Genomic DNA, 57,671 nt, shown 5'->3' on the forward strand with positions numbered 1-57,671 from the left:
CTCGCAAAAATGTGGGTTGAACGGGCCGCCGCAGGCGCCGCGGCACGAAGCTCACAGCGTAAGGGCGCGAGACGGCGCACCTTTGATCTGGGCTAATCGTGCCGGCCTTGTCGCCCCGATGCAGCGTGCATCGGCGTTGCCGCCGTCCGACGAACCTGACAATGCTTGTATTGACAAAAACGTACGATAGTGAGAACGTGATCGGTGTCGTTCGAGCGGGGGACCTATGTTGAACCGTGAACAGACTCTCCGAAACATTGCCGCGCTCTCATTCTCGATGAGCCTCGGCCAGTGGCCCGCGCACGCGTTGGCACAGACGGATCAGGCCGCCAATGCGGGCGGCACGGCCGTCGTCGAGATCACCGGCACCCGCCTGAAGCGAACGGATACCGCCACCCCGTCGCCGGTGGACATCATCACGCGCGCGGACATCGCGCAGTCGGGCAAGACGAGCCTGTCCGACGTGGTGCGCTCCCTCACGGTCGACAACAACGGGTCGATCGGCCTGGGCAACGTCAGCGGATTCGCGATGGGGTCGAGCGGCGTCGCCCTGCGCGGGCTGGCGGTCAATGCCACGCTGGTCCTCGTCAACGGCCGCCGCATGGTGCACTTCGGCCTGGCCGACGACGTGCAGCGCACGTTCGTCAACCTGAGCGCGATTCCCCTCGACGTCGTCGACCGCTTCGAAGTCCTGAAGGACGGCGCGTCGGCGATCTACGGCTCCGATGCGATCGCGGGCGTCGTCAACATCATCCTGCGCGACCACTACGAGGGTGCGTCGGCCGAGCTCGGCTACGGGTGGACGGAAGGCGGCGGCGGCGCCATGCCGCGCGCCAGCCTCACGGGCGGCATCGGCAACCTGGCCGCCGACGGCTACAACCTGTTCGCCAACGTCGAAGTCTCGCACCGCCAGGGCATCGCGAGCGGGGACCGGCGCGACCACAAATGGATCGGCAACGGCGACCTGCGCCCATACGGCTACGGCTTCACGGCCGGCGGCATCGGCCCCAACATCGGCGGCTGGTTCGACAATGCGAGCGGGACCGCCAACCCGAACCGCTACGGCGCCGTCAGCCCGGCCTCGGGGCCCGTCGCATGGCGCCAGCTGCCGGGCTGCCGGTCGACCATCGCCCTGCCCGCCGGCCTGGGCGGCTGTCCCTACGACCGCGTGGCCGAATACGGCGCCGTCCTGCCGGAGGAACGCAAGCTGAACCTGTACGTGCGCGGCTCGATGCGCCTGTCGGACACGCTCGAGCCTTACTTCGAGCTCGGCAGGTTCGCCTCTGATACCCGGTCGACGTGGGTCTTCGGTCCCACCGGCGTCAACGAATTGTGGATAGCTCCCGCCACCAATTCCGTGAAAGACAATACCCGCCTGCCGCTGCCGGCGTCGCACCCGGACAATCCGCTGGGCACCGACGCCTTGCTCAGCTACCTGACGGCGGACGCGGGGCCGCGCAGTTTCGAGCACGACAGCGCGGTGTGGCGCGCGCTGGTCGGGGCCAAGGGCGCCTGGAACGGCTGGAGCTACGACACGGGCCTGCTGTACGGCCACACGACGACGACGCGCATCCTGCGCGGCTTCATCCGCGACAGCGTGCTGCGGGCGGGCCTCGATGGCACCGGGCCGTTCGGCTACTACCGCCTCGGCGCCAATGCCGGCCTCAACCCGCCCGCGTTCTACCAGGCCCTGTCGCCCGAGATCTCGAGCGACAACGTCGCGACGCTGACGCTGCTCGACATGAAAGCGTCGCGCTCGCTGATGGCGCTGGCGGGCGGTCCGCTGGCCCTGTCGGTCGGCGCGGAATACCGGCACGAGACGCTCGACGCGCCGGCCCCGCCCTATACCGACGTCGGCGACATCGTCGGCTGGCCCTACTACGTCTACAGCGGCAAGCGGACGGTGTTCTCGGCGTTCGCCGAAGCGGTGGCGCCCGTGTCCAGGCAGCTGGAACTCGACGGCGCCTTGCGGGTCGACCGGGTGCGCGATTCGGAAACGTCGGTCACGCCCAAGGTCGGCGTCAAGTGGACCCCATGGAACGGACTGGTGTTGCGCGGCACCTATACCGAAGGTTTTCGCGCGCCCAACGAGGTCGAACAAGGCGTCAGTAACACGAATGCGGCGGCGCTCGACCTGACCGGCCACGGCTTCCTGAGCGTCGTCCGGACCATCGGCAATCCCGACCTCAAGCCCGAGAAATCGCGGATGGTGACCCTCGGCGCCATCTATGAGCCGCAGCGCGCGACGAGCGTGGGCGCCACGTACTGGTGGCTCGAGCGCAGCAACGAGATCAACGGCGCCGACCCGTACGCGATCCTGGCCGACAGCGCCGCGTTCCGGGGCGCGTCCGTCATGCGCGACGCGCAGGGCAACGTGCTCGAAGTGAGCGCGCCGTTCCAGAACAATTCCCGGTCGCGGCTGCAGGGGCTCGACATCGACGTGAACCACCGCCGGCAGCTGGGCCGCTTCGGCACGGTGAACGCGAAACTGGCCTGGACCTACCTCGATTACTACAAGAAGCGGTTCGCCGGCGGGCCGACCGTCGACTATGCCGGCACCCACGGGCCGATGGTCGTCAGCGGCAACACGGGCACGCCGAAGAACCGGGTGAATGCCGTGCTGGGCTGGGAATACGGACGGACCCGCCTGACCACGTCCGTGTCGTACATCGGCAGCTATCTCAACAAGGACAACCTCACGGCCCCCTGCTTCAACCAATTCGCCGACGGCGCGCCGGCGCCCGCCGGCTGCCGCGTCGCTTCGTTCACCACCGTCGACCTCCACGACAGCGTACGGTACGACAAGCACACCGAGATCTATTTTTCCATCGGCAACCTGTTCGACCATATCGCGCCGCTCGACCCGAGCGCGTATATCAACCTCAATTTCAATCCCGCGTTCCACCTGAGCGGTGCGATCGGCAGAAGCTTCAACGTCGGCGTCAAGCACGATTTCTGAACCCGGAGCCCACATGCATGCAACCCGCCGCAACAGCGTGACCGGATTCGGATGGATGATCACGGCGGCGCTGGCGCTCCTGCCGACACGGGGCGCCGCGGAGACGGTCCCGGATCCGGCGCGCTACACCGAAGCGTTCCAGCGCTTCGGCGTCAGCGACGGCCTGGCGAACAACGTCGCCTTCGACGTCACGCAGGACAAGTACGGCTTCATCTGGGTCACCACCCGCAACGGCATCGCCAAATTCGACGGCTCCGACTTCACCGTGTATCGCCCGGTGCCGCCCGGCGCCACCCGCCAGGTCGCCCAGTTCTACCAGACGATCGCGCGCGGCCGGGATGGCAACCTGTGGTTCTGTTCGTGGGGGAACGGGCTGCTGAAACTCGACCTCGCCACCGAGCGGTTCACGTTCTTCCGGCACGACCCGCGCAAGCCGGACACCACCATCGCCGGCAACAACGTCTGGTTCGCGTTCGAGGACAGGGACGGCATGATGTGGGTGTCGAGCCAGGGCGGCCTGGCGCGGCTCGATCCCAGGACCGGCGTGGCGACCGTGTACCGGCACGACCCGCGCAACCCCGACAGCCTGGCGCATCCGATGCCGACCCAGGTCGTGCAGGACAAGGACGGCATGCTGTGGGTCGGCACGTACGGAGGCGGGCTCGACCGCCTGAACCCGGCCACCGGCAAGTTCACGCACTACCGCCACGACGAGCACGACGCCAATTCGCTGGCCAACGATTCCGTCGAAGGGCTGTTCCTGGACGCGGACGGCACGCTGTGGATCGCCACCGACGGCGGCCTCGACCATTTCGACCCCCGGTCGGGCCGGTTCACGTTGTACCAGCACGATCCGAACGACCCGGGCAGCCTGGCGAACAACGCGGTGCTGAAGGTGATGCGCGACAGCCGCGGCCGGCTCTGGACGTCGCACTGGGGCGGCGGCATCCACCGGATGGACGCGCGCACCGGCAAGTTCATCCGCTACCGCTACGATCCCGGCGATCCGTTGAGCGTGGCGTCGAACATGACCGAATACATGACGGAGTCGCGCGACCACGCGCTGTGGATCGCCACGTTCAACGGCCTGGTCCGCTTCGACGAAGATGCGGGACGCTTCCACACCGCGCTGCAGCAGACGGGCCTGTCCGCGGCGTCGGGACGCATGCTGGTGTCGGGCATGGTGCGCGACCACCGGGGCCGCCTGTGGGCCGTCAGCGAGGATGCGGGCGCCGTGCGGTACGACCCGGCCACGGGCGAGACGCGGCATTACCTGCCCGAGCCCGGTAACCCGCACAGCCTGTCGGAGGTGGCGATCACGGCCATCGTGTGCGACGCCGACGGCACGGTCTGGCTGGCGACCCGCGCCGGCCTGAACCGCTACGACGAGCGCACCGACAGTTTCGAACGGATCATGGTGAGCCGGTACGCGCCCGCGGGCGCCACATCGGACAGCACCATCAGCGACCTGGCGGCCGACCGGGACGGCAACCTGTGGATGTCGGTCTATGGCGTGGGCCTGCAACGCTTCGATCCCAGGCACAAGAAACTGACCGTCTACACCCATGACGCGGCCGATCCCGCCAGCTTGGCCAACAACCTGACGAATGCGGTGCTCGCGGCCAGCGACGGGTCGGTCTGGGTCGCGGCCGACGCGGGCCTGAGCCGGCTCGATCCCGCCACCGGCAAGTTCACCAATTTCACCGCGCGGGACGGACTCAGCAGCCCGATCGCCAACGACCTCGCCGAGATGGCCGACGGCTCGGTCCTGGTGGCGACCGACGTCGGCGTCAACCGCTACGATCCGCGCCGCGGCACCTTCAAGGTCTACTCCGTGCAGCAAGGGATGCCGAGCAACTATGTCATGTCGCTGGAGTCCGACGCCGACGGCAATATCTGGGCCGGCACGGACAAGGGACTGGTGCGCATCGCGCCCGCGACCGGCAAGATCCGCGTCTACGATGCGCGCGACGGCCTGCCCGGCAACCAGTTCTGGAACCACGCCGCGTATCGCGCCCCGGACGGCACGATGTATTTCGGCACCACCAGGGGGCTGACCACCTTCCGGCCGAACACCTTCAAGGACAACCGGGAACCGCCGCCCGTGTACATCACCGAGTTCTCGCTGTTCAAGCACGAAGTCGTGGCCGGGCCCGATTCGCCGCTTCACACCACCGTCGAGCTGGCCAAGGCCATCACGCTCGACTACCGCCAATCCAGCGTGGGATTCCGCTTCGCCGCCCTGAATTACCGCTGGCCCGCCAAGAACCGCTACGCCTACCAGCTCGAAGGCTTCGACCGGGGCTGGACCTATGTCGACAGCGCGCACCGCGAGGCGGCCTACACGAATCTCGCGCCCGGCAACTACGTGTTCCGGGTCAAGGCCTCCAACAATGACGGCGTCTGGAACGAGACCGGCGCCGCGCTCGCCATCACCATCACCCCGCCCTGGTGGCAGACGTGGACGTTCCGCAGCCTGATGGCGTTCCTGGCCGCGGCGCTGGTCTACGCGCTGTACGGGATGCGGGTGCGCCAGTTGCAGGCGCAGGCGCGCAAGCTGCAGCGCATCGTCGACGAGCGCACGCACGACCTGCAGATCGCCAAGGAAAAGGCCGAAGTCGCCAACCAGGTCAAGAGCACCTTCCTGGCCAATATGAGCCACGAACTGCGCACGCCGCTGAACGCGATCCTCGGCTATGCGCAGATCCTGCGCCGCGACACCCAGCAGCTGAGCCGGCGCCAGGCGTCCGGCCTGGCGACCATCCAGGACAGCGGCCAGCACCTGCTCAACCTCATCAACGACATCCTGGACCTGGCGCGGATCGAGGCCGGCAAACTGAGCCTGTATCCGACCGATTGCGATCTCGCCGCCTTCCTCGACCTGGTGACGAAGATCATCCGCGTCAAGGCCGACGAGAAAAACCTGGCGTTCCGGTCCCAGGCGGCCCCGGACTTGCCGGCCGCCGTCACGGTGGACGAGAAACGCCTGCGGCAAGTGCTGCTGAACCTGTTGTGCAACGCCGTCAAGTTCACCGACCGCGGCGAAGTCAGCCTGCGGGTGCTGAAGACGGCGTCGTCCGCCGACACGGTGCGCCTGCGCTTCGAAGTCGCCGACAGCGGCATCGGCATGAACGAGGAACAGATGGCGGGGATCTTCGAGCGCTTCGAACAGGCCGGCGACGTGCAGCGGCGCGAGGGCGGTTCCGGCCTGGGCCTCGCGATCAGCCAGCAACTGATCCGCATGATGGGCGGGAACATCGAGGTATCGAGCCAACCGGGCAAGGGCACCCTGTTCTGGTTCGAGCTGGAGCTGCCGGCCGCCGCGGTGGCGCGCGCCGCCCTGCCCGCCCCGCAGATCGTCGGGTACCTGGGCCCGCGCAAGCGGCTGCTGGTCGTGGACGACCTGCCGCAGAACCGGCTCCTGCTGATCGACGCCCTGCAGCCGCTGGGGTTCGAGATGATCGATGCCGAGAACGGCCGGGAATGCCTGGACCTGCTCGACGGCGCCCGCCCCGACCTGATCCTGATGGACGTCATGATGCCCGTGATGGATGGCCGCGAAGCGATGCGCCGGATCCGCAAGAACCCGCGCCGTGCCGGGATTCCCATCATCGTGTCCAGCGCCAGCGCGACCAGCGAGGATGCCGCGCAATGCTACGCGGCGGGGGCCGACGCCTTCCTGCCCAAGCCGATCGACAACGACCTGCTGCTGAAGACCATCGGCGACCTGCTGTCCCTGACGTGGATCACGACGACGGTCCGGACGCCGGCGCCAGTCGACGCGGAACCCTGGAAGGATGCCGACTTCGTCGTGCCCCCGCGCGACGAAATCGAGACGCTGTACCAGCTCGCGCGGGTCGGCAATATGCAGAGCCTGTGCGCCCGCGCCGACTACCTGAGCAACCTGGATGCGCGCTATGCCCCCTTCGCCCAGCAGTTGCGCGCCCTGGCGGAAAGCTATCAATCGAAAGCCATCCTCGCCCTGGTGGAGCGCTGCCGCGCCGAGCAAGAAGCGGAGCGGACCGAGAATCCGCAGGCATGACGCGCTATTTCGACATGGTCCGGTGCGGCGGCACGTGCGCCTTGCCGCCGCCGTTCGGCACCAGCCGGTCCTGGTCCAGAAGCTTCGACAAGGTGTCCGCCGGCACCGCCTGGCTGTAGTAATAGCCCTGCGCGGCCAGGCAGCCGTGCGCCGTCAGGAAGGAGACGTGCTCGGCGCGGTCGACGCCTTCCGCGATGAGGTTCAGGTGCAGGCTGTGCGCCATCGCGATGATGGCGGTGACGATCGCGGCATCGTGCGTTTCCTCGTTGATGCCGATGACGAACGAGCGGTCGATCTTGAGCGCGTGAATGGGGAAGTTCTGCAGATAGGCCAGGCTGGAATAGCCCGTGCCGAAGTCGTCGATGGACAGTTGCACGCCCATATTGCTCAACTGATGCAGGACCGCCATATTGTCTTCGCTGGGCTGCATCGCCACGCTTTCGGTGATCTCGAGCTCGAGCGCGTCGGCGGGGACGCCCGTTTCGTCGAGCACCTGCGCCACGAAATCCGTCAGGTTGGCCTGCGCGAACTGCCGCGCCGACAGGTTGACGGCGATCCGCATGTCGGGATGGCCGCCGTCGCGCCAGTACCGGAGCTGCCTGCATGCCTGGCGCAACACCCATTCGCCGATCGGCACGATGATGCCCGTTTCTTCCGCGATGGCGATGAATTCCACGCAGGAACGGGGCGGCTTGCCCGGCGGCGTCCAGCGCAGCAAGGCTTCGGCCGAAAAGATCCGGCCGCTTTCCATGTCCACCTGGGGTTGGTAGTACACGGAAAACTCGTCGTGGGCGAGCGCCTGGCGCAGCTGGTTGGTCGCCGCCATCCGCCGCTTGGCCGCTTCGTGCAGGGCTGCCGTGAAAAACTGGTACGTCCCGCGGCCTTTCTGCTTGGCCTTGTACATCGCGGCGTCGGCCGCGCGCAGCAGCGCGGACGCGTCGCCGCCATCGGAAGGAAAGAGGCCGACGCCGATGCTGGCGCTGACGTGCAGTTCGTGGCCCTCGACGGCGAACGGCCGGCCCAGGGCCTCCAGCACCTTGCTGGCCACCAGCGCGGCGTCGTTGCTGCTGCGCAGGGCCGCCAGGCACACGCCGAACGCGTTGCCGCCCAGGCAGCCGAGGCTGTCGCCGTCGCGCGTGCATTGCTGCAGACGCGAGGCGACGGCCTGCAGCAGGCCGTCGCCGATGCGGCCGCCCAGCGAGTCGTTGATGGTCTTGAAGTGGTCCAGGTCGATATGCAGTTGCGCGACCATTTCGTCCTGGTGGCGCCGCGCCTGCGCGATCGCCTGGTTGAGCCGGTCTTCCAGAAGCAGCCGGTTGGGCAGCCCCGTCAGGGCGTCATGGTGCGCCATGAAGTCGATGCGCCGTTCCGCCTGGTTGTAGTCGGCGATTTTCTGTTCGAGGCTGGCATTGGTCCGGACCAGCTCGGCGGTGCGCTCGGCCACCCGTTGTTCGAGCACGCTGTTGGCCGTCTGCAGGTCCGCTTCCGCTTGGCGGCGCATGCCGATTTCCTGCTGCAGCTGGACGTTTTGCTGCGCCAGGCGCTTCTGCGCGCTGCGCAGCGCGAGATGGGTGGTGACGCGGGCCCACACTTCGTCGATCTGGAACGGCTTCGTGACATAGTCGACGCCGCCCGCCGCGAAGCCCGCGATCTTGTCCTGGGTGTCGGACAGCGCGGTCATGAAAATGACGGGAATGTCGCGGGTGGCCGCGGAGGCCTTGAGGCGGCGGCACGTTTCGAAACCGTCCATGCCGGGCATCATCACGTCCAGCAGGATCAGGTCGGGCTGCACGAATTCCGCACGCGCCAGTCCCTCCTCGCCTTCCTGCGCGACTGCCACCCGAACCCGGCGACCTTCGAGATACTCCACCAGGATGCCGACATTGGCGGGCGTATCGTCGATGATCAGGACGGTTGGGGTGTCCAACTCCGGTGGCACGTCAGAAATCGCCATAATCGAACCCGTCCTTCAGGACATCGATGCGCAGGACACACGCTGATAAAGAGGATTCTAGCAAATTCCGCCATCGAGACAACCGTCAGGAACACCAGGGTCGCCCGGCAACGTCAGGACAGCGCCGCCCCGCAATCCTTGCAGAACCTGGCATCGGTTTCATGGCCCCCGCTGCCGCAGGCGCCGCAGGTGCGCGCCGGACGCGGCGCGCCCTGGCGGCGGTCGCCGCGGCGCAGGGTCATCTCGGCCGTCACGATGCCCGTCGGGACGGCGAGGATGCCCCAGCCGAGCAGCATCATGAACGACGCGATGGCCTTGCCGAGGTTCGTGTGCGGCGTGATGTCGCCGTAGCCCACGGTCGTCATGGTGACGGTCGCCCAGTACATCGCGACGGGAATGCTGGTGTAACCGTTCCGCGGTCCCTCGACGACGTACATGACCGTGCCGAGGATGAGGATCGCCATCAGCACGACCGACAGGAACACCATGATCTTGCGCCGGCTGGCCGACAACGCTTCGCCCAGGCGCGTGTATTCCTCGACGTACAGCGTGAGCTTGAAGATGCGGAAGACGCGCAGCAGGCGCAGGATGCGGATGTCGAGCAGCAGTTCCGTGCCCGGCATCAGCAACGAAAAATACGACGGCAGCACGGCCAGCAGGTCGATCGCGCCGTAGAAGCCGGTGGCATAGCGCCACGGCCGCTGCACGCACGCGAGGCGCGCCGCGTATTCCGCCGTGAACAATGCGGTAAAACCCCACTCGAGGGCGTTCAGCAGGTCGGCATGGTCGCGGTGCAGCGCCGGCACGCTGTCCAGCACGACGACGAGGATGCTCGCCAGGATCGCGACGACGAGGGCGATGTCGAAGCGGCGGCCGGCCGGCGTGTCGGCTTCGAAGATGACGTCGTACATGCGCCGCCGCAGCCCGTGCGGCGGCTTGCCGAAGGCGGCGGGCGACTGCGGCACGTAAGCCGGCGCGCCGGCGCGGTCGTCGCCCTCGTCGCCCTCGTCGTTCATGGCGCGGGCGGCGTGGTGGGCGGCCCTTTCAGCTCGATGGTATTGCCTTCCGGGTCCTGCAGATAGATCGACGGGCCTTCGCCCTCGGCGCCGAAGCGCGACGCGCTCGGGCCCGCCTCGATGCCGTGCGCGGCCAGGTGGGCGCGGATCGCCGCCTCGTCGAACGGCTCGACGCGGAAACAGAAATGGTCGACGTTGCGCCCTTCCTTGCCGGGCGCGGCGCCGCCGGCGCTGCCCAGCTTGCCGTCGATGGGGATCAGGTCGACCATCGAGCTGCCCGCGCGCAGCTGCACGAGGCCGATCTCGTCCTGGCGCCGCACTTCGCGGCAGCCCAGCACGTCGCCATAGAACCGCAGCATGCGCGCCAGGTCCACGACGCGCAGCACGATGTGATCGATTTCGCGGATCGCGATGGCCTGGTTCACGGCATCAGTCCGCATGGCGTTCCACCCACGTCGCAAAGCATTCCGTGAACTGCTGCAGGAAGGACTTCAGGCCTTCGTCGGTCAGCTCGTCGCCGTCGAACTTGCCGGCGACGCCGCCGATGTACGCTTCGGGCGACTGCATGCACGGCATGTTGAGGAAGACGAGGCATTGGCGCACGGCGTGGTTGGCGCCGAAGCCGCCCAGGGCGCCCGGCGAATTGGACACGACGGCGCACGGCTTCCCGGTCCACGCGGCCTGGCCGTACGGGCGCGAGCCGACGTCGATGGCGTTCTTGAGGACGCCGGGCAGCGACCGGTTGTATTCCGGCGTGCAGAACAGGACGCCGTCGGCCTCGCGGATGCGGCTGCGGAATTCGGCCCAGGTGGCGGGTGGCGTTTCGGTCTCGTCGTCCTGGTTGTACAGCGGCAGCTGGGAGATGTCGACGATCTCCAGTTCGAGCGTGGGCGGCGCCACCAGCATCAGGCTTTTGGCCAGCTTGCGGGTGAACGAGTCCTTGCGCAGGCTGCCGACGAGCACTGCGATCTTCCTTGTTGCCATGACGGTCCTTTCGTTCTTGATGGGTCGGGCGTAGACCAAAGTGTAACGATTTTCCGCGCAGCCCGCGCGAAAGGCCCGCTCAGATGCGCCGGCGCCGGTATTCGTCGAGGAAGGTCCGCACTTCGCGCGGCGTGAGCACGCGCACGGGGTCGCCGTGCCACGCGTACAGGAACGGCGGCCCGCCCGCGCGGTCCGTCAGCTTGGCGCGGATGAGGAAGCGCGTGCCGGCCGGATAGCGGTCCGGGTCGGCCAGCGCCCGCGCGCACTGCACGCGCATCGACGTGGCATAGGCCTGCCCCGCCATCGGCTTGATGCGCAGCCGGCCCGTGCGCGCATCCGGCACGGATTCGACGGCCACGTCGCGATAGGCCCACGGATCGCGCGCCATGCGTCACGCCACCGCGGGTTACGCGGCGGCTCGGATCAGCAGGACCGTCGCCTGCGCCGCCATGCCCTCCTCGCGGCCGAGGAAGCCGAGCTTCTCGTTCGTCTTGGCCTTGACGTTGACCTGCTGCGGCGACACGCCGACGTCCTCGGCGATGCGCGACACCATCTGCGGGATGTGCGGCGCCATCTTGGGCTGTTGCGCGATGATGGTCGCGTCGATGTTGCCGATGGTGTAGCCGGTGCCCAGCACGCGGTTGGCCGCTTCGCGCAGCAGCACGCGCGAATCGGCGCCGGCGAACATCGGGTCGGTGTCCGGGAAGTGCTTGCCAATGTCGCCGAGGCCGGCGGCGCCCAGCATGGCGTCGATGATGGCGTGCAGCAGCACGTCGGCGTCCGAGTGGCCGAGCAGGCCCAGGCGGTGCGGGATGGTGACGCCGCCGACGATCAGTTTGCGTCCCTCGACGAGGGCGTGGCAGTCATAGCCGGTACCGATGCGGAACGGCGGGGTCGGGTTGTACGATGCGAGAGCCATGATGTTCTTTACGCGCTTTACACGCTATACGAGTTCGGGTTGGGACACCGCCAGGTACATTTCGGCGATCCGGATGTCGTCCGGCAGCGTCACTTTGAGATTGCGGGGATGCCCTTCCACCAATTTAGGGCTCAATCCGAGAGCTTCAACCGCACTGGCGTCGTCGGTAATCGAATCGGGATCGGCCGCGGCCGCCAACGCGTCGCGCAGCAACTGGTAACGGAACATCTGCGGGGTCTGGGCCAGCCACAGGCCGTTGCGCGGGACCGTCCCGCACGCTTCGCCGTCGATGCCGCGCTTGACGGTGTCGACGACGGGCAGCGCCAGCAGGCCGCCGCCCGGGTGGTCGCCCGTGCCGGTGATCAGTTTTTCGATCAGTTCCGCCGTCAGGCCGGGACGCGCCGCGTCGTGCACGAGCACCCAGTCCGCGCCAGACAAGGTGTTCGCCAGCACGGCGAGGCCGTTGCGCACGGATTCCATGCGGCTGGCGCCGCCGCAGCGCAGGATCGTCACGCCGTGGCTGGGTGCGACGGCGTCGATGCAGGGATCGTCCGGGCTCACGACGACGAAGGTGTGCGCGATCAGCTCGCTTGACAGGAATGCGTCTAGCGTGTGCCTGAGCATCGGCTTGCCGCCGATCTTGAGGTATTGCTTGGGGCTCGTGGCTCCCATCCGGGCGCCGACGCCGGCGGCGGGAATCAGGGCGAAGTAACGTGGTGCTTGAGTCATGTAAATATTCGGCTACGATCGGGAACGTCTTGTCGATCCAATAATAGACTGTACCTCACCTTGGCAAACTTTGCTCGGACGGGCGTATTCCCGCGGACCGTCGATCGCCGCCCGCTCTTGCACTTTCCTACCACTTTCGGCAGATCGGCCACCGGGGACTTGAGATGGCGCATTCCGTGCGCAAGTATCCCGTCAAGCCGGCGTCCAGGTGCCGGCGGCGAACTTCTCCAGCCAGAACGTGCCGATCACGGTCTTGACGTCCGTGATGTCGCCCCGTTTCACCATCTCCAGCAGCACGGGGATGGTGGCCGTGAAGGTCTCGAGGAATTCGCCGTCGTCCAGCTTGGCCTCGCCTTCCTTGAGGCCGCGCGCAAGGAACAGGTCGAGGTGTTCGTCGGAATAGGCGATGGCGTTGTGGATCGTGCAGACGTAGTGCCAGTCGGTGGCCGTGTAGCCCGTCTCCTCTTCCAGTTCGCGCTTGGCGCAGGCGAGCGAGGCCTCGCCGGGGTCGATTTTCCCGGCCGGGAATTCGATGAAGACCTGGTCGTTCGGATAGCGGAACTGGCGTTCGAGCAGCACGCGGCCGTCGTCGAACAGCGCGAGGATCACGACGGCGCCGGGATGGCGGATGAACTCGCGCTGCGTGATCTTGCCGTCGGGGAGTTTCACGCGGTCGCGCGAGACTTTGAGGAAGTGGCCGTCGTAGGCGATCTCGCCGTCGACTTTCGTTTCTTTGAGGTGGGCGTCCATGGGCGGTCCGGTTGGGTCGTGAGCCTGCAGTATATTGCAAACTGCGGGGCAAACGCCCCGGACCGGCGACGCGGCGGTCAGCCGCGGCGCTTGCGCAGGTAGCGCAGGACGAAGCCCGGGAAGGCCAGCACGAGGAACAGGCAGGCGGTGATCGCGTAGAACTCCCAGGTCTGGGGAAACGCGTTGCCGATGCGGGATTCGAGGCCGCGGGCCAGCAGGCCGACGGCGAAGTACAGGACGATCAACTCGAGCAGGCGCACGACGAAGTACTTCGCGTGCGCCTGGTTCAATGCCGGCTTCAGGGGAATGAAGCCGAGCACGCTCTCGTTGACGAACGGCAGGTTGGCGAACGCGATCGCGACCGCGATCACCAACCAGCTGGCCAGGGAGACGTCCACCGTGGCCTTAGGACTTCAGGGTCAAGGTCATGGCCGACAGGCAGGCCGCCAGCAGCGGGCCCGGCAGCAAGCCGAGGACCACGACGGTCAGGCCGTTCAGCGACAGCACGACGCGCATGTCCAGCGGGATCGCGATCGGGGACGCGTCGGCCACGTCGTCGAACCACATCACTTTCACGACGCGCAGGTAGTAGAACGCACCCACCAGCGACGCCGCCACGGCGATGATCGCCAGCGGCAAGTGACCCGAACCGACGACGGCGTCCAGCACGGCCCACTTGGCCATGAAGCCCATCATCGGCGGCACGCCGGCCAGCGAGAACATCAGGGCCGTCATGACGAGCGCGTACCACGGGCTGCGCTTGGCCAGGCCCTTGAAGTCGGCCAGTTCTTCCGCCTCGTGGCCCGAACGGGCCAGCAGCATGATGGTGCCGAAGCTGCCCAGCGTGGTCAGCACGTAGGTGATCGTGTAGTACATCGACGCGCTGTAGGCGTTGGCGGTGTTCGCGGCGTTCGCGGCGTCGCGGGTGCCGACGACGCCGGCCATCATGCCCAGCAGGACGAAGCCCAGTTGCGCGATGGTCGAGTACGCCAGCATGCGCTTCAGGTTGGATTGCGCGATCGCGGTCAGGTTACCGATCACGAGCGAGGCCACGGCCAGCGCCAGCAGCATCTGCTGCCAGTCGATCGCCAGCGGCAGCAGGCCTTCGACCAGGATGCGGATCATCATCGCGAACGAGGCCAGCTTCGGCGCGGCGCCCAGCAGCAGGGTGACGCCGGTCGGCGAACCCTGGTACACGTCCGGCACCCACATGTGGAACGGCACGGCACCCAGCTTGAAGGCCATGCCGGCCACGACGAACACGAGGCCGAACACGAGGATCGTGTGGTTGGCGGCGTTGCTGCCCACCAGCTTGGCGATCGTCGTGATGTCCAGCGAACCGGTGGCGCCGTAGATCATCGAGATACCGTAGAGCATGAAGCCCGACGCGAGCGAACCCAGGATGAAGTATTTCATCGCGGCTTCGGTCGAGATCGCGTGATCGCGGCGCATCGCCACCAGCGCGTACAGCGACAGCGACATCAGTTCCAGGCCCAGGTAGATCGGCAGCATGTTATTGCCGGAGATCATGATCATCTGGCCCAGCATCGTGAACAGCGCGAGCACGTAGAATTCGCCGCCCATGTTACCGGACATCATGCCGCGCTCGCCGGTGTACTGGCGCGAGTACACGAGCGTGACGCCCACGGCCAGGTAGGTGAACAGCTTGAGCAGGTTCGCCATCGGATCCGACACGAACATGTTGTAGAACGTGTAGGTCGTCGTGCCGGCCTTGAAGTCGGCATAGGTGATCACCGCGCAACCCACCAGGGTGAGCAGCGACAGGATGTAGGTCAGGGTGCGCTTGCCCTCCTTCTGGAACATGTCGATCAGAAGGATGGCGCAGGACGCGATGACCAGGAAGATTTCTGCAGAGACCGGCCCCAGGTTGTTGGCGGCCAGCACAGCGTTGGTGTTAATCATCGGATTCATATCGTTGTTGATGCCCTATCGACTCAGTGCGCGGCCACCGCGGCCACGGCCGACGGCAGCTTGCTGACCGAGACGTGCTGCAGCAGGTCCGCGACCGACACTTGCAGCGAGTCGGTGAACGGCGCCGGATACAGGCCCATGTAAATCGTCAGGATCGCGAGCACGCCCAGCATGAAGAACTCGCGGCCGTTCAGGTCGGTGAGTTCGGCCACGTGCTTGTTGCCGATCTTGCCGAACACGACGCGCTTGACCATCCACAGCGAGTACGCCGCGCCCAGGATCAGGGCGGTGGCGGCCAGGAGGCCCGTCCAGAAGTTGAACTGCACGGCGCCCAGGATGACCATGAATTCGCCCACGAAGCCCGACGTGGCCGGCAGGCCGCAGTTGGCCATCGCGAACAGCACGGACAGCGCGGCGAACTTCGGCATCACGTTGACGACGCCGCCGTAGTCGGCGATCTGGCGCGAGTGCAGGCGGTCGTACAGCACGCCGATGCACAGGAACATGGCGCCCGACACGAAGCCGTGCGAGATCATCTGGACGATACCGCCCTGCACGCCGATCTCGTTGAAGATGAAGAAGCCGAGCGTGACGAACCCCATGTGGGCGATCGACGAGTACGCGACCAGTTTCTTCATGTCGGCCTGCACCATCGCGACCAGGCCGATGTAGATCACGGCGATCAGGGACAGCACGATGATCAGCGGGGCCAGGTAGTGCGACGCGTCAGGCGCGATCGGCAGCGAGAAACGGAGGAAACCGTAACCGCCGAGCTTCAGCATGATCGCGGCCAGCACGACGGAACCGCCGGTCGGCGCTTCGACGTGGGCGTCCGGCAGCCAGGTGTGCACCGGCCACATCGGCACCTTGACGCCGAAGGCCATCAGGAAGGCCAGGAAGATCAGGACCTGTTCCTTCATGGTCAGCGGCACGTTGTGCCATGCCAGGATGTCGAAGCTGCCGTTCGATTTGTTGTACAGGTAGATGATCGCGATCAGCGTCAGCAGCGAGCCCATGAACGTGTACAGGAAGAACTTGAACGACGCATACACGCGATTCGGGCCGCCGAACACGCCGATGATGATGAACATCGGGATCAGGGTGGCTTCGAAGAAGAAGTAGAACAGCAGGCCGTCCAGCGCGACGAACACGCCGATCATCAGGCCCGACAGCAGCAGGAACGACCCCATGTACTGGGCGACGCGTTCCTGGATCACTTCCCACGCGGAGATCACGACGATGATCGTGATGAACGCGGTCAGCGGCACGAACCACAGGCTCAAGCCGTCGATGCCGAGGTAGTACTGGATGTTGAAGCGTTCGATCCAGGCGGCTTTTTCCACGAACTGCGGGCCGTGGGCCGTGTTGCTGAAATTCGTGATCAGCGGGATCGTCGGCAGGAAGCTGACGATCGCGCCGGCCAGCGCCAGCAGGCGGGTGAAGCCCGCTTTGCTGTCGCGGCCGACTGCCAGCACGATGACGCCGCACAGGATCGGCAGCCAGACTGACAGGCTCAGGTAAGGAGGAAAGGTAGAAATCGTAGACTGCATCTTGTTTTTCTCTCTTTTAAGCGTGCCAGAACGGGAAGAAGTACAGCAGCGTACCCAGCACGCCCAGGATCATCACGAACGCATAGTGGTAGATGTAACCAGTCTGGAACGTACGGACGATGGTCGAGAACCAGCCGACGACCTTCGCGGAGCCGTTGACGACGAGGCCGTCGATCAGCGCGCGGTCGCCCACTTGCCACAGACCCTTGCCCAGCAGGCGCGCGCCGCCGGCAAAGACGATCTCGTTGAACTTGTCCATGTAGTACTTGTTGTCCAGCAGCGTGTGGATCGGACGCAGCGCGTTGTAGAACGCGGCCGGCACGCGCGGATTGATCATGTAGCAGTAGTACGCGGCGACGACACCGGACAGCGCGATCCAGAACGGCAGCGACGTGAACGCGTGCACGGCCATCGCGACCGGACCGCTGAACTCGTGAGCCAGTTCTTCCATCGCCGGATGGCGCTCGGCATTGATGGTGATGACGTTGTTGAAGAAGCCGCCGTACAGCATCGGCTTGATCGCGAAGAAACCGATGATGACGGACGGGATCGCCAGCAGGATCAGCGGCAGCGTGACGACCCACGGCGACTCGTGCGGCTTCTGGCCCGGGGCCAGGCCGTGGTGGCCATGGTCGTCGTGCTCTTCTTCGTGGTGCGCGTCGGAATCGTGCTCGGCGTGGGCGTCGTGACCGTGGGCGGCAACCGCCTGGTCGTGGGCGTCATGGCCGTGCGCGTGGTCGTCATGCGCGTGCGCCTTGCCGAAACGCTCCTCGCCGTGGAACACGAGGAAGTACATGCGGAACGAGTAGAACGCGGTCACGAACACGCCGGCAACGACGGCGAAGTACGCGAAGCCCGTGCCCCACAGGTGCGAGGCGTGGACGGCTTCGATGATCGAATCCTTCGAGTAGAAACCGGCGAAGAACGGCGTACCGATCAGCGCGAGCGAGCCGACCAGCGACGTGATCCACGTGATCGGCATGTACTTGCGCAGGCCGCCCATATTTCGCATGTCCTGGTCGTGGTGCATGCCGATGATGACGGAGCCGGCGCCGAGGAACAGCAGCGCCTTGAAGAATGCGTGGGTCATCAGGTGGAACACGGCGACGTTGTACGCCGACACGCCCAGCGCGACCGTCATATAGCCCAGCTGCGACAAGGTGGAGTACGCGACGACGCGCTTGATGTCGTTCTGGATGATGCCCAGGAAGCCCATGAACAGCGCGGTGATCGAGCCGATGACGACGATGAACGACAGCGCGGTGTCCGACAGCTCGAACAGCGGCGACATGCGGGTCACCATGAAGATGCCGGCGGTAACCATCGTCGCGGCGTGGATCAGTGCCGAGATCGGGGTCGGGCCTTCCATCGAGTCAGGCAGCCAGACGTGCAGCGGGAACTGCGCCGACTTGCCCATCGCGCCGATGAACAGGCAGATGCAGGCGGCCGTCAGCAGCGGCCAGCCGATGCCGGGAACGTGCATGGTGGCCAGTTGCGCCGACTTGGCGAACGTCTCGTCGTAGTTCATCGTGCCGGTGGCGGCCAGCAGCAGGCCGATGCCGAGGATGAAGCCGAAGTCGCCGACGCGGTTCACGAGGAACGCCTTCATGTTCGCGAAGATCGCGGTCGGACGGGTGTACCAGAAGCCGATCAGCAGGTAAGAGACCAGGCCCACCGCTTCCCAGCCGAAGAACAGCTGCAGGAAGTTGTTGGACATGACCAGCATCAGCATCGAGAACGTGAACAGCGAGATGTACGAGAAGAAGCGGTTGTAGCCGTCGTCTTCCGCCATGTAGCCGATCGTGTAGATGTGGACCATCAGCGACACGAAGGTCACGACGCACATCATCATCGCGGACAGCGCGTCGATCTTGAAGCCGACCGACATCTTCATGGTGCCGATGGTCATCCAGGTGTAGACGTCGCCGTTGTACGTGGCGCCGTCGATGACCTGGTTCAGCGTCATGATCGAGATGACCATGGCGATGAACACGCCGAGGATGGTCGCGGAGTGCGACACGACCCGGCCGACCACGTTGCCGAAGAACTTGGTGCCGAGCAGGCCGGCGATCGCCGAGCCCGCGAGCGGCGCCAGTGGCACCGCCAGCAAGAGATTAGGGTTAATTTGCCCCGCCATTTTGAACCTTTTGTTTATTTATCAGGAGGTTGACAGACAAACCGCTTAGCCCTTCAGGCTGTCGAGGTCTTCCACGTTGATCGTGTCCAGGTTACGGAACAGGACCACCAGGATCGCCAGGCCGATCGCCGATTCGGCGGCCGCGACAGTCAGGATGAAGAACACGAAGATCTGCCCTGCCGCGTCGCCCAGATAATGCGAGAACGCCACAAAGTTCAGGTTCACCGCCAACAGCATCAATTCGATGGCCATCAGCAGGATGATGATGTTCTTCCGGTTCAGGAAAATGCCGATCACGGAGATCGCGAACAGGATCGCGCCCAGGATCAGGTAATGAGCGAGCGACAGGGTCATTGCGCCTCCTTGTTGGCAGCAGCGGCGGCAGCAGCGGCGGCCACGGCCGCGTCGTCGATCGCCTTCTGGTTCACCGTCTGCATCTTGACGATCTTCAGACGGTCGTTACGCTTGACGCGGACGGCGAGGCCCGGGTCGATGGCTTTGGTGTCCTTGCGCTTGCGCAGGGTCAGCGCCACGGCGGCGATGATGGCGACCAGCAGAATCAGGCCGGCGATCTCGAAACCGTAGATGTATTGGGTGTAGATCAGCTTGCCCAGTTCGTGGGTGCCGCCGATATGGCCCACGGCCGCCTCGGACGGGGCGTCGCCCTGGCCCAGGAAGCCGCGCCACAGGACGGCGGCCATCTCCAGCACGATCAGCGCGCCCACGCCCGACGCCACCGGCAGGTAGCCCCAGAAACCTTCGCGCATGCGGTCGATGTTGATGTCGAGCATCATCACGACGAACAGGAACAGCACCATGACGGCGCCGACGTAGACCAGTACCAGCACGATGGCCAGGAACTCGGCCTTGAGCAGCATCCAGATACCGGCAGCGTTGAAGAACGCGAGCACCAGGAACAGCGCGGCATGCACCGGGTTCTTGGCGGTAATGACGCGCAAGCCGGCCAGCACCATCACGGCCGCGAACACGTAGAACAGAACAGTTGTGAAATCCATGACTTTACGCAGGAGCCCTTTTTTTGTTAGCGGTACTTGGCATCGGCTTCGCGAGCGGCGGCGATCTCCGGCTCGTAGCGGTCGCCCACGGCCAGCAGCATTTCCTTGGTGTAGTACAGGTCGCCGCGTTTTTCGCCGTGGTACTCCAGCACTTGCGTCTCGACGATCGAATCGACCGGGCACGACTCTTCGCAGAAGCCGCAGAAGATGCACTTGGTCAGGTCGATGTCGTAGCGCGTCGTGCGGCGGGTGCCGTCTTCGCGCTGCGCGGATTCGATCGTGATGGCCATCGCCGGGCACACGGCTTCGCACAGCTTGCACGCGATGCAGCGCTCTTCCCCGTTCGGGTAGCGGCGCAGCGCATGCAGGCCGCGGAAGCGCGGCGAGATGGGGGTCTTTTCTTCCGGATACTGGACCGTGATCTTGCGCGAGAACGCGTACTTGCCGGTCAGGGCCAGGCCCTTGATGAGCTCGGACAGCATCAGGCTGCCGAGGATCTCTTTAACTCGTGTCATTTTGTGTGCTTCCTTACTTCCAGATGTTCCACGGCGTCTGCATCCAGCCGGCAACCAGCACCAGCCAGACCAGGGTCAGCGGAATGAACACTTTCCAGCCGAGGCGCATGATCTGGTCATAGCGGTAGCGCGGGAACGTGCCGCGGACCCAGATGAACAGCGAGACGATCAGGAACATCTTGGCGAACAGCCAGAAGAAACCGCCGACGGCGCCGAATTCGAGGAACGAGAACGGTGCGGCCCAGCCGCCCAGGAACATGATCGCGGCCAAGGTGCCGACGAGGATCATGTTGGCGTACTCGGCCAGCATGAACATCGCGTACGACATGCCCGAGTATTCCACCATGTGGCCGGCCACGATCTCCGATTCGCCTTCCACCACGTCGAACGGGTGGCGGTTGCACTCGGCCAGGCCGGACGTGATGTAGATGATGAACAGCGGCAGCAGCGGCAGCCAGTTCCACGACAGGAAGTTCACGCCGTGCGCGACGAAGTAGCCGCGGGTCTGGGCGCCGACGATGTCCGAGAAGTTCAGCGAACCCGACACCATCAGAACGACGACCATCACGAAGCCCATCGGGATTTCGTACGAGATCATCTGCGCCGATGCGCGCATGGCGCCCATGAACGAGTACTTCGAGTTGGCGGACCAGCCGGCGATGATGATGCCGTACACCTCCATCGACGTGATCGCCAGCAGCAGCAGCAGGCCGGCGTTCACGTTGGCGAGGGCCGCTTGCGGGCCGAACGGGATGACGGACCAGGCGGCCAGTGCCGGCATGATGGTCATCAGGGGGCCGATCACGAACAGGCTCGGCGTGGCTTTCGCCGGGATCACGATTTCCTTCAGCAGCAGCTTCAGGGCGTCCGAGATCGGCTGCAGCAGGCCGCCGGGGCCCACGCGGTTCGGGCCGATACGGATGTGGATCCAGCCGATCAGCTTGCGTTCCCACAGCACGAGATAGGCCACGAGGCCCATCAACGGCAGCAGGACGACGACGATTTTCAACAGCGTCCACACGAGGGGCCAGGCCGCCGGGCCCAGCAGGCTCGCGCCGCTGCTGTTCAGGTTGTTGATCATGTCAGGTACCGACATTTTGCTTGGGCTCCCCTGCTTTTATGCTTTAGCTACGTTGATCGGACCGAACATGTCGCCCAGTACCGAAGTCGATTCATGGGCGGCCGCGACGCGTACGACGTTCGCCGGCAGGCGCGCGTCGATGGCTGCCATCAGCACGGCGCTGCCCTGCCCTTGCGAGACCGTGACCTGGTCGCCGGCGTTCACGCCAAGCTTCTCGGCCAGTTGCGCCGAGATGGTGGCGACCGGCGCCTGGCCGTCGGCCGTGCGCAGCAGCGGTTCGGAACGGCGCGCGACGGCGTCGGCGAAGTAGATCGGCACGTCGGCCAAGCGTTCCAACTGCTCGCCCTTGCCGAAGAAGGCGCCGGTCGGCGCCAGCTTCGCGGCGTTGTTCAGCTTGGCGGACAAATCCATATTGCCTTTGCCGAGGACTTCGTCGCGGATCGCTTCCGAGTTCTCGTAATCGAAGCCGGACAGGCCCAGCAGGTTGCCCAGCACGCGCAGCACTTTCCACGCGGGACGGGTCTCGCCCAGCGGCTTGACGGTGCCGTTGAAGCTCTGTGCGCGGCCTTCGCAGTTGACGAAGGTGCCGGCCGTTTCGGAGAACGGCGAGACCGGCAGCAGCACGTCGGCATAGTCCATGCCGTGCATGAATGCCGACATCGCGACGACCATCTCGGCGCCCTTCAGCGCTTTCACGGCTTGCGCCGGGTTCGCCGCATCCAGGTCCGGCTCGGCGTTCAGCAGCACGTACGCCTTCTTCGGCTGCGCGAACAGGTTCGCCGCATTCTTCGACGTGGCATTCACCACGTAGCCGCCGACCGTGTTGGCGGCGTCGACGAAGTAGCCGAACTTGGCGCCGGTTTCAAGCGCGATCCACTCGGCCACGGCGTGCAGCTTCGATGCCTGCGGGTGGTACATCGCGGCATTGCCCAGCAGGACGGCGCCCGGCAGGTCGGCGGCATGCTCGACGACCAGCGTGGCGGCGACGGCCTTGGCGGCGTCGCCGGCGGTCACGCCTTCGAAGCCGGAAGGTAGCGCGATGCCTTTTGCGGCGGCGACGGCGACGGCGATTTCCGACAGCGCGGCGAGCCAGTCGCTCGGTGCCGCAACGATGCGGTTGGCGGTCGGGATCAGGTTGTCGTCAGCGGAACCGTGGACGATCGACAGCTTGGCGCCCGACTTGACGGCGCCGCGCAAGCGCGTGGCGACCAGCGGATGATCCTTGCGCAGGAACGAGCCGACCACGAGCACGCGCTTGAGGTTCGACAGTTCGGCGATCGGCATGCCCAGGTTCGGCACCACTTTGCCGTCCAGCGCGAAGTCGGTCTGGCGCAGGCGGAAGTCGACGTTCTCGATGCCGAATTCGCGCATGGCTTTCTGCAGCAGATACAGTTCTTCCACGGTCGAGTGCGGCGTGCCGATGGCGGCGATGGAATCCGCGCCGTGCTCGTGGCGGATGTTGCGCAGGCCGTGGGCGACGTATTCCAGCGCCGTCTGCCAGTCGGTCTCGATCCACTTGCCGTCCTGCTTGAGCATCGGCGTGGTCAGGCGCGAGGCGTTGTCCAGCGCTTCGTACGAGAAGCGGTCCTTGTCGGACAGCCAGCACTCGTTGATGCTTTCGTTTTCCAGCGGCAGCACGCGCATAACCTTGCCGCCCTTGACCTGGACGATCAGGTTCGAGCCCAGCGAGTCGTGCGGCGACACCGAGCGGCGGCGCTGCAGTTCCCACGGACGGGCCGAGTAGCGGAACGGCTTGGAGGTCAGCGCGCCGACCGGGCACAGGTCGATCATATTGCCCGACACTTCCGAGTCCACGGACTTGCCGACGAACGTCGTGATTTCCGAGTGCTCGCCGCGACCCAGCATGCCGAATTCCATCACGCCGGCCACTTCCTGGCCGAAGCGCACGCAGCGGGTGCACTGGATGCAGCGGGTCATCTCTTCCATCGAGATCAGCGGGCCCGCTTCCTTCGGCGCCACGACGCGCTTCTCTTCCTGGTAGCGCGATTCGCCCTTGCCGTAGCCGACGGCCAGGTCCTGCAACTGGCATTCGCCGCCCTGGTCGCAGATCGGGCAATCCAGCGGGTGGTTAATCAGCAGGAATTCCATCACGGATTTCTGTGCCTGCACGGCCTTGTCGCTGTGCGTGCGCACGATCATGCCCGGAGAGACCGGGGTGGCGCAGGCGGGCAGCGGCTTCGGCGCCTTTTCCACTTCCACGAGGCACATGCGGCAGTTGGCCGCGATGGACAGCTTCTTGTGGTAGCAGAAGTGCGGGATGTACGTTCCCAGTTTGTTTGCGGCGTCCATCACCATCGAACCCGGTGGGACTTCGACTTTCTTGCCGTCTAATTCGATTTCAACCATTTGATCGTTACCTGACCCGGTTTAGAGGTAAGTCGGCACCAGGCAGTGCTTGTGCTCGACGTGATATTCAAATTCTTCGCGGAAGTTCTTGATCATGGCGCGAACCGGCATCGCGGCGGCATCGCCCAGCGCGCAGATGGTGCGGCCCTGGATGTTGTCGGCGATCGAGTTCAGCAGGTCCATATCTTCCGGACGACCCTGGCCGTGTTCGATGCGGTGGACCATGCGGTACATCCAGCCGGTGCCTTCACGGCACGGCGTGCACTGGCCGCACGATTCCTCGTAGTAGAAGTAGGACAGGCGCAGCAGCGACTTGACCATGCAGCGGGTCTCGTCCATGACGATTACGGCGCCCGAACCCAGCATCGAACCGGCCTTGGCGATCGAGTCGTAGTCCAGGTCGGTCTGCATCATGACGTCGCCGCGCACGACCGGCGCCGACGAACCGCCCGGGATGACGGCCTTGATCTTCTTGCCGCCGCGCATGCCGCCGGCCAGTTCCATCAGCTTGGCGAACGGCGTGCCCAGCGGGACTTCGTAGTTGCCCGGACGCTCGACGTCGCCCGAGATCGAGAAGATCTTCGTGCCGCCGTTGTTCGGACGGCCCAGCGCCATGTACTCGGCGGCGCCCATGTTCAGGATGAACGGGACGGCGGCGAACGTTTCCGTGTTGTTGATCGTGGTCGGCTTGCCGTACAGGCCGAACGACGCGGGGAACGGCGGCTTGAAGCGTGGCTGGCCCTTCTTGCCTTCCAGCGATTCCAGCAGCGCGGTTTCTTCGCCGCAGATGTAGGCGCCGTAGCCGTGGTGCGCGTGCAGCTGGAAGCTGAACTCCGAACCCATGATCTTGTCGCCCAGGAAGCCGGCGGCGCGCGCCTCTTCCAGCGCCTCTTCGAAGCGCAGGTATTCCTCGAAGATCTCGCCGTGGATGTAGTTGTAGCCCACGGTGATGCCCATCGCGTACGCGCCGATGGCCATGCCTTCGATCAGTGCGTGCGGGTTGTAGCGGATGATGTCGCGGTCCTTGAACGTGCCCGGCTCGCCTTCGTCGGTGTTGCAGACGAGGTATTTCTGGCCCGGGAACTGGCGCGGCATGAAGCTCCACTTCAGGCCGGTCGGGAAGCCCGCGCCGCCGCGGCCGCGCAGGCCGGACGTTTTCAGGTCGGCGATGATCGCCTCGGGCGTGATCTTCTCTTCCAGGATGCGGCGCAGCGCGGAATAGCCGCCGCGCTTGACGTAGTCTTCCAGGTGCCAGTTGGCGCCGTTCAGGTCCTTCAGGATCAGCGGGTTGATGTGGCGGTCGTGCAGGCTGGTCATTTGTTCAGCTCCTCCAGCAGGGCGTCGATCTTCTCGTCCGACATGAACGAGCACATGCGGTGGTTATTCACCAGCATGACCGGCGCGTCGCCGCAGGCGCCCATGCATTCGCCTTCCAGCAGCGTGAACTGGCCGTCCTCGGTCGTTTCGCGGTAGTCGATGCCCAGGGCATCCTTGATGCGCTTGGCGGCGCGTTCCCCGCCCGACAGCGCGCACGGCAGGTTGGTGCACACGGTGATCTTGTGCTTGCCGACCGGCTTGATGTTGTACATGTTGTAGAAGGTGGCCACTTCCTGCACGGCGATGGCGGGCATGCCGATGTAGTCGGCCACTTCCTGCATCGTTTCCGGCGACAGCCAGCCCAGTTCGACTTGCGCGTGGGCCAGCGCGGCCATCACGGCCGACTGGCGCTGGTCGGCCGGATACTTGGCCAACTCGCGGTCGATTTTTTTCAAGCACTGCTCAGATAACATAATCTTTTCTACCCTTCTTATCGGTCGATCGAGCCGAACACGATGTCCTGCGTGCCGATGATGGTGACGGCGTCGGCGATCATGTGACCGCGCGCCATTTCATCGAGCGATTGCAGGTGGACATAGTCCGGGGTGCGGATCTTGAGGCGGTACGGCTTGTTGGCGCCGTCCGACACGATGTAAATGCCGAACTCGCCCTTCGGATGTTCGACGGCCGCATAGGCCTCGCCCGGCGGCACGTGGAAGCCTTCGGTGAACAGCTTGAAGTGGTGGATCAGCGATTCCATATTGGTCTTCATGTCCACGCGCGACGGCGGGGCGACCTTGTGGTTGCTCGTCATGACCGGACCCGGGTTCGCGCGCAGCCAGGCGATGCATTGCTTGATGATGCGGTTGGCCTGGCGCAGCTCTTCGATGCGCACGAGGTAGCGGTCGTACGAGTCGCCGTTGGTGCCGACGGGGACGTCGAAGTCCACCTTGTCGTAGGCGGCGTACGGCTGGACCTTGCGCAGGTCCCAGGCGATGCCCGAGCCGCGCAGCATCGGGCCCGAGAAGCCCATGCCCATCGCGTCTTCCGGCGACACGACGCCGATGCCGACGGTACGCTGTTTCCAGATGCGGTTGTCGGTCAGCAGGGTCTCGTATTCGTCGACATAGCCGTCGAAGCGCTTGGTGAACTGCTCGATGAAGTCCAGCACGGAGCCCTGGCGGGTCTCGTTCAGTTCGTCGATGGCCTTCTTGCTGCGCAGCGGCGATTCGCGGTGCTTCGGCATCACGTCCGGCAGGTCGCGGTACACGCCGCCCGGGCGGTAGTACGCCGCGTGCATGCGCGCGCCCGACACGGCCTCGTACACGTCGAACAGGTCTTCGCGGTCGCGGAACGCGTACAGGAACGGGCCCATGGCGCCGATGTCCAGCGCGTGCGCGCCCAGCCACATCAGGTGGTTCAGGATGCGGGTGATCTCGTCGAACATCGTGCGGATGTACTGCGCACGGATCGGCACTTCGATGCCCAGCAGCTTCTCGATGGCCAGCACGTAGCCGTGCTCGTTGCACATCATCGAAACGTAGTCGAGGCGGTCCATGTACGGCACGGACTGCAGGTAGGTGCGGGTCTCGGCCAGCTTTTCGGTGCCGCGGTGCAGCAGGCCGATGTGCGGGTCGGCGCGCTGGATGACCTCGCCGTCCAGTTCCAGCACGAGACGCAGCACGCCGTGCGCTGCCGGGTGCTGCGGACCAAAGTTCAGGGTGTAATTCTTAAGCTCAGCCATTATTTCATCCCGTAGGTTTCTTCGCGGATCACGCGCGGGATGTTCTCGCGCGGCTCGATCGTCACGGGTTGGTAGATCACGCGTTTCTGCTCGGGGTCGTAACGCATTTCGACATAGCCCGAGATCGGGAAGTCCTTGCGGAACGGGTGGCCGATGAAGCCGTAGTCGGTGAGGATGCGGCGCAGGTCGCCGTGGCCCTCGAACAGGATGCCGAACAGGTCGAATGCCTCGCGTTCGAACCAGTTGGCGTTGCGCCAGATGCCGGTGACGGAGTCGACCAACGGCATATCGTCGTCCGGGCAGAACACGCGCACGCGCACGCGCCAGTTGTGCTCGATCGACAGCAGGTGCGACACGACCGCGAAACGCAAACCGTCCCACGTGCCTTCGCCGTAGGACGAGTAGTCGACGCCGCACAGGTCGACGAGTTCCTGGAAACGCAGCGCGGGATCGTCGCGCAGCTTTCGCATGGAGGCCAGATACTCGGCGGCCTTCACTACTACCGTTACTTCGCCCAGCGCCACGGTAATGGCGGCGCCCTCGCCCAGAGCATTCTTCAGGGCGAGTTCGAGGGCTTCGATTTTTGTCGTCATGGTTGAAACCGGCTTGGAATTATCGCGCGATGGTATTCGTGCGCTGGATCTTGTTCTGGAGCTGGATGATGCCGTACAGCAGGGCCTCGGCGGTCGGCGGGCAGCCCGGGACGTAGACGTCGACCGGCACGATGCGGTCGCAGCCGCGCACGACGGAGTACGAGTAGTGGTAGTAGCCGCCGCCGTTGGCGCAGGAGCCCATCGAGATGACCCAGCGCGGCTCTGCCATCTGGTCGTAGACCTTGCGCAGTGCGGGCGCCATCTTGTTGCACAGGGTGCCGGCCACGATCATCACGTCGGACTGGCGCGGCGACGGGCGGAACACAACGCCGAAACGGTCGAGGTCATAGCGCGCGGCACCCGCGTGCATCATCTCGACCGCACAGCAAGCCAGGCCGAACGTCATGGGCCACATCGACCCGGTACGTGCCCAGTTGATCAGCTTGTCGGCTGTGGTGGTAACAAAACCTTCGTTTAAAACGCCTTCAATAGCCATGGCTTATTCCCAATCAAGGGCACCTTTCTTCCAGATGTACCAGAAGCCGACGATGAATTCGACGATGAACACCATCATCGTGACGAATCCGGTCCAGCCCAGGTCGCGCATCGAAACGCCCCAAGGGAAGAAGAATGCCGTTTCCAGATCAAACAAAATAAACAGGATCGCGACCAGGTAGTACCGGACGTCGAACTTCATGCGCGCGTCTTCGAAGGCTTCGAAGCCGCATTCATACGGGGAGAGTTTCGCCGCATCCGGGCGATGGGGACCGACCACACGGCCGAGGACCTGCGAGGCGACACCGACGACGGTGCCGATCACGATGAAGAGTAAGACGGGGAAGTAGTTCTCGAGGTTCACGATGAAGCCTTAGTTGAACGATCGGTTGATAAAACACTGCAGGGGCTGCAGTACCGCATCGCGCAATCCTGGCTTCATGCCTGTGCCAGGATCGTACGACTGGAGACACTGAATCATCCGCTTCGCGTTGCCGATCCCGACCTTCGAGGCGCGCCGTACCTCGTTGTACGACCGGCCTTCTCGGGCCAGAAGCGCCGCCGCTGGGACGGTTCTTCAAAGCCTCCGACAGATCCTCGTAAAAAAGCCAGCTAGTGCTTGCGAGCGGAAGCTCATGCGCCCTAGCTGGCTTCTTGTATCTTGGTGCCGACGGCGAGACTCGAACTCGCACAGCTTGCGCCACTACCCCCTCAAGATAGCGTGTCTACCAATTTCACCACGTCGGCTGGAGACCAGTATTCTACCCTGCCTTAGCAGCATTTTTCAATGCTCAAATTGCGCTAAACCAAGAAAAAATACTATTTTTCCCAACTTTTCAAAATCTATATTTACACCAAACTTACAACAACCGAGTCGGGAAAGCCGGTCGCGGGCGCTGGCGGACCGAAGCCCGCCGAATACTACACCACCCTGCGCGCGCTTGCAGGAAGTGGCCGCGCCGCAAAAATTACTTGGCGGGCGCAGGTGCCGGTGCCGATGCGGCCGGCGCCTGCGGCACGTCCTGCGTGGCGGCCGGCGCCGCTGCGGGGGCTTGGGCCGGCGCCGGGGCGGTCACCGGGACGGCATCGCCGGCGCTGGCCGGTGCCTTCTTGACGGGAACGGTCACGTGTTCCATCACGCCGCCGCCGACGCTCGCGTGCGGACGGTTCGAGCCGAAGTACGCCAGGGCCAGGGTCGACGCGAAGAAGATCGCGGCCGCGACGGCCGTCGATTTCGACAGGAAGTTCGACGAACCGCTGGCGCCGAACAGGCTGCCGGACGCGCCGGAACCGAAGGCGGCTCCCATGTCGGCACCCTTGCCGTGCTGGACGAGCACGAGACCGATGATGGCCAGCGCCGAGACGACCTGCACGACGACGATCAGATTGAACAACACGTTCATTGTTTATTCCATTCCAAGGTTGACTACTACGTTTGCAAAAAATCTTTGCTTGCACGCCGCCCCGCTGCGCGGGACGACGATGTGCTTCATCGCCTGGACTGGAATTCCAACCCGGCGTTATTCAGGCCGCACGAATGATGGCAAGAAAATCTTCCGCCTTCAAGGCCGCGCCGCCGATCAGCCCGCCGTCGATGTCCGGTTGGGCCAGCAGGTCCTTCGCATTCTCCGGCTTCATGCTGCCGCCGTACAGGATCGGCACCACCTCCGCCGCGTCCGCGTTGCGCGCCTTGAGCTGCGCGCGCAGCTGCGCGTGCACGTCCTGCGCCATCGCCGGCGTCGCATTCATGCCGGTGCCGATCGCCCAGACGGGCTCGTAGGCCACGACGATGCGCGCCACCGCCGCCGTGTCGAGCGCTTCCAGCACCGCGTCGAGCTGGGCGCCGACCGCCTGCGCCGTCGCGCCCGCTTCGCGCTCCTCCAGCGTTTCGCCGACGCACACGATCGGCGTCATGCCCGCGGCCAGCACCGCCAGCGCCTTCTGCGCCACCAGCGCACTGTCTTCGCGATGGTAGGCGCGGCGCTCGGAGTGGCCGACGATCACGTAGCGGCAGCCGAACTCGGCCAGCATCTGCGCGCATACCTCGCCGGTGTAGGCGCCGAATGCGTGGATCGACACGTCCTGCGCACCCCACGCGACCGGCGTACCGGCCAGCACTTCCTCGCACTGCTGCAGGAACGGCGCCGGCACGCACACCGCGCAGCCGGCCCGCGCGCCGTCCAGTCCGGCCACGATGTCCTTCAACAGCGTTACGTTGGTTGCGCGGCTGCCATTCATCTTCCAGTTGCCTACGATGAGCTTGGCACGCATTACAACCTCACGGTCAAATAACCCGTTATTGTAACGGGCGTTGAAAAACCGGTCAAACCGGGCCTGGCATGGCTATCGAATTTACTGTTCATTCTTGTTCTCGGTGACCGGAGACATTCAGCATGATCTTGCCGACGTGCGCACTGCTTTCCATCAGCGCGTGCGCGGCGGCGGCTTGCTCGAGCGGGAAGGTTTGATGAATCACGGGCTTGATCCGGCCCGCTTCCAGCAGCGGCCAGACGCGCTCGCGCAGCTCGCGCGCGATCTTTTCCTTGAACGCCACCGGACGGGGACGCAAGGTGGACCCCGTGACCGTCAGGCGGCGGCGCAGCACCTGCCCCAGGTCGACGTTGGCCCTGGCGCCGCCCAGCAGGGCGATGATGACGATGCGGCCGTCGTCGGCCAGGCAGCTCATCTCGCGCGCCACGTAGTCGCCGCCGACCATGTCGAGCACGACGTCGACGCCCTTCCCGTTTGTCGCCTCCTTGACGACCGGGACGAAATCCTCGGTCTTGTAGTCGATCGCGCGCTCCGCGCCCAGGTCTTCGCAGGCGCGGCATTTGTCCGGACTGCCGGCCGTGGCGAAGACGCGGTGGCCGAGCGCCCTGGCCAGCTGGATCGCCGTCGTGCCGATGCCCGAGCTGCCACCCTGCACCAGCAAGGTTTCGCCATCCGCCAGCGCGGCGCGCTGGAACACGTTGCTCCACACGGTGAAGAACGTCTCGGGCAGCGCGGCCGCCTCGAGCGGCGACAGGCCCCTGGGCACCGGCAGGCATTGCGCCAGCGGGGCCGCGCAGTATTCGGCATAGCCGCCGCCCTGCACGAGGGCGCAGACGAGGTCGCCCTTCGCGAATCCGCTGCCGGCCAGGTCGCCGTCGACGATCTCGCCGGCCACTTCGAGGCCCGGCAAGTCGGACGCGCCGGGCGGCACCGGATACTGGCCGAGCCGCTGGAACACGTCGGGCCGGTTGACGCCGGCCGCGTGGACCCGGATGAGGATTTCGCCCGGCTTGAGTGTCGGCACGGGGCGCTCGCAGGGCTGGAGCACCTCGGGCCCGCCGGGTTGGACGATTTCTATTGCACGCATGGCATACCCTAGTTAAATAATGATCAATTGTACGCCAGCGGACCGGATCACCCAAGCATGTCGAGCCAGAAAATGGCTGTGATCGCTAACAATGAGCAAGAAAATGCTCATTTAATGGGAGAATGTAGTAAATTTACTGCTGAGCTCCCGGATCGTGTAGTAGCGCTCCAGGGAACGGCGGACGCACGAAACGACACCGCCAGCCTCGAAGGGCTGGCGGTGTCGGAAACGTTGTGCGTACGATACAGAACGGCGGGCAGCATGCGAACTCACCGGCGATGCCGGCGGACGCCTGCCTGCGGCGTTCAGGAAACGCGCATCACATCACTTCTTGTTGTCGTTCTTGTGGCTCTGCGAGCCTGCCTTGGCATGCTGTTCCGGGGTGCCGCCGCGGGTGTGGCTGCCGCTTTGCTGGCTGCCGCCGCCCTGGCTCTGCTGGCTGCCGTCGTTCTTGTGGCTCATCGAGCCGGCACGGCGTGCCTCTTCCGACGTGAACTCATGGGCGTTGCCGGAAGCGTGTGCGGCCTTGCCGCCTTCCGAGGCGATTTCGCGCTGCTTCTGCGGGTCCATCGATGCGAAACCGCGGTTGCTGGTATCGCCGCTCTGGTTGTTACCCTTGTTGCCGCCTTGGTTATTGCCTTGGTTTGCCATGATTGCCTCCAATGGTTGCTGTCGTCCAGCTCATGAAAACTGCTTGAGAGGTCATCATCGTAGTCTCGCCAAGACGACCGGGACACCAAGGATTCGCCATGCTCGCGTAGGACGATGCCTCATACCGCTGTCGGCACCGTCCTTACATTACACGGCAACGCGTCAGGGATTGCCGCCCGTGCGCGACGACGTCGGCAGCGGCGTGCCGGGCTTCCAGTTGCGCGACAACGCCTGCGCTTCGTCGATCTGTTCCTGCGTCATCTGCCTGGCCACCGAGGCGCGCTGCTCGATGGCGTTGCGGTGGCCGTTGGCGGCCGCCAGGTTCCACAGCATGTAGGCGATGACGAAGTCCTGCGGCATCCCCGCCACGTGGTAGCGGTACATCAGGCCGAGCGCGTGCTGGGCGTCCGGATGGCCCTGCTCGGCGGCCTTGCGGAACCATTCCACGGCCAGTTTCTGGTCCTGGGGGACGGCATTGCCCGTGTAGTACATGGCGCCGATGACGTACTGCGCATCGGCCTTGCCCTGCACGGCCGCCTTGTAGTGCCAGGAAAACGCCTGCTTGTAGTCGCGCTGCACGCCGCGTCCCATGTAGTACATGAGGCCCAGCAAATGCTCGGCGTCCGCGTTGCCGGCCTTGGCAAGCGGGACGATTTCCTTCAGGGCCAGCGCGTAATTGCGGGCATTGTAGGCATTGGCGCCCTCCGCGAAGCCGGCCATCGCACTTCCGTGCACGCCCAGCGCGAAGAGGATCGCAACGGTCAGTTTTCTCATTGTCTCGTTCGGACGTTGTTTTTCTATTTCATTTCCAGCTCACCTTGCCAAGCCCGTCGACCGCGACCTTGCGGTTCTGGGGCTTGCCGTACACCGTCACCGACCCCATCCCGGACAGGTTCAGGTTCGCGGTCTGGCGCGCCGTCACGCGCGCGTTGCCGAGGCCCGACAGGTCGATGTCGACGGAGTCCGCACTGCACTGCTGCGCGTCCAGGTTGCCCAGGCCGCCGAGGTCCGCCTTCAGCCATTTGGCGCGCCCGGACAGCGAGATATACCCGGCGCCCTGCAGGTTCAATTCGACGCCCTCCCCGTTCAGGCCCTGCATCTGCATGCTGCCGATGCCGCCCAGGCTCGCTTTCACGATCCGGTAGTTGCTGGCGACCTTCATCGAGCCGGCGCCGTCCAGGGTCAGGTCCAGCTGGTCGCCGGAAAAGCCCGAGATCTCCGTCGTCCCCAGGCTCTCGGACGTCACCGCCCGCAGCGCCGGCAGCACGAGTTCGGCCCGCAGCGCCCCGGTGCGCACGTGGCCCCGGACGTCGGTGTCGATGTGCAGCGTGTCGCCGCTCTGCGCCGTGACCGTCCGCTCCAGGTAGCGCGGTTCGCCGGTGAGGGTCAGGACCGGCGTGGCGCCCTGGCGGATCTTCAGGTCGACGGCGCCGTCCACGTTGACCCGCACGACGCGGGCATCGACGGGACGGGTCTCGGTCACGACATCGGGCGCGGCATGCGCGGCCGCGACGACGGCACACAGGGCAACGCCCGCCGGAGCGAGCGCGAAAATCTTGTTCATCCGATTCTCCGAATTCCTGTTCTTGTTGTGAGGGTTGATAGCTTGAAACAGGATATACGGACAACCCGCCCGGCCCCACGGGATTGCGACGAACTGCAAAAATGACCACCTGAGCGACATGGGGACGGGTTGGCATGCATAGTCGAGCCGGTCATTATCGCGCGGCGAGACCCCTCGAAATGTCTCCGTTTGTCACCGTTTGTCGTTGATGTATGTATCAACAATTCATGTCGTTCATGCATTTGCTGCGTTAAGATAAATTTGCTGTCCTCAACCCATAACCCAGAAGGTGATCAATGCGCCTGCGCTTCTTGCCTGCCCTGCTGGCCGGCTTGTCACTCTCGTTGTCGGTGGCTGCCGCGCCCGCCGCAACCAGCGACCAATGGACCCTGCCGGTCAACGTCGAAAAGCTCGACAACGGCCTGACGGTCGTCGTCTCGGAAGACCACAGCTCGCCCACCGTCGGCGTGTCGGTCGTCTACCACGTCGGCATGCGCCTCGAGCCGCGCAACCGCACCGGCTTCGCCCACCTGTTCGAGCACCTGATGTTCCAGGGCACGCCGGACGCGCCGAAGGGCGTGTTCGACCGCGCCATCACGGGCGGCGGCGGCCGCAACAACGGTTCCACGCGGCCCGACTTCACCAACTACGTCGAGACGGCGCCCGTGTCGTCGCTCGAGCCCATCCTGTGGCTGGAAGCGGACCGCATGAAGACGCTCGACTTCAACCCGGCCACGCTGAAGAACCAGCAGGACGTGGTGAAGGAAGAGATCCGCGTGAACGTCAAGAACCGGCCGTACGGCGGCTTCTACTGGCTCGACATGAGCCAGCTCGCGTTCCAGAAATGGGAAAACAACCACGATGGCTACGGCAGCTTCGCGGATCTCGAAGGCGCCAGCCTGGACGACGTGCGCGCCTTCCACCGCGACTTCTACGGCCCGAACAACGCCGTGCTGGCGATCGCCGGCGACGTCACGCCCGCGCAAGCCTTCGCGCTCGCGCAAAAATACTTCGGCGGCATCGCGGCCCGGCCCGTGCCCAAGGCGTCGGACTTCTCGGAAGGCCTGAACACGCACGAAAAGCGCATCGAGCAGAGCGACGCGCTGGCCCAGGTGCCGGCCGTGGCCGTCGGCTGGAAAGTGCCGCCGCAGGGCAGCCCCGACCAGGCCCCGATGGCCGTGCTGTCCGAACTGCTGGCCGGCGGCGACGCGTCGCTGTTCTACCAGAACCTGGTCAAGGGCCGCGAGATCGCGCTGAACATCGACGGCGGCTTCGGCCTCACGGGCCCGTTCGAATACGGCGGCCCGACCCTGTTCACCGTGTTCGGCCTGTACAAGCCGGACAGCAGCGCCGACGCCATGCTGGCCGCGATGGACGAGCAGATCGCCAAGGTCGTCAAGGACGGCGTCGACGCCGCGACCCTGAAACGGGTCAAGACGCGCATGCTGGCCGACTGGAACAACAACCTGGAAAACATCCTGTCGCGCGCCGACACGCTCGCCAAGCTGCAGACGCTGTGGGGCGACGCCGAGGTCGTCAACAAGGTGCCGGGCTGGATCGAGGGCGTCACGTCCGCCGACCTGCAGCGCGTGGCCGCCACGTATCTGACGAAGGCGAACCGCACCGTGATCGACCGCAAGCCGGCCGTGAAGAAATGAGGAGCGACCCGATGAATAAACTGATGCTGACGATGCTCGTGGGCGCCCTGTTCGTCCACTCGGCCCAGGCCGCGGAAGCGGCCGCCGCCCCCGCCAAGGACGCGATGCCGGCCGCGATGCCGGCCTACGGCAAGGACAAGCCCCTGCCCGTCCCGCACATCGGCAAGAAGACGCTGCCCAACGGCCTGCAGGTGTGGATCGTGCCGCGCGACGGCATCCCGCGCGTGGACATGGTGCTGGCCGTGCGCGGCGCGGGCCTGGCCGCCGACGACGCCGGCCATCCGGGCTTCGCCGACCTGCTGGCCGGCCTGCTGAACGAAGGCACGGCGAAGCACGACTCGCGCGCGATCGCGGAGGCGGCCCAGGGCATGGGCGGCTCGGTGGCGGCCGGCGCCGGCCCGGACGGCATCTCGGTCCAGGCCAGCGCCCTCGCGTCGCAGGCGGCGCCGATGATGCGGCTGCTGGCCGAAGTCGTGCGCACGCCGACGTTCCCGGCCAAGGAGGTGGCGCTGGCCAAGGCGAACGCGCTGCAAAGCCTGCGCGTGGCCGAGACCCAGCCGCGCTTTCGCGCCGAGCGCGCGATCGACCTCGCGATCTACGGCGACCACCCGTACGGCCACACGACACCGACCGCGGCGTCGATCGGCTCGACCACCCAGGCCCTGCTGCACCGCGAGCACTTGAAGCGCTTCCGGCCCGACCGCGCGCTGCTCGTGATCGCGGGCCGCATCAAGGAGGCGGACGCCTTGGCGCTCGCGCGCGAGGCGTTCGGCGACTGGAAGGCGAGCGGTCCGGCCCCGGCCGAAACCCGCAAGGCCCCAACCAGCGCGAAGCCGGTGCGCGTGCTGCTGGAGCGCGCCGGCAGCGTGCAGTCGACGATCCGCCTGGGCAGCCCGGGCATCGCCGCGACGAACGCCGACCAGATCGCGCTGCGCCTGGCCAGCACGATCCTGGGCGGCGGCTTTTCGAGCCGCGTGAACATCAACCTGCGCGAGGAAAAGGGCTACACGTACGGCGCCTCGGCCGGCGCGCGCCTGCAGCGCGACGGCGGCAGCATCGTCGGCGGCGCGGACGTGCGCAACGAGGTCACGGGCGCCGCGCTGAAGGAGTACTTCAACGAGTACAAGCGCATCGGCGCCGACCTCGTGTCGCCGGCCGAGATGCGGATGCACAAGCGCTACGTGGCGGGCGGCTACCTGCTGAGCAACCAGATGCAGCGCGCCGTCGCCGGCACGCTCGCCTCCAACTGGCTCGTCGGGCTGCCGGCCGAGTTCCTGGGCCAGTACGTGCCGCTGATCGAAAAAGTCACGCCGGACCAGGTGCGCGCCGTGGCGAAGAAGTATTTCGCGCCGGAGTACCAGTCCATCATCGTCGTCGGCGATGCGAAGGCCGTCGGCGAGCAGCTCAAGGCGTTCGGGGACTTCACGGTCACGGACAAATAAGCGGCGCCGCGCGGTCGGTCATTTTTTGGCCGACTGCTTCGATCCGCCGCTCGACGACTGCTTGGTCTCGCCGTGCTCGGCGCGCTGCTTGTTCACGATGCGCGCCGCGACCTCGTCCTCGCGGCCGGGATAGCGGTGTTCCTTCTTGAATTCCGTCTCGAGCTTCTTGTATTCGCGCTCGCGTTTCGGGCTGGCTCCCTTGGGCATGATGGCCTCCATCGGTGGCATTGATGGCGCCAGATTAGGCCGATGCGGCGGGCGCGTTCGTGCGTTGACGCACGTTGCGCGGCAACGCACACGGTGATGGTGGGCACGGGGTGCCCACCCTACGACGGAAACGTAGGTTTGGTGGGCACGGGCGACGGAAACGTAGGGTGGGCGCCCTGCGCCCACCAAGCGGACCTCACCCCTGCAGCGCTTTTTCGAGGTCTTCCAACTCCGCCGGCTTGACGAGGTGCGCATCGAACCCCGCCTCCTGCGCCTTGCGCCGATCCTCCGGCGAACCGTACCCCGTATGCGCCACGAGCCGGATCGACGCCAGCTGCGGCTGCCGCTTGATCATGCGCGCCAGCTCGTAGCCGTCCACGCCCGGCAGGCCGATGTCGAGCACGATCACGTCCGGCCGCTGCGCCAGCGCCATCTGCACGAGATTGCCCGCGTCGGCCGTCGTGTGGGCCTCGTAGCCCATCTCGGCCAGCAGGAAGGCCATCATTTCCATGGCGTCGACGTTGTCGTCCACGAGCAGCACCTTGCGCCCGCGCGCCGCCGGTCCGGGCTGGCCGGACGGCGAATCCGCCGTATCCGCGCCGTCGGCCGCCGCCGTGCGCAGCACCGGCAGTTCGACCGTGAACGTGGAACCGAGCCCGATGCCGGGACTCGTCGCGGCCAGCCGGCCGCCGTGCATCTCGAGCAGGCGCGAGACGAGCGACAGGCCGATGCCGAGGCCCTCCGGCGCACGGTCCGGCGGGACGGCGGCCTGGGCGAACATGCCGAAGATGCGCGACAGGTTGTCCTCGGCGATGCCGATGCCGTTGTCCTGCACGGCGATGCGCACGACCGCGTCCGCCAGCGTGACCTCGACCCGGATGCGGCCGCCCTTGGGCGTGAACTTGGCCGCGTTGTGCAGCAGGTTGCCCATCGACTGCGCCAGGCGCACCGGGTCGCCCATCAGCCAGATGCGGCGGTCGGGCTGGATCACGTCCAGCTTGTGTTCGCGCGCCGCGATCAACGGGCCGGCCGTCTCCACGGCCTGCGCGATCACGCCGTTCAGGTCGACCTCTTCCTGGCGCAGCGCGATCTTGCCTTCCGAGATGCGCGCCACGTCGAGCAGGTCGTCGACGAGGTGGGCCAGGTGGTCGACCTGGCGCGTGATGACTTCGCGCGCGCGCGCCTGGCGCTCGATGGCGCCCGCGCCGGACGCGCCCAGCAGCGCCGCCGCATTGCGGATCGGCGACAGCGGGTTGCGCAGTTCGTGCGCCAGCGTCGCGAGGAATTCGTTCTTGTTGGCGTCGGCCGCGCGCAGCAGCGCTTCCATCTCCTTGCGGCGCGTGATGTCGCTCGTCACGCGCGCCACCCGATAGACCTCGGCGCGCTCGTCGCGCACGGGGAACAGGCGGTCGCGCACCCAGCGCGGCGAACCGTCCGGCAGCACGACGCGGAACTCGGCCTCGTAATGCGGCGCGGACGGCAGCGCATCCCACAGCGACGCGACGTAGGCGCGGTCGTCCGGATGCACGGCCGCCATCCAGCTCCCCGGCTCGCGCTCGAGCGTCTCCACGGGTCTGCCCCAGATGGTCGGATACGCGGGGCTCACGTATTCGAGCGCGCGCGCCGGCACGGAGAACATCCAGAACACGTCCTCGATGTTGTCGGTCAGCTGGCGGAACCGTTCCTCGCTGTCGCGCAGCGCGCTCTGGGTCCGGCGCATGCGCAGCAGCGCGTTGACGTTCGCGATCAGTTCGTCGGCCTCGATCGGCGCGGCGAGATAGTTGTCGGCGCCGCCCTCCAGGCCGCGGATCTTGTCGGCGCGGCCCGTCAGCGCGGCCGACGTCTGCAGCACGAGCACCATCGCGCTGTCCGGGTCGGCCTTGATGCGGCGGCATACCTCGATGCCGTTGATGTCGGGGAGCTTCACGTCGAGCAGCACCAAAGCGACGCCGCCGCGCTTGACGACGGCCAACGCGTCGGTGCCGTTGCTCGCCTCGACGACGTCGAAGCCCGCGCTCTGCAGGATCCGCGTCTTGGCGTAGCGGGCGCCGTCGTTGTCGTCGACGTTGAGGATCAAGGTCGGGGTAGTCATCGTGCGTTCCTCAGTTTCCATCGTTGCGCGGCGCCGATCGGGCCGGGAAGAGACGCGGCAGCGCGAGGCTGAAGGTGGAGCCCACGCCGGGCTGGCTGACCACGTCCACGCGGCCGCCCAGAAGTTCCGCCAGCTTGCGGCACAGGGGCAGGCCGAGGCCCGTGCCCTTGCTGCGCCGCTGCAGCGGGTGTTCGATCTGGCTGAACTCCTCGAAGATCAGCTGCAGGTTGTCCGGGCCGATGCCGATCCCGGTATCGGCCACCGCGAAGACGATGGTGTCGGCGGCCGGATCGTGCAAGGCCGACACCCGCACCGCGCCCTGCTCGGTGAATTTCAGGGCGTTCGAGATGAAGTTGCGCAGCACCTGGGAAATCTTGCCCTCGTCCGAATCGAACGCTTCGGTGTAGTCGCACGGCTCGAAGATCAGGTCGACCCGCGCCTCGTCGACGAGGGGCCGCAGCATCGCCTTGAGCGTGCGGAACAGGTTGTCCACGACGACGGGCGCCACCTGCACTTCGACGCGGCCCGCCTCGATCTTGGCCAGGTCGAGCAGGTCGTTGACGAGCTCCGACAAGTCGGCGGCCGCCGTTTCGATGTAGCGCACCTGGCGCTCCTGCTCGGGCGTGAGGTCGCCGTCCATGCGGTCCAGCAGCAGCTTGGCCAGCGCGCGGATCGACGACAGCGGCGTGCGCAGCTCGTGGCTCGTGTTGGACAGGAAGCGCGACTTCATCTCGTCGGCGCGGCGCAGGCGCTCGGCCTTGTCCTCGATCTCCGCGTACAGCGCGACGATGCCGCGGTTGGTGTCCTCCAGCTCGCGCGTCAGCGACAGCAGGTCTTCCTGGCGCTCGCGCAGCTCGGCCAAGGTGGTGACCAGCTCGCGGTTCTGCAGCTGGAGTTCGTTGTACGTGTTCGCGACGGGGCTGTCCTTGGCCAGCTGCGCCGCGATGTCCGACAGGCGCCCGGGGCCGACCCAGGGCTCGCGCGGCATCAGCTTGCGCATCGCGATGGTGCCCTGGTCCACCTCGCACTCGTCCATCAGGCGGTGCGCGGTGACGACCGCGTCGTCCGGCGCCTGCGCACCGTTGCCCGCGCTGATCGTCACTTCGAGGTACTGGCGCCGCAGGGCGTCGCGGATCAGGAAAGCGGCGCGTCCTTTGACGCCGGCCTGGCTGGCGCCGCGCGCCACTTCCGAGACGGCGGTGGCGATGCGCACCTGGTCCTGCTGCGAGAACCCGAGCAGGTTCGACACCTGGCGCGCGCGCTGGCGCACGAGCACGACGTCCTGTTCGTTGGCCAGCCCGATGGCGAGGATGCGCTGCACGTTCGTCATGACGTCCTCCGGCGCGCGACCAGCACCATCGCGTCGTCGCGGCGGCGGATATAGTCGCGCATCAGCACGGCCGCCACGAGCGCGGGCGCGCGCGCGGCGAGGCCGGGGTAATCGCCCAGGTCCCACTGGGTCTGGATGCCGTCCGACGTCAGCACGCACAGCGCGCCGCGCGGGAACGGCGCCGTGAATTCCTGCACCTTGCGCATGTTGTGGCCGACGATGCCGTTGTGCGAGACGAGCGCGCGGCGCGCGGTGCCGTCGTAGACGGTGGCGGCCACGTTGCCGATGCCGGCGAAGCGCACGTCGTCGCCCTCGTAGTCGATGCGCGCCACCGCCAGCGCCGCGCCGCGCGTGATGCGCAGCAGTTCGTGCGCCGTCTGCAGCACCTCGGCCGGCGCGGCGGCCGGCCGCTTGTCGAGCGCCTGGATCGCGCCCACGGCGGCCTTCGCCGCTTCCGGACCGTGACCGAGACCGTCCGCGCCCAGCAGGGTCGCGCCGCCCTTGTCGCAGCTGACGGCCCAGCCGTCGCCGCAGGCGTCCTCGCCCGCGAGCGGCAGGCACAGCGCGCCGACCTCGACGCCGCAGGGCTCGGGGGGCGTGGCGCCCTGCCAGATGCGCATGAAGAACGCGGCGCCGCGTCCGGGCCGGGTCCAGACGTCGAATTCGTCGGCCTGGCGGCGCAGCGCACCGAGCCCGGTGCCGGCCGTGCCGGCCGTCGAGACGCCGTCGCGCAGCGAGAATTCGAGATCGGCCATGCCGGGTCCGTTGTCGACGGCGACGACGTCCACGCCCGCCATCGTCACGCCCGACTGCGTGCGCATGATCGTGACCGTGCCGTCGCCCGCGTGCTTGAGGATGTTGGTGGCGGCTTCCGTGACGACGATCGCGAGGCGGCCGGCCTTGACGTCGTCGAAGCCGAGGGCATCCGCCAGCTTCTGCCCGGCGCGGCGCACGGCCGCGACGTCGCTGGCGTGAGAGATCCGGAAGTTGAGCTGCGGGGACTTCGAACTGATCAGTGTTTCCATTTGACGACCGCCACCGCTGTGCCCTCTCCCGCACGGGAATCGATGGCGAATTCGTCGACGAGGCGCTTGGACCCGCCGAGCCCGAGCCCCAGCCCGCCGCCCGTCGTGTAGCCGTCGCGCAGCGCCATGTCGAGGTCGGGGATGCCGGGGCCGTTGTCGACGAAGATCAGGCCGACGCCCTTGCGGAAGCCGTCCGCCAGCGCGTCGAGGTAGACCGTGCCGCCGCCGCCGTACTTGAGCGTGTTGCGCGCCAGCTCGCTGGCCGCCGTCACCAGCTTGGTCTGTTCGACGAGCGACAGTGCGATCGCGACGGCGCGCTCGCGCACGTGCTTGCGCAGGGCGACGACGTCCTCGTCCGAACGCAGCGGCAACGTGCTGCGTTCGGTACGGTACTGGCGGTGCCGCTCGATCAGGTCGGACTCGAAGCTCGCCGCGTTGTTGAGAGCCGCGCTCATCAAAACTCAGTCTTTCCCAACAGGGCCATGCCCTTTTCGACGTTGAGTGCCGTCTTCACGCCGTGCAGCGTGAGACCCAGTTCGACCAGCGTGATCGCGACGGCCGGCTGCATGCCGACGACGACCGTCTGCGCGTCCAGCACGCGCGCCATGGCGGCCGTGTTGCTGATCATGCGGCCGATGAACGAGTCGACCAGGTCGAGCGCCGAGATGTCGATCAGCACGCCCTTCGCGCGGTCGCGCACGATGCGTTCGGTCAGGTCGTCCTGTAGGGTCATCGCCAGGCGGTCGTGCATGTCGACCTGGATCGTCACCAGCAGCAGGTCGCCCATGCGGAGGATCGGGATGCGTTCCATGCGCGGTCCTTACGCCTTGGCGGTACGCTTGATGACCGACGTGCCGGTGCGCTCGAGCGCGACGAGGAACGCGTCCGCCAGCGTGGCCTTGGTCACGACGTCCTCGAGGTTCACGCCCAGGTGCACGATGGTCTGCGCGATCTGCGGGCGAATGCCGCTGATGATGCAGTCGGCGCCCATCAGGCGCGCGGCCGCGATGGTCTTCATGAGGTGCTGCGCCACGAGCGTGTCGACGGTGGGCACGCCGGTGATGTCGATGATGGCGATCGAGGCACCGGTGTCGACGATCTTCTGCAGGATGTTTTCCATCACGACCTGGGTGCGCGCGGAATCGAGCGTGCCGATCAGCGGCAGCGCGAGGATGCCGTCCCACAGCTTCACGACGGGCGTCGACAGCTCCAGCAATTCCTGCTGCTGGCGCACGATGATCTGGTCGCGCGCGCGCTGGAATACCTCGATGGTGTACAGCCCCAGTTTGTCGAGCAGCGCGCTGACGGTCCACGACGCGCCGGCCAGCGCGGCCGGGTCGGCGGCGAAGCCCTGGCTCAGGCGGGCGAACAGCGGCTGCTTCAGCGAGAACACGAAGGTCGCCGTTTCGCTCGGCGTCGAGCCGTTGCGGGCGCGGCTGGACGAGATCTCGGACAGGATGTCGCGCACCTCGTCCCACGACCGGTGCTCGATGTTCTGGAGTTCGCCGCCGCGGGTGGCGTGGGCAAACGCGGTGAGGAATTGCTGGCAGTGCTTGCGCAACTGTTCTTTCGAGACGACGCTCGACCGCAAGGTCAACGCTTCCAGCTGCTCGATCCACTCCGCGCCGATGTCGGCCTCGTGTTCCTGGATCAGGTGGCTGATGCGGTTTGCGTAGTCCTGGGTCGTCATCGGTTGTCCTTGTATGGTGAAAGGTTGCGCCCTCTTCTGCATATTTACATTTTGGGCAACTTCATTAAACGGCCAACTATACCATTTATCTTTTGGATAACACGACACGATTGGTGTCATATCATCGCTCGGCGAATACGGCCACGTATTTCGCTGACGCGCCATGTTTTTCGGGGGCACCGCGCATTTCTCCACGACACTGGTCGAGAATCATGTCAACCCATGTCGGCTTGACGCTCCAGGTGCCTGATCTTGAAAACCTCCCATCCTTTCCCGTCGATCCGACACACGTTGGCGAACGATGCGCTGCCGGACTCCCGGCGCGCGGCTGCATCGTCCGACTCCCGCCGCGATACCCCGCGCAGCCGCCGCGAGGTGCCGAACGCCTTGCAAGGCCTGTCCCATTTCAGGGGCCATGCGGCGCAAGCGCCCGTGGGTTCGATGGGCCCGGCCGGTGCTTCGTCACCGCAAGGGCAACCGGATCGCGCCCCGAGACTGGCGCGGCTGAACGCACGAATTCCGGAACATTCCGACGACGCGCGCCCCCGGGCCGTGCGTCCGGGAGGCTCCGCCCCGGGGCCGTCTGCGCCGCCGGCCTCGGCTGAAGCGCGCCGGAAGAACGCCGGGACGGGAGCGTTATCGGGTCTGTCCTGTCTTGCGGCACCGTGGAAAGCCCTGGGCTTCGGACGTAAGCCCAAGGCAGAGGCATCGGCCCCGGCGGCACCGGAGAACCTGTCCGACTGGACCTGCATCGGTCGCAAGCCCGGCGGATCCGCCGCAGGCGCCCTGTATGTCGACACGGACGGACAAAAGTGGCTGGTCAAGGGCTACGGCCACGATGAACAGGCCAGGAGCGAAGTGCTCGCATCGCATCTGCTGCGAGCGGCTGGAGCACCCGCCGCGGACCTGAAACTCGTCAACCTGGGGCAATCGCACAAGGGCGGCCTGGGCGTGGCATCCCGCTGGTTGGATGATGCCCAGCCCTTCAACGCGCGCAATCCGGCGCACGTCAAAAACATGCAGCAGGGTTTTGCTGCGCATGCATGGCTGGCCAACTGGGATTCGGTCGGCCTGACGCACGACAATGTGTTGATCCACAATGGCCAGGCCGTCCATATCGATCCCGGCGGCGCGCTGGAATTCCGTGCCATGGGCGGCCGCAAGGGAGATGCATTCGGCAACAAGGTCGGTGAGCTGGCCAGCATGCGCGATCCGAACATGAACCCCGCATCGGCCGCGGTCTACGGCGGCATGTCCCAGCAAGACATCGCCGACAGCGCCAAACCGGTCCTGAAATTATCCGGCTCAGCCATCCGGCGGCTCGTCGAGCGCCACGGTCCCGGCGATCCGAAGCAGCGGGAGGCCCTGGCCACCAAGCTGATCAAACGGCAGAGCGATATCCTGGCATGGTGCGCCAGTGCAAAGCGCCCCGTCCGCGATACGAAACCCTCGCTGCAGAGTCTGGACAAAAAATTCCCGGCAAAAAAAATCAAACCGGGTGACAAATACGCCCCGAAGATCGCGGGGTTCCTCGCACTGGGTACGCCGGGCCAGGGAATACAGGTACCGGTCTTGCCGCGCGAGCACACCCGCCACGACACGCAGGCATATGCAGCTCACACCGTGGCAGGCATGAAAAAGCTGACGACAGCGCAACGGGAAGCCGTCTACAGCTACGCCCACCTCGGATATTCCCCGATCAACGCATCGCTGCGGACAGGGAAGCCCAGCGACACGGCCAGGCATCTCGATACCGCGATTCGCAAGGCCGGCGGGGAAATTCCGGCCGGAACGCTGCTCTCGCGCAAGATTGCGGTATCCGGTGCGGCAAAAGATCAGCTTCTGAACGCTACGGGAAAGGTTCTTCAAGAGCCGGCGATCATGTCCACATCGACAAACCCCGACATGTATACCGGAAATGTGCACCTGAAGCTGACCGTCGGCGAGGGCGTGAAGGGCTTGTTCGTGGGTTGGGGTTCGGAGCCCGACAACGGCTCGATCTCACGCATGCCCGGTGAGTCCGAACTCATCCTTCCGGCGAATACACGGCTTTACGTACAAAAGGTTACGACGGCCCCGTCAACCCGAGGGCGCGGTGACGCCGATGGTTTCGGGAACGAATCGGATCTGACCCATATCGTCCACGCGGTCATCCTGCCGACGCATTGACCGGCGCGTCCCGGTCGGGATGCCGGCGGCCGGCAGGTTGTGCTTGGGCAGGCTCGATCGCGTTGCCGTGCTCCCTCGATGATGCCGAACACCCGCTCGACGGTCGGCTCGCGCAGCGCCTGGTCGGCGCGGCCCGCCAGGTTTTCCGTCGATGCATCATCTCCGTCTGGCCTGAAAGGGGTCATTGAACGGGACAAAATACCCGTTTGCAATTATCATACGCTTCAGTCACGTCGACTCCGCCATCCGGCATGCAGCAGGCGGCGTCGATGGGCCGCCGGCAGGGATGCCCCTGCCGCACAATCGGGCTCGGTTAAAGATGCGAATGAATATTGCATGTCTGATCACTAACACATCCGTTCTAAAAGTCGTCCGTACCGCATTCATGCAAACCGGTGCCGAGTGCACGCACTTTACGTCCGAAGTCGTTCTGTTCCGCGCCTTGCTGAGGCAAAAATTCGACCTCATCTTCATCGACCTGGACGCCGAGCCGACGCCGGACGACGCCATCGTGTCGTGGCTTAACTGCCGCTCCGGGAACGATACGCCGGTCCTCGCCATGTCGCCCGTACGCGACGCCCACATGACGGCCCTGGTGCTCAATGCCGGCGCCGACGACCTGCTGGTCAGGCCCTTCGAACCGGTCGAATTGCTGGCGCGCGCCCATGCGCTGGTGCGCCGCAGTAATCCGCGCAGCGCACGCCGCCGCATCGAACTGGCCGGTTTTTCACTCGACCGCGAAAGCGGCAAGTTCGCCTACCTCGGCACGCCGATCATGCTGACGTCGCGCGAGTTCGGCCTGGCGTGGATGTTTTTTTCCTCGCCCGGCGTGTTTATCTCGCGCGAGACGATCGGCACGTCGATCTGGAGTTCCGACAGCGAGGTGGCCGGCCGCACGATCGAGCAGCACGTCTACAAATTGCGCAAGAAGCTGCAGCTGGGCGCCGAACGCGGGGTCAGCATCCGTACGGCGTATGGCCAGGGCTACCGGCTGGAACTGTCGGGGCAGCAGGCCGCCGCCGGCGCGCCCCCCGACGACGACACGCCCGAACCGGACGTGCCGGCATAGCGTGGCTAGCGGCCGCATCCGGCGCGCACCGCCGCCCGGACGCGCGACACGCGCGAGCGCACCGTGCCCACCGGAATCTGCAATTCGCAAGCCGCCTCTTCATAGGTGGCGCCGCCATCGAGCACGGCCTCGAACGTCGCCCGGATCCCGGCGGGAAGCCTGGCCAGCATCCCGTCCACCTTGGCAGCCGTCTGGCGCCACTCCAGTTGCATGGCCGGGTCGCCATGGGTGTCGACGATCTGTTCCAGCGCCACGTCGTCGAGCGCCTCGTGGTCCTGGGCACAGTTGCGGCGCACCTGGTGCCGCGCCAGGTTCAGCGCGATGCCAAACAGCCAGGTCGACGGCTTGGACAGCCCTGAGAAGCGGTGCGCGCACCGCAGCGCCTCGATGAAGGTTTGCTGGACGACGTCCTCCGCGTCCTCGGCATTGCGCATGTAGCGCTGCACGAAACGCAGCAAATGGCGGTGATGCGTGCGGAACAGCAGGTCGATGTCGAGGACAAGCGGTCCGCCGGTGGCGCCGTCCGTGTGCAGCTGTTGGCCATTCGTATCCATCGTCATGATCTCGATCTCCAGTAATGTTGCGATGGATCAAAGATATCAGTCGATTTCGCGCAAAAAGCCGATCCGTGAGGATTGCTGAGACATTGAGAATTGTTGAGATTTGGCCTTACTGCGCGACGATGCGCAGGACGCGGTTCCCTTCGTAGAAAATCGCCTTCATCGGCGTATCGGCCGTCGCCATGCTCCTGGCGACCTTCTCCACCGCGTCGGTGAAGCCGCCCTTGATCTCGGTGCGCGCCGACACCGCGTAGTCGACCGGCAGCTCCCACACCAACTGCCAGCCCGCCGCGGCCGCCCAGCGCGTCAATGCGCCCTTCAGCGTCTTGTCGGCCGGCGTGACGTCCCAGGAATGCACGACCGCCGCAACCGGGGCCTCGCCGTCGTCGCAATCGTCGTCGTCCAGCACCTGGGGCCTGATCGGGGTCGTCGAAAACATGGCGCCGGCGGCCGGCGCGGGATCCGCGGCCCGGGCCCCGGCGCTGGCCAGGCACAGCATGGTGCCCAGCATGAGAGCGGACAGCGTGCCGCGGACGTGCGAGGGATGGGTTGCCGGATGCATGATGGACTCCTTTTCGATGGTGACGGACTCTCGATGAGTGCCGCCACGCCGCATCCGGTTCGCCCGTTTGCCGACTATTTCACCCGGCGCCGCCGGCCTGCGCCCCCTGCTCGCGCTCACGCGCCTGCGCGCGTACCTCCGCCAGGCTTTCGTTGACGATCGCGGCCTGGAGCGCCGTCAGCGGGGTGCCGACCTGGCGCACGTCGACCAGGCGGTCGGCGGTGGGCTTCAACGTCGCGGTGCGGGTGTCGGGAATCGGGTCCTCGGTCATGCCCTTGGTTTCCCGGCGCTTGAAGACGAGCGGATTCTTCCAGTTGAACTGGGAGTCCTTGTTGTTCATGTCCCCGGCCGCGACCAGGTACTTGACCGACTGGTCGCGTTCTCCCTCGAACATCTCCGCTTCGACGGCGCGCATCACCGCCGCCATCCCGTGGTGCCCCGCCGCCTCGGCGTTGTGGATGGCCGCGTCGATGCCGCGGTGGGCCCATTGCTGCTTCGATTCCAGCTTCACCGAGAAGCGGTCGGTCTTGTTTTCCATGAGGGCCCGCACGAAATTCATCAGCACTTCGCCGCACATCTTGCCGAGTTCCTTGTCGACCATCTGCTTCTTCACCTGGTCGACCGTCGTGTCGGCGAATTTTTCCACCAGGCCCGCGCGCAGGTCCTGCTTGATCGCCAGTTCGATGGCCAGGGCCGCGGCCTCGGCTTCCGGCAACGGCTCTTCCTGGATTTCGTCGCTCGGATCGCTACCGGCAAGGCGGCCCTGCAGCACCGCGATCTCGGCCTGCAACCGGGCGATTTCCTGCTGGCGCTCCGCCATCTTCGCCTGCGCCGGCCCGTCCAGCTGCGCCGACAGCTGGTCGCGGAATCCCTTGTCGACGACTTCCTGGACGCGGTTGCTGACCGACGGCAGCGCTTCGAGCAGCACTTCCATCGCCTTGTTCATGTCGCGGCTGTAATCGCCGTATTCCGACTTGTAGGCCTTCAGCTTGTCGGTACCGACCGGCTTCTTGTCCTTGTATTCGCTGCCGCCGACGTTCACCGTGAGCGTACCGGTCGCGCCGGCCTGCACCGGCACGCCGGGCAGCTTCTTGCCGGGGAATATCCCGGTTTTTTTCTTCGCCACGCCGCTGGTATGGCGGGTATTGAGACCGCAGAACACATCCGTGATCAGGGACTTCTTGACGGTATCGTAGAATTCGCGCGCCTGTTGCTGGTTGCGGGAGACCATCTTGTCTTCGCTCACCGTGAACTTCACGGTCGCGCCGGCGCCCGTCCGTGCCGGGTCGTTCTTCCCCGTGGACGCGGCGCCGGGTTTCGCCTGGTCGTACTTGATCGCCACACGGCCGGGCGTGACCGAGTTTTCGTTGCTGACGGTCGAGTACTCGCGCACCTCGTCGTCGATCGTGAAAGGCGAATCGAGCTTGTCGCACAAGGCTTCGTATGCCGAATTGTATTGCCGGTATTCCGGCTTCAGCGGATCCCAGTCGACGAGGATGTCGACGGCTTTCTTGAGCTGCGTGCGCGCTTCGTCGAGGTCGCGCAAGCCCTTGACGGGCTCGATCGAGAACTTCAGCACGACCGCCGGATCGGTGCGCAGCTTCTCTTCCCGCTTCCAGCTGTACCCGGGAAAACGCACGTCGAGGCAGGTGTTGGCGAGCGCTTTTTCCGCGTGCGCGCTCAGGATTTCCGGCGTCATCGACACGCCCAGGCCGGTGTTGATCGCTTTTTCCGACATGCGCCCCAGAGTCAGCTGCACGCAGTCGTTGTTGGCCTGCACGTTGACGATGGTGCCGGCGCTCTTCGAGCCCCCGACCGTCGCGCTCAAGCTCGCGAACGGGATCGGCAGGACGAGCGGAATGGACATCTTGAACTGTTTGGCGTTGATGGTATCGGTGCGGTCGCCCAGCGCGGTGCGGTCGATGGCGTCGTGCAGGAACGTGCGGATCTCCTCCGGACCCTGCAGCGCCTTCCCCTCGGACAGGTGCACCAGGTTGCCCAGCGTCGCCAACCGGTGCATGGCCTCGCCCCGCTCCGCTTCGGGGAGGACGCCCTTGATCGCATCCTGCAGCAGTTCCAGCGCGCCATGCCCTTCCTGCAGGTCGTGCAGCAGCGGCGCATCGGCGCGCGCCACCGCGATATCCGTTCCGGCCGCCTCGAGGATGGCCTTCTTGTCCTTGGCCTTCAGCGGATTGGACCAGATCTCGCGGCCGGAATTGAAGGTGCCTTCCGTGCCCGTCAATTTACGCTTGGCCGTGGTCAGGAGCTTCTCCGTACCGCGGTGCTTGTTCATGTAATTGCACATTGCCACGAGCACCTTGGCATTGCCCTTCTGGGCGAGGGTCGCGTCGGGCCTGGCCAGCGTGGCCTTGGCAAGTCTCTTGAAATCGACCAGCGCCTGCTTGAACTCCGTCCTGGCCTCCTCCGTCACCGCGCCGCGCCCCTTGGCGTCGAAATGCTGGTAGACCTGGTTGACCACGGTACCCGGCAACGCCATCGTCGTCCTGAAGCCTTCGAACGCCTGCACCACGTTCTGCATATTCTCCTGGCGCCACACCGCACTCTTGACCATGGCCCAGTCGCGCCGCTCGGGCGTGCCGATGGCCGGTTTCTCGCCGGTCGCCAGTTCGTTGCGCATCGAGGTCATCGCCGACAGCATGCGCGCCTTGTGCGCCGGGTCGCCGTTTGGTTCGGCCGAGAGGCGCCGGTGCTCCTGGGTGCAGCGGAAGAACGTTTGCACGTCGCGCCAGTCGACCTTGGCGGCGCCGTGCTCCGGATTGGCCGCCAGCAGCGAGCTGACGGCATCGGGCAACTGGTGCGCGCCCATCTGCCAGATCGCCACGAGATCCTGCTCCTTCTGCGAGGCCGGCTCGCCGGCCGTCAGGTGCGCGACGGTGGCGCCGATGATCTGGTGCACGTTCTCGTTGGCCAGCGACTTGTAGACCTCGATGCAGCGGGCCGGATCCCCGCCGGTGACTTTTTCCGCCATGTCGACGATGTGCATCAGCTGCATCGGCGCCAGTGCCGCGTCCTTGTGCAGCGTATCGCCCGCCGACTGGCGCAGCTTGCCGGCGAGCGCGCCGAGCACCTCCCGGGTTTCGGTACGCTGCGCCGGCGTCATCGTGGTCAGCGCCGGCAGGTGCGCGACCAGGTCGGCCATGCAGGTCTGCTGCATGGTCGCGACGCGCTCCTTCAGCGCGGGCACGGTGTCCCCGAGCAGCTTGCCGGCAATCGAAAACTTGTCGCCGAGGTCGCGCAGCTTGACCGCTTCGGCCTGCCAGTGGCGCGCTTCCGACGGCAGCGGCGGCGGTCCTGGAAGCTCGTAGGCGCGCCCGGCGGTCAGGTCGCGCACGCGGCGGCCCACCAGCGCATCGCGCACGGCCGCCCGGTTTTCGCCCAGCTCGCCCGGCGCGGAGCGGCTCTCCAGCTTGGGCTGGGCGACCTCCAGCGCGGCCACGCCCTCCAGGTACTTGGCGGGCAGCTCCAGCTGGCGGGCCAGCGCCGGCATCATCAGCGCCATGCCCTTGGCGCGCCCCTGGTCGCTCACATGATCGTTGAGGGTACGATAGCCGTGCAAAAACTTTTGCACGGACGCGCCGACCAGGTCGGTACGCGCGGTCTCGTAGGCGGCCTTCGTCGCATCGGTCGGCTCGGCCGCGAAGGCCGTCAGCGCATGGTCGGCCGTCGCCCGCACGTCGTCGATGGAGTCGGCGGCGATGTCGCGCAGCGCGACGCTGCGCTGCGCCAGCGGCGTTTGCGCCTGCTGGCGCAGCGCGGCCAGCTCGCCCTTGAGCTGGGCGACGGTGGCATGGATGGGCGAATCGGCCGGCGCCGTGTCGGCAATCGAACTGGCCACATTCAGGCGCATCTCCAGGGCGCCCACCTGGTCGGCGATGGGGTCGGTGCGCGCCACCACCGCGCGCGCCTGGTCCGGCAGGCGCGTCTGGTTGCGCTGCTCGGCGCGCGCCAGCATCGTGTCCAGGCTCTGCGAGCTGGCCGCGCCGACCTTGGCCGGCGGCAGGTCATACTTGCGCCAGTTCGCGCTGATTTTCTTCTTGTCGCCGTTGAACTTCCAGGTATTTTCCTTGCCCTTCGTCCCGAACACGTTCAGGCCGATGGTGCCGCCCAGCTTGCTGATCGTCGGCTTGTTGCTCGGCTTGACCGTCTTTGCCGCCGGCAAGCCGCCCGGCTGGGCGGCGAGGCTGGCCGTGGTGGGTGACTTAATCCTCGTCATTTATGTCTCCTGATGTGGTGCGGCCGGACGCCGGCAATGACATGGGCTGTTAGTTCCCGGCCGGCGGCACCGGGCGTTCGGCGCGCAGCACGCTCAACTGGTGCGGATGCGAGACCTCCGACACCTGCTGGCCCATCACCATGAAGTTCGGTCCGACCGCGCGCGACTGACCGGTGATTTCCAGCGAATAGAAGAAGCGTTTGTCCCAGCTCTGGTCCGATTCGAGCAGGGTGCTGATCTGCGCATTGCGCATGGCGATCTGTGCCGCCTGCTCGTCGCTCGGCTGCGCGTTCGGCGCCACCAGCGCGTCGCGCAGTTCGCGCAGCACGTTGATCTGGCGGGCCGCATCCGGGCGCAGCCAAACCCGCTCGGCGAACACCTGGTTGCCCGACGTCGCATCCCCCTCCACGCGGGCCAGGTACTGGTCGATCGGCTCGGCCGGATTGGGCGCATCGGGCGGCTGGTTGGGGTAGGCCGCGTCCCAGCTGGCGCGGCGGCTGTCGACGTAGCGCTTCATGTCCTTCATGCTGGTAAAGGTGGTGTCGCGGTAAGTCAGGGCCGGATCGATATGGCCGTCCTCCTCGGCGATGCGCCATACCGAGCCGATTTCCGACTGCAGGATCGTGGTGCTGAAGCCGACGATAGCCGCGCTCGGCAGCACCATCGAGGCGGCATGCCCGGTCTCGCCGGAAAAGTGGCCCTGCGGCGCGGGGGCGGCGACCAGCGTGGCCGCAACGCCGACCTGGCGCGAGCTCGAGCTGCCGGTATATTCGGCGCGCAGCGGTCCCGGTGTTTCCTGCCTGCGCACCCGGGACGACCAGGTCTTGGCGGCGTTGACCTGGACGTTCGGCCCCACCTTGTGGCCATGGTGCTGGAAGCGCGCGACCGCCGCAGCGCCGATCGAACTCGATACCGAGCTGCCGCGCGACTCGAGCCAGTTGAGCGACACATCGGGGTCCTTGTAGAAGGTGTGCGACAACGCATCCCACATGGCGTTGACGTCGGTCGGCAAGCCACCGCTCGGGCCGCTTGCGGTGGCGGCATCGACCACCGACAGCAGCTTGGCGCGCCACGGATCGGGATGGCCGGCCGGGGCCGGGCCGATCGGCTGGAAGCGGCAGCGCACCATCACCCCTTTCGGGCTGGAGGTGTCGACCATGAGCGGCAGCGCCTGCACCGTACCGCCGGCGAGCAGCCGCTTGCCCAGCACGGAGACGCCGGCGGTGGCGCTGGCGCCCAGGTGGCCGGAGATGCGCCGGTCGCTGCCGATGAACAGCTGCCCGTGGTTGGCCGACGAACCGCCGTTGATCATGGCCATGCGGCCGTGCGTCAGCTTGACGTCCGGGCCGGCCAGCACGAAGGGAACGAACGGGACGTGCTTGATCACCGGGAGGTTGATCAATTCCGCCGCGCTGAAGTTGACGCCGAACTGGCCGCCGTTGGTCAGCCGCACGTCGTACGTCATGCGCGGCTCGGTGATCACGCGCCTGAAGTTCTGGAGCACGGTTTGCGGCGAGGAGGTGTCGAGCGGCACTTCGCCGTCGTGCTCCAGCGTGGCCAGCTGATCGGCGCCGGCGCGCAGGGCGGCCGTATCGATGGGGGCGGCGCCATCGGTGGGGGCGGCGCCGGCGGCGACGCCCGGCTCGCATTGTTCGATCCACTGGCGCAGGGTGGCCACGTCGAGCTGCGCGCCGCCGCGCGGGCGCAGGATGGAGCGAGTACCCTTGAGCTCTTTATAGGTGGGATTGAACTTGACCTCCGTCACGCTGACGCCGGCCAGCTCGGCGGCGCGCGCGGCAATCGCCTTGCGCATGGCCGGCGTGACGGTGGTCTGGTCGCGCCAGCCCTTGTGGGCGGTGCGCGTATACCACTGTTCGAGCGTGGCGCCCTTGAGCGCAGCGCTGATGCGCTGGTCGAGCGGGGCGTCGTCGCGCGCCTGCGCCCGCTCGATCAGCACGTCGCCCAGGTCCTGGATCACCTTGGCCTTCTGGAAGTCGTCTTCCGGCTGGCGCAGGCTGGCCCCGCCGGTGCCCATGGACAGGGCCGACATGGGCGACTTGTTGAAGCCGAATGCGCGCCGCAGGGCCGCCAGCATGCCGGGGTTGCTGGCCCGGCGGGCATAGCGCGACAGCTTGAACATGCGCTCCTGGGCCCGCGCCAGCGGGGTGCCCGGACCCTCTTCCGTGAAGCCGCAGCGCCACGAGAAATAGGCGTTCTTGAGATGGCGTTCGGGTTCGGCTTCCGGGTTGGCCGCCAGCTGGTGCGCGGCCAGGAAGGCCTTGGCCGCCAGGCTGACGTTGCCCTTCATCGGCGCCGGCGGCGCCTGCGACGGCGTGCCGTGCGGCCGGTCGTGCGGTGCCAGCGCCGCCACGGCAATCTCGCGGACCTCGGCCAGGCTGGCCGGGCGCGGCGCGCCCTCGGGCAAGGCATCGATCAGGGCATTGGCGGCCGTGAAGGCCAGGCGCTGGGCGTCGTTGCGCATGGCCGCGTCGAGCGCGGTGTCGTCGGGCCGCGGGCGATCCAGCGAGCACAGGGCGTTCAGCGTCGAATGGCCAAGCGCCGTGGGAGCCAGCCGGCGCGCCAGCTCGAACGCGCCATTCTCGACCGCCAGCGGGGAGCTGGCGGCCACCAGGCCGTCCAGCGCGCGGCGCGCGGCCCCCGCGTCGTCGCCGAAGGCCTGGGACATGCGCCGCAGCACCAATTCCTGGCGCCCCGCCGCTTCGGCCGCCACATCGGCGCCGGCGTGCTCCGGCGGGGCCAGGTAGAGGCGCAGGTCGGCCGCGATCAGGGACGGCATCACATGGCTGTCGCCCACGCCTGTGTAATTGAACAGGCCTGCCGCCACCGCCTCGGTGCCGCCCGGTGCGACGATGGGCGTGTCCGGCGCCACCCGCGCCACGGCGGCCTTGGGCGCGCCGCCGACGGTCCGGGCGACATTGCGCCCGTGCCGCAGGGCGGCCGCCTGGGTGGTGGCGTGCGGGTCCGGCTTGTGCGCTTCCTCCGGCCCAAGGCCGAGCTTGGCGCGCGCGGTCATGGGACGCGCCTTGGTTACGCTGCCGAGCACGGAGCTCGACGTGGTCACCGGGCGCGGGGCGAGCGCGCGCTTCATGGACGCGATCCAGCCGTCGTTGCGGCGGCTGAGCGAAGGCCGCACCGGCTCGGGCCGCGCGGGCTGCGCCGGCGTGTCGTTCGGCTGGGTGATCTCATGAAGGTCGGACGAGCTGGCGCCGGAAAGTCTGGTCGGGGATGGCATAAGCGTCTCTACGAAAGTGGGTAGCGCGTGCACAAGGCAGGTTTGCCGAGGCAGGCCGAGTATGGGTCGGCGCCGCGCGCCGGCGGCGGCCTCGAAGCGAACTGCCGTGTCTGCAGGCGAAGCGCCGCGCGCGCCCGGCCGGCGCTTCGCTGGGGGTGGCTCCGCTTCGCTGGCGGCGCCATGGGCGTGATAGCGCCTGATTAAGCTTTCCCGACGCTCCGCGCAGTTGTGTGGGGCACCAATCATATTTACTATAGGAAACCATATGACTCGCGTTGACCAAGCACACTCACATGCAGCCCTGACGACACCGGACTCGGCAGAGCACCAGGCTTCCACCTCGCGTCCGCCGCGTGCCTCGCGCAGCGCGGGCGGCTCGCCGCTGGCCTCGCCTGGCGGCCCAAGCACTTCGGCGCCGAAATCGTCCGCCGGCGGCGGCAACCGGATCAGGGTCGCCACGACCCGCATCTTCGACGACCTCAGCGCATCGGTGAAAGTGGCCGACGTGCATGTGCCGGCCGGCGGCGCGCACGCCGGCTCCCCGCGCAAGACCGGCGAGCTGGTCGGCGCCCTGACCACCACGCTCGAGAAGATGAAGCAAGGCGACGCGGCGGAGCGCCTGCCCGGCGCGCTGGCCGACAAGCTGACGACCGGCCACTGGATGTCGGATTCGCACTTCCACCCCACCAACTACACGCAGCAAGGCATGGTGCCGCGCGAAATGCTCAAGATGATGGACCAGGTGGGTATCCACCGCTCGGTGATGGCGCCGATTCCGACCGACGTCATGCCGTGCGGTTCGCACGGCGATCACAACCATATCCCGCCCGAGCCGTACTACGTGCCGACGCAGTTTGCCAACATCAAGCCGGACGAATTGACGGCCGAGGTCGAGCAGACCATCAAGGGCAGCTCGCACCTGATGCTGAACCAGCAGGTCGACGCGGACACCGCCCTGTTCATGAATATTTCCAAGCTGAGCGAGGCCGAGCGCGACCGGCTCGATCCGATGGTCACCGGCCTGCACCTGGGTTCCCCGTTGAGCCCCCAGGCGCTGCTGTTCAAGCTGGCCACGCACCCGGGCATGTTCACCGGCGTGGGCGAGGTGACGATTCACAAGGAACTGGTGGAGAGCCAGTACGAAGGCGCGCGCCAGGCCAACCTGACCGACAACGTGCAATCGTTCAAGAATCTGGTGGCCACGGCCGGCGTGGTCGGCATGCCGGTGGTGCTGCACTGCGACGTCGACTCGACCGCCAACCAGCGCGCCAACGGCCGTGCCCAGCCCGAGCACCTGGACGACCTGAAACAGCTGTTCGCCTCGCCCGAAACGCGCGATACGACCATCATCTGGGCGCACTGCGGCGGGGTCGGACGCTTCGTCCAGAAGCCGGCCGACCACGCCAACAACCTGCGCTCGATCCTGTCGAATCCGGACATGAAGCACATCAACATCGACATCTCGTGGTCGCGCGTGGCGCGCCAGATCGTGCTCAAGACGGACGCCGACGGAAAGGAAGTGCCGGATCATGAATCGATCGAGGCCTGGTCGCAGCTGATCAACGATCATCCCGACCGCTTCCTGTTCGGCTCGGACGCCCTCAATCCGCAGGAAAAGGCGACCTGGGAAGAGACCGGGGTTCTGTACAAGCCCCTGCTGGACAAGTTGACGCCCGAAGCGCGGATCGCCGTCAAGACCGGGAACTACGAGCGCCTGCTGGTCGATGCGCGTCCGAAAGTGCGCGCGTTCGAGCAGCATGTGCTCACGCCGGAGTTCGTCGAGCAGCGCCTGCGCGCGTCGGGCGACACCCGCGTCAATGCCGGGCCCCACATCGATCCGGCCGCCTTGCGCGCGGCGCGCGATGCGGCTTTCGCCAGCGCGGGCGTGGATGTGAACGGGAAAACGCTTGCCGCCGCGAAGCCCGCGTCGGCGCGCCCGAAAGAGACGCCGGCCCAGGTCAAGGCGCACCTCGAGAAGATCAAGGCCCAGCAGGATGCACGGGTGGCGGCGCTGACCGCCTCGGACAAGAAGTCCGGGCCGAGCCGCTTGCGCCGCCTGTTCAAGGCCAGCTGAGGACGCATGACAACATGAGGAACGACGCGATGCAGCTTCCAGCAACACCCACGCCGGCCAAGCGCATCTGCCTGCTCGGCGACAACGGACTTCTCGTGCGCGACACCGCACTGCAGTTGCGCACGGCAGGCTTCGAGGTGGCGGTCGCGACGCAGCTCGACCAGCTCGCCACGCAGGAAGGCCTGGGCTGCATCGTCGTCGATCCTGCCAGCCACGGCAGCCGCTTCTCCGATCCGGCCTGCGCCGGCGCCATCCGTGCCCGGTGCGCGGTGCCGGTGCCGATCCTGTGGCTGGCCCCCCTCGACAAATTCGAGGTGCGCCTCGCGGCCGCCCGGGCCGGGGTGGATGGCTTCCTGGCCAGGCCGCTGGACATCGACGAGCTCAAGGCACGCATCGAGACGCTGGCCCAGCGCCGGAACCCGGCGCCCTGCCGGGTGCTGGTCGCCGCCAGCGGCGCCGCCCGCCAGGACGGGATCGAGCAGGCCCTGGCGCAGGGCGGGATGGAAGCCCTGCGCCTGCACAAGCCGCTCGACCTGCTCGCCACCCTGAGCCGGCACCATCCGGACGCCATCGTGATCGACGTGGACACGCCCGCCTGCGACGGGATCGACCTGACCAGGCTGATCCGGCAGG

48 protein-coding genes and 1 tRNA gene (1 of these 49 cut by a window edge) are annotated in these 57,671 nt (G+C 66.3%); 8 read left to right on the forward strand and 41 right to left on the reverse strand.

Annotation, left to right across the window (positions count from 1 at the left end):
* Nucleotides 1–277 precede the first annotated feature (277 nt).
* Entirely contained in the window at nucleotides 278–2,959 is a 2,682-nt protein-coding gene (locus ISF28_RS11435; RefSeq protein ID WP_198117309.1) for a TonB-dependent receptor, read from the forward strand.
* Between the two features lie 13 nt (nucleotides 2,960–2,972).
* The gene (locus ISF28_RS11440) at nucleotides 2,973–7,001 is read left to right on the forward strand and encodes a hybrid sensor histidine kinase/response regulator (RefSeq protein WP_198117310.1); all 4,029 of its coding nucleotides are present in this window, start codon (nucleotides 2,973–2,975) and stop codon (nucleotides 6,999–7,001) included.
* Between the two features lie 4 nt (nucleotides 7,002–7,005).
* Here ISF28_RS11440 and ISF28_RS11445 read toward each other — a convergent pair whose 3' ends face one another.
* The 30 genes from ISF28_RS11445 to ISF28_RS11590 all read right to left on the reverse strand — a co-directional run bounded on the left by ISF28_RS11445 (nucleotide 7,006) and on the right by ISF28_RS11590 (nucleotide 33,673).
* A complete protein-coding gene (locus ISF28_RS11445) occupies nucleotides 7,006–8,928 on the reverse strand; it encodes a two-component system response regulator (RefSeq protein ID WP_198117311.1) in 1,923 nt (640 codons plus the stop codon).
* A 140-nt stretch (nucleotides 8,929–9,068) separates the two neighbouring features.
* Complete coding sequence (locus ISF28_RS11450; RefSeq protein WP_198117312.1) at nucleotides 9,069–9,971, reverse strand: ion transporter; 903 nt, start codon at nucleotides 9,969–9,971, stop codon at nucleotides 9,069–9,071.
* Complete coding sequence (locus tag ISF28_RS11455; protein ID WP_198117313.1) at nucleotides 9,968–10,411, reverse strand: VOC family protein; 444 nt, start codon at nucleotides 10,409–10,411, stop codon at nucleotides 9,968–9,970. The genes ISF28_RS11450 and ISF28_RS11455 overlap by 4 nt, the downstream gene beginning before the upstream one ends.
* Complete coding sequence (locus ISF28_RS11460; RefSeq protein WP_198117314.1) at nucleotides 10,401–10,955, reverse strand: NADPH-dependent FMN reductase; 555 nt, start codon at nucleotides 10,953–10,955, stop codon at nucleotides 10,401–10,403. The genes ISF28_RS11455 and ISF28_RS11460 overlap by 11 nt, the downstream gene beginning before the upstream one ends.
* Before the next feature lie 79 nt (nucleotides 10,956–11,034).
* Nucleotides 11,035–11,343 carry a hypothetical protein gene (locus ISF28_RS11465; protein WP_198117315.1) on the reverse strand — a complete coding sequence of 103 codons (309 nt, stop codon included), beginning with the start codon at nucleotides 11,341–11,343 and terminating at the stop codon, nucleotides 11,035–11,037.
* An 18-nt stretch (nucleotides 11,344–11,361) separates the two neighbouring features.
* Nucleotides 11,362–11,874 (reverse strand): 2-C-methyl-D-erythritol 2,4-cyclodiphosphate synthase, encoded by a 513-nt coding sequence (gene ispF, locus ISF28_RS11470; RefSeq protein WP_198117316.1) that lies wholly within the window; start codon nucleotides 11,872–11,874, stop codon nucleotides 11,362–11,364.
* Nucleotides 11,875–11,898: 24 nt separating this feature from the next.
* Complete coding sequence (gene ispD, locus ISF28_RS11475; protein ID WP_198117317.1) at nucleotides 11,899–12,603, reverse strand: 2-C-methyl-D-erythritol 4-phosphate cytidylyltransferase; 705 nt, start codon at nucleotides 12,601–12,603, stop codon at nucleotides 11,899–11,901.
* 192 nt (nucleotides 12,604–12,795) lie between these two features.
* Nucleotides 12,796–13,353: an NUDIX domain-containing protein gene (locus ISF28_RS11480; RefSeq protein ID WP_198117318.1), complete on the reverse strand. Its 558-nt coding sequence runs from the start codon at nucleotides 13,351–13,353 to the stop codon at nucleotides 12,796–12,798.
* A gap of 77 nt (nucleotides 13,354–13,430) precedes the next feature.
* Complete coding sequence (locus ISF28_RS11485; protein ID WP_198117319.1) at nucleotides 13,431–13,751, reverse strand: DUF2818 family protein; 321 nt, start codon at nucleotides 13,749–13,751, stop codon at nucleotides 13,431–13,433.
* A 7-nt stretch (nucleotides 13,752–13,758) separates the two neighbouring features.
* Nucleotides 13,759–15,285 (reverse strand): NADH-quinone oxidoreductase subunit NuoN, encoded by a 1,527-nt coding sequence (gene nuoN / locus ISF28_RS11490; protein ID WP_198117320.1) that lies wholly within the window; start codon nucleotides 15,283–15,285, stop codon nucleotides 13,759–13,761.
* Nucleotides 15,286–15,308: 23 nt separating this feature from the next.
* Nucleotides 15,309–16,835, reverse strand: a complete 1,527-nt coding sequence (locus ISF28_RS11495; RefSeq protein WP_198117321.1) for an NADH-quinone oxidoreductase subunit M — start codon at nucleotides 16,833–16,835, stop codon at nucleotides 15,309–15,311.
* A 16-nt stretch (nucleotides 16,836–16,851) separates the two neighbouring features.
* Nucleotides 16,852–18,972 (reverse strand): NADH-quinone oxidoreductase subunit L, encoded by a 2,121-nt coding sequence (gene nuoL, locus ISF28_RS11500; RefSeq protein ID WP_198117322.1) that lies wholly within the window; start codon nucleotides 18,970–18,972, stop codon nucleotides 16,852–16,854.
* A gap of 45 nt (nucleotides 18,973–19,017) precedes the next feature.
* Nucleotides 19,018–19,326: an NADH-quinone oxidoreductase subunit NuoK gene (nuoK, locus tag ISF28_RS11505; protein WP_029757428.1), complete on the reverse strand. Its 309-nt coding sequence runs from the start codon at nucleotides 19,324–19,326 to the stop codon at nucleotides 19,018–19,020.
* Nucleotides 19,323–19,988 carry an NADH-quinone oxidoreductase subunit J gene (locus tag ISF28_RS11510; protein ID WP_198117323.1) on the reverse strand — a complete coding sequence of 222 codons (666 nt, stop codon included), beginning with the start codon at nucleotides 19,986–19,988 and terminating at the stop codon, nucleotides 19,323–19,325. Before ISF28_RS11510 ends, nuoK begins: the two co-directional genes overlap by 4 nt.
* A gap of 26 nt (nucleotides 19,989–20,014) precedes the next feature.
* Entirely contained in the window at nucleotides 20,015–20,503 is a 489-nt protein-coding gene (gene nuoI / locus ISF28_RS11515; protein ID WP_198117324.1) for an NADH-quinone oxidoreductase subunit NuoI, read from the reverse strand.
* Nucleotides 20,504–20,516: 13 nt separating this feature from the next.
* The gene (gene nuoH, locus ISF28_RS11520) at nucleotides 20,517–21,599 is read right to left on the reverse strand and encodes an NADH-quinone oxidoreductase subunit NuoH (protein ID WP_198117325.1); all 1,083 of its coding nucleotides are present in this window, start codon (nucleotides 21,597–21,599) and stop codon (nucleotides 20,517–20,519) included.
* A 21-nt stretch (nucleotides 21,600–21,620) separates the two neighbouring features.
* Nucleotides 21,621–23,951 carry an NADH-quinone oxidoreductase subunit NuoG gene (gene nuoG, locus ISF28_RS11525; RefSeq protein WP_198117326.1) on the reverse strand — a complete coding sequence of 777 codons (2,331 nt, stop codon included), beginning with the start codon at nucleotides 23,949–23,951 and terminating at the stop codon, nucleotides 21,621–21,623.
* A gap of 21 nt (nucleotides 23,952–23,972) precedes the next feature.
* Entirely contained in the window at nucleotides 23,973–25,268 is a 1,296-nt protein-coding gene (nuoF, locus tag ISF28_RS11530) for an NADH-quinone oxidoreductase subunit NuoF (RefSeq protein WP_198117327.1), read from the reverse strand.
* On the reverse strand, nucleotides 25,265–25,741 hold the full coding sequence (gene nuoE / locus ISF28_RS11535) for an NADH-quinone oxidoreductase subunit NuoE (RefSeq protein ID WP_198117328.1): 477 nt from the start codon (nucleotides 25,739–25,741) through the stop codon (nucleotides 25,265–25,267). Before nuoE ends, nuoF begins: the two co-directional genes overlap by 4 nt.
* Before the next feature lie 17 nt (nucleotides 25,742–25,758).
* Nucleotides 25,759–27,012 (reverse strand): NADH-quinone oxidoreductase subunit D, encoded by a 1,254-nt coding sequence (locus ISF28_RS11540; protein ID WP_198117329.1) that lies wholly within the window; start codon nucleotides 27,010–27,012, stop codon nucleotides 25,759–25,761.
* Entirely contained in the window at nucleotides 27,012–27,605 is a 594-nt protein-coding gene (locus tag ISF28_RS11545; protein WP_198117330.1) for an NADH-quinone oxidoreductase subunit C, read from the reverse strand. The genes ISF28_RS11540 and ISF28_RS11545 overlap by 1 nt, the downstream gene beginning before the upstream one ends.
* 19 nt (nucleotides 27,606–27,624) lie before the next feature.
* Nucleotides 27,625–28,101 (reverse strand): NuoB/complex I 20 kDa subunit family protein, encoded by a 477-nt coding sequence (locus ISF28_RS11550; RefSeq protein WP_036230641.1) that lies wholly within the window; start codon nucleotides 28,099–28,101, stop codon nucleotides 27,625–27,627.
* 3 nt (nucleotides 28,102–28,104) lie between these two features.
* Nucleotides 28,105–28,464 (reverse strand): NADH-quinone oxidoreductase subunit A, encoded by a 360-nt coding sequence (locus ISF28_RS11555; protein WP_198117331.1) that lies wholly within the window; start codon nucleotides 28,462–28,464, stop codon nucleotides 28,105–28,107.
* A 298-nt stretch (nucleotides 28,465–28,762) separates the two neighbouring features.
* Nucleotides 28,763–28,847, reverse strand: a tRNA-Leu gene (locus ISF28_RS11560).
* A gap of 221 nt (nucleotides 28,848–29,068) precedes the next feature.
* Entirely contained in the window at nucleotides 29,069–29,503 is a 435-nt protein-coding gene (gene secG, locus ISF28_RS11565; RefSeq protein ID WP_198117332.1) for a preprotein translocase subunit SecG, read from the reverse strand.
* Nucleotides 29,504–29,624: 121 nt separating this feature from the next.
* Entirely contained in the window at nucleotides 29,625–30,371 is a 747-nt protein-coding gene (gene tpiA / locus ISF28_RS11570) for a triose-phosphate isomerase (RefSeq protein ID WP_198117333.1), read from the reverse strand.
* Nucleotides 30,372–30,459: 88 nt separating this feature from the next.
* Nucleotides 30,460–31,458 carry an NAD(P)H-quinone oxidoreductase gene (locus ISF28_RS11575; RefSeq protein ID WP_198117334.1) on the reverse strand — a complete coding sequence of 333 codons (999 nt, stop codon included), beginning with the start codon at nucleotides 31,456–31,458 and terminating at the stop codon, nucleotides 30,460–30,462.
* A gap of 324 nt (nucleotides 31,459–31,782) precedes the next feature.
* Nucleotides 31,783–32,109, reverse strand: coding sequence for a KGG domain-containing protein (locus tag ISF28_RS11580; RefSeq protein WP_198117335.1), 327 nt, complete (start codon nucleotides 32,107–32,109; stop codon nucleotides 31,783–31,785).
* A 162-nt stretch (nucleotides 32,110–32,271) separates the two neighbouring features.
* Nucleotides 32,272–32,883 carry a tetratricopeptide repeat protein gene (locus tag ISF28_RS11585; protein ID WP_198117336.1) on the reverse strand — a complete coding sequence of 204 codons (612 nt, stop codon included), beginning with the start codon at nucleotides 32,881–32,883 and terminating at the stop codon, nucleotides 32,272–32,274.
* A gap of 28 nt (nucleotides 32,884–32,911) precedes the next feature.
* Nucleotides 32,912–33,673 carry a GIN domain-containing protein gene (locus ISF28_RS11590; protein ID WP_198117337.1) on the reverse strand — a complete coding sequence of 254 codons (762 nt, stop codon included), beginning with the start codon at nucleotides 33,671–33,673 and terminating at the stop codon, nucleotides 32,912–32,914.
* 296 nt (nucleotides 33,674–33,969) lie between these two features.
* Here ISF28_RS11590 and ISF28_RS11595 point away from each other — a divergent pair, with 296 nt between their 5' ends.
* Nucleotides 33,970–35,331 (forward strand): M16 family metallopeptidase, encoded by a 1,362-nt coding sequence (locus tag ISF28_RS11595; RefSeq protein WP_198117338.1) that lies wholly within the window; start codon nucleotides 33,970–33,972, stop codon nucleotides 35,329–35,331.
* 11 nt (nucleotides 35,332–35,342) lie between these two features.
* Nucleotides 35,343–36,773, forward strand: a complete 1,431-nt coding sequence (locus ISF28_RS11600) for a M16 family metallopeptidase (protein WP_198117339.1) — start codon at nucleotides 35,343–35,345, stop codon at nucleotides 36,771–36,773.
* A gap of 18 nt (nucleotides 36,774–36,791) precedes the next feature.
* Here the strand turns inward: ISF28_RS11600 and ISF28_RS11605 are convergent, their stop codons facing one another.
* The 7 genes from ISF28_RS11605 to ISF28_RS11635 form a co-directional block, all read right to left on the reverse strand.
* Nucleotides 36,792–36,980, reverse strand: a complete 189-nt coding sequence (locus ISF28_RS11605; RefSeq protein ID WP_198117340.1) for a hypothetical protein — start codon at nucleotides 36,978–36,980, stop codon at nucleotides 36,792–36,794.
* Nucleotides 36,981–37,176: 196 nt separating this feature from the next.
* Complete coding sequence (locus ISF28_RS11610) at nucleotides 37,177–39,072, reverse strand: ATP-binding response regulator (RefSeq protein WP_198117341.1); 1,896 nt, start codon at nucleotides 39,070–39,072, stop codon at nucleotides 37,177–37,179.
* Nucleotides 39,073–39,082: 10 nt separating this feature from the next.
* Nucleotides 39,083–40,402: a sensor histidine kinase gene (locus ISF28_RS11615; protein ID WP_198117342.1), complete on the reverse strand. Its 1,320-nt coding sequence runs from the start codon at nucleotides 40,400–40,402 to the stop codon at nucleotides 39,083–39,085.
* The gene (locus ISF28_RS11620; protein WP_198117343.1) at nucleotides 40,399–41,427 is read right to left on the reverse strand and encodes an ATP-binding SpoIIE family protein phosphatase; all 1,029 of its coding nucleotides are present in this window, start codon (nucleotides 41,425–41,427) and stop codon (nucleotides 40,399–40,401) included. The genes ISF28_RS11615 and ISF28_RS11620 overlap by 4 nt, the downstream gene beginning before the upstream one ends.
* Nucleotides 41,415–41,882: an anti-sigma regulatory factor gene (locus tag ISF28_RS11625; RefSeq protein WP_198117344.1), complete on the reverse strand. Its 468-nt coding sequence runs from the start codon at nucleotides 41,880–41,882 to the stop codon at nucleotides 41,415–41,417. Before ISF28_RS11625 ends, ISF28_RS11620 begins: the two co-directional genes overlap by 13 nt.
* A complete protein-coding gene (locus ISF28_RS11630; RefSeq protein ID WP_198117345.1) occupies nucleotides 41,882–42,238 on the reverse strand; it encodes an STAS domain-containing protein in 357 nt (118 codons plus the stop codon). Before ISF28_RS11630 ends, ISF28_RS11625 begins: the two co-directional genes overlap by 1 nt.
* Nucleotides 42,239–42,247: 9 nt before the next feature.
* A complete protein-coding gene (locus ISF28_RS11635; RefSeq protein ID WP_198117346.1) occupies nucleotides 42,248–43,117 on the reverse strand; it encodes an STAS domain-containing protein in 870 nt (289 codons plus the stop codon).
* 252 nt (nucleotides 43,118–43,369) lie between these two features.
* On the opposite strand from ISF28_RS11635, the gene ISF28_RS11640 reads away from it, so the two are divergent.
* Both ISF28_RS11640 and ISF28_RS11645 read left to right on the forward strand, forming a co-directional pair.
* On the forward strand, nucleotides 43,370–45,286 hold the full coding sequence (locus tag ISF28_RS11640) for an ADP-ribosyltransferase (protein ID WP_198117347.1): 1,917 nt from the start codon (nucleotides 43,370–43,372) through the stop codon (nucleotides 45,284–45,286).
* Nucleotides 45,287–45,671: 385 nt separating this feature from the next.
* Complete coding sequence (locus tag ISF28_RS11645) at nucleotides 45,672–46,355, forward strand: response regulator transcription factor (RefSeq protein WP_229519022.1); 684 nt, start codon at nucleotides 45,672–45,674, stop codon at nucleotides 46,353–46,355.
* A gap of 5 nt (nucleotides 46,356–46,360) precedes the next feature.
* Here ISF28_RS11645 and ISF28_RS11650 read toward each other — a convergent pair whose 3' ends face one another.
* The 4 genes from ISF28_RS11650 to ISF28_RS11665 form a co-directional block, all read right to left on the reverse strand.
* A complete protein-coding gene (locus ISF28_RS11650) occupies nucleotides 46,361–46,915 on the reverse strand; it encodes an RNA polymerase sigma factor (protein ID WP_229519023.1) in 555 nt (184 codons plus the stop codon).
* Nucleotides 46,916–47,024: 109 nt separating this feature from the next.
* The gene (locus ISF28_RS11655) at nucleotides 47,025–47,477 is read right to left on the reverse strand and encodes a toxin co-regulated pilus biosynthesis Q family protein (protein ID WP_229519024.1); all 453 of its coding nucleotides are present in this window, start codon (nucleotides 47,475–47,477) and stop codon (nucleotides 47,025–47,027) included.
* A gap of 79 nt (nucleotides 47,478–47,556) precedes the next feature.
* On the reverse strand, nucleotides 47,557–51,711 hold the full coding sequence (locus tag ISF28_RS11660) for a hypothetical protein (protein WP_198117350.1): 4,155 nt from the start codon (nucleotides 51,709–51,711) through the stop codon (nucleotides 47,557–47,559).
* A gap of 49 nt (nucleotides 51,712–51,760) precedes the next feature.
* Nucleotides 51,761–54,964, reverse strand: coding sequence for a hypothetical protein (locus tag ISF28_RS11665; protein WP_198117351.1), 3,204 nt, complete (start codon nucleotides 54,962–54,964; stop codon nucleotides 51,761–51,763).
* A 265-nt stretch (nucleotides 54,965–55,229) separates the two neighbouring features.
* Here ISF28_RS11665 and ISF28_RS11670 point away from each other — a divergent pair, with 265 nt between their 5' ends.
* Nucleotides 55,230–57,038, forward strand: a complete 1,809-nt coding sequence (locus ISF28_RS11670; RefSeq protein ID WP_198117352.1) for an amidohydrolase family protein — start codon at nucleotides 55,230–55,232, stop codon at nucleotides 57,036–57,038.
* Between the two features lie 29 nt (nucleotides 57,039–57,067).
* On the forward strand, nucleotides 57,068–57,671 hold the start of the coding sequence (locus ISF28_RS11675) for a diguanylate cyclase (RefSeq protein ID WP_198117353.1). Its footprint extends 692 nt past the window's final position; the window shows 604 of its 1,296 coding nt (coding positions 1–604); its start codon is at nucleotides 57,068–57,070; its stop codon lies off the right edge, out of view.

Origin of the sequence: Massilia rhizosphaerae, assembly GCF_016093545.1 — a bacterium.
Taxonomy (GTDB): Bacteria; Pseudomonadota; Gammaproteobacteria; order Burkholderiales; family Burkholderiaceae_D; genus Telluria; species Telluria rhizosphaerae.

Coding starts and splice junctions, on each gene's coding strand:
- ISF28_RS11545 (WP_198117330.1), bottom strand. CDS start 27,605: ATGACGACAAAAATCGAAGCCCTCGAACTCGCCCTGAAGAATGCTCTG.
- ISF28_RS11660 (WP_198117350.1), bottom strand. CDS start 51,711: ATGACGAGGATTAAGTCACCCACCACGGCCAGCCTCGCCGCCCAGCCG.
- nuoG (WP_198117326.1), bottom strand. CDS start 23,951: ATGGTTGAAATCGAATTAGACGGCAAGAAAGTCGAAGTCCCACCGGGT.
- ISF28_RS11460 (WP_198117314.1), bottom strand. CDS start 10,955: ATGGCAACAAGGAAGATCGCAGTGCTCGTCGGCAGCCTGCGCAAGGAC.
- ISF28_RS11595 (WP_198117338.1), top strand. CDS start 33,970: ATGCGCCTGCGCTTCTTGCCTGCCCTGCTGGCCGGCTTGTCACTCTCG.
- ISF28_RS11455 (WP_198117313.1), bottom strand. CDS start 10,411: ATGCGGACTGATGCCGTGAACCAGGCCATCGCGATCCGCGAAATCGAT.
- ISF28_RS11615 (WP_198117342.1), bottom strand. CDS start 40,402: ATGACGAACGTGCAGCGCATCCTCGCCATCGGGCTGGCCAACGAACAG.
- nuoL (WP_198117322.1), bottom strand. CDS start 18,972: ATGGCGGGGCAAATTAACCCTAATCTCTTGCTGGCGGTGCCACTGGCG.
- ISF28_RS11670 (WP_198117352.1), top strand. CDS start 55,230: ATGACTCGCGTTGACCAAGCACACTCACATGCAGCCCTGACGACACCG.
- ISF28_RS11440 (WP_198117310.1), top strand. CDS start 2,973: ATGCATGCAACCCGCCGCAACAGCGTGACCGGATTCGGATGGATGATC.
- ISF28_RS11610 (WP_198117341.1), bottom strand. CDS start 39,072: ATGACTACCCCGACCTTGATCCTCAACGTCGACGACAACGACGGCGCC.
- ISF28_RS11540 (WP_198117329.1), bottom strand. CDS start 27,012: ATGGCTGAGCTTAAGAATTACACCCTGAACTTTGGTCCGCAGCACCCG.
- ISF28_RS11550 (WP_036230641.1), bottom strand. CDS start 28,101: ATGGCTATTGAAGGCGTTTTAAACGAAGGTTTTGTTACCACCACAGCC.
- ispF (WP_198117316.1), bottom strand. CDS start 11,874: ATGGCTCTCGCATCGTACAACCCGACCCCGCCGTTCCGCATCGGTACC.
- ISF28_RS11450 (WP_198117312.1), bottom strand. CDS start 9,971: ATGAACGACGAGGGCGACGAGGGCGACGACCGCGCCGGCGCGCCGGCT.
- ISF28_RS11465 (WP_198117315.1), bottom strand. CDS start 11,343: ATGGCGCGCGATCCGTGGGCCTATCGCGACGTGGCCGTCGAATCCGTG.
- nuoI (WP_198117324.1), bottom strand. CDS start 20,503: ATGACACGAGTTAAAGAGATCCTCGGCAGCCTGATGCTGTCCGAGCTC.
- ISF28_RS11600 (WP_198117339.1), top strand. CDS start 35,343: ATGAATAAACTGATGCTGACGATGCTCGTGGGCGCCCTGTTCGTCCAC.
- tpiA (WP_198117333.1), bottom strand. CDS start 30,371: ATGCGTGCCAAGCTCATCGTAGGCAACTGGAAGATGAATGGCAGCCGC.
- ISF28_RS11575 (WP_198117334.1), bottom strand. CDS start 31,458: ATGCGTGCAATAGAAATCGTCCAACCCGGCGGGCCCGAGGTGCTCCAG.
- ISF28_RS11655 (WP_229519024.1), bottom strand. CDS start 47,477: ATGCATCCGGCAACCCATCCCTCGCACGTCCGCGGCACGCTGTCCGCT.
- ISF28_RS11630 (WP_198117345.1), bottom strand. CDS start 42,238: ATGGAACGCATCCCGATCCTCCGCATGGGCGACCTGCTGCTGGTGACG.
- ISF28_RS11645 (WP_229519022.1), top strand. CDS start 45,672: ATGCAAACCGGTGCCGAGTGCACGCACTTTACGTCCGAAGTCGTTCTG.
- nuoN (WP_198117320.1), bottom strand. CDS start 15,285: ATGAATCCGATGATTAACACCAACGCTGTGCTGGCCGCCAACAACCTG.
- ISF28_RS11480 (WP_198117318.1), bottom strand. CDS start 13,353: ATGGACGCCCACCTCAAAGAAACGAAAGTCGACGGCGAGATCGCCTAC.
- nuoK (WP_029757428.1), bottom strand. CDS start 19,326: ATGACCCTGTCGCTCGCTCATTACCTGATCCTGGGCGCGATCCTGTTC.
- ISF28_RS11495 (WP_198117321.1), bottom strand. CDS start 16,835: ATGCAGTCTACGATTTCTACCTTTCCTCCTTACCTGAGCCTGTCAGTC.
- ISF28_RS11585 (WP_198117336.1), bottom strand. CDS start 32,883: ATGAGAAAACTGACCGTTGCGATCCTCTTCGCGCTGGGCGTGCACGGA.
- ISF28_RS11590 (WP_198117337.1), bottom strand. CDS start 33,673: ATGAACAAGATTTTCGCGCTCGCTCCGGCGGGCGTTGCCCTGTGTGCC.
- ISF28_RS11650 (WP_229519023.1), bottom strand. CDS start 46,915: ATGACGATGGATACGAATGGCCAACAGCTGCACACGGACGGCGCCACC.
- ISF28_RS11435 (WP_198117309.1), top strand. CDS start 278: ATGAGCCTCGGCCAGTGGCCCGCGCACGCGTTGGCACAGACGGATCAG.
- nuoF (WP_198117327.1), bottom strand. CDS start 25,268: ATGACCAGCCTGCACGACCGCCACATCAACCCGCTGATCCTGAAGGAC.
- ISF28_RS11635 (WP_198117346.1), bottom strand. CDS start 43,117: ATGACGACCCAGGACTACGCAAACCGCATCAGCCACCTGATCCAGGAA.
- nuoE (WP_198117328.1), bottom strand. CDS start 25,741: ATGTTATCTGAGCAGTGCTTGAAAAAAATCGACCGCGAGTTGGCCAAG.
- secG (WP_198117332.1), bottom strand. CDS start 29,503: ATGAACGTGTTGTTCAATCTGATCGTCGTCGTGCAGGTCGTCTCGGCG.
- ISF28_RS11620 (WP_198117343.1), bottom strand. CDS start 41,427: ATGGAAACACTGATCAGTTCGAAGTCCCCGCAGCTCAACTTCCGGATC.
- ISF28_RS11625 (WP_198117344.1), bottom strand. CDS start 41,882: ATGAGCGCGGCTCTCAACAACGCGGCGAGCTTCGAGTCCGACCTGATC.
- nuoH (WP_198117325.1), bottom strand. CDS start 21,599: ATGTCGGTACCTGACATGATCAACAACCTGAACAGCAGCGGCGCGAGC.
- ISF28_RS11665 (WP_198117351.1), bottom strand. CDS start 54,964: ATGCCATCCCCGACCAGACTTTCCGGCGCCAGCTCGTCCGACCTTCAT.
- ISF28_RS11580 (WP_198117335.1), bottom strand. CDS start 32,109: ATGGCAAACCAAGGCAATAACCAAGGCGGCAACAAGGGTAACAACCAG.
- ISF28_RS11510 (WP_198117323.1), bottom strand. CDS start 19,988: ATGGATTTCACAACTGTTCTGTTCTACGTGTTCGCGGCCGTGATGGTG.
- ispD (WP_198117317.1), bottom strand. CDS start 12,603: ATGACTCAAGCACCACGTTACTTCGCCCTGATTCCCGCCGCCGGCGTC.
- ISF28_RS11605 (WP_198117340.1), bottom strand. CDS start 36,980: ATGCCCAAGGGAGCCAGCCCGAAACGCGAGCGCGAATACAAGAAGCTC.